This is a genomic window from Pseudoxanthomonas spadix (genome assembly GCF_003703395.1).
Taxonomy (GTDB): domain Bacteria; phylum Pseudomonadota; class Gammaproteobacteria; order Xanthomonadales; family Xanthomonadaceae; genus Pseudoxanthomonas_A; species Pseudoxanthomonas_A spadix.
This window is the reverse complement of the sequence record NZ_RDQN01000002.1, coordinates 226,910-284,580: the sequence shown is the minus strand read 5'-3', so window position 1 is coordinate 284,580 and position 57,671 is coordinate 226,910. Positions and strand designations below refer to the sequence as shown.

At 67.3% G+C, this 57,671-nt stretch carries 47 protein-coding genes (2 of these 47 running past the window's edge); 28 read left to right on the top strand and 19 right to left on the bottom strand.

Annotated features, from left to right (window positions below; all coding sequences use genetic code 11):
• The 4 genes from D9R12_RS15685 to D9R12_RS03860 form a co-directional block, all read left to right on the top strand.
• Positions 1-148, top strand: partial view of a hypothetical protein gene (locus tag D9R12_RS15685; protein WP_170159133.1) — the 3' portion only. Its footprint begins 26 nt before the window's first position; the window shows 148 of its 174 coding nt (coding positions 27-174); the start codon falls outside the window, past its left edge; the stop codon is at positions 146-148.
• A 239-nt stretch (positions 149-387) separates the two neighbouring features.
• Positions 388-1,851, top strand: a complete 1,464-nt coding sequence (locus D9R12_RS03870) for a benzaldehyde dehydrogenase (protein WP_122228222.1) — start codon at positions 388-390, stop codon at positions 1,849-1,851.
• 17 nt (positions 1,852-1,868) lie between these two features.
• The gene (locus tag D9R12_RS03865; RefSeq protein WP_122228220.1) at positions 1,869-2,993 is read left to right on the top strand and encodes an NAD(P)-dependent alcohol dehydrogenase; all 1,125 of its coding nucleotides are present in this window, start codon (positions 1,869-1,871) and stop codon (positions 2,991-2,993) included.
• A 91-nt stretch (positions 2,994-3,084) separates the two neighbouring features.
• The gene (locus D9R12_RS03860) at positions 3,085-4,248 is read left to right on the top strand and encodes a helix-turn-helix domain-containing protein (RefSeq protein WP_122228217.1); all 1,164 of its coding nucleotides are present in this window, start codon (positions 3,085-3,087) and stop codon (positions 4,246-4,248) included.
• Between the two features lie 22 nt (positions 4,249-4,270).
• On the opposite strand, the gene D9R12_RS03855 is transcribed toward D9R12_RS03860, so the two are convergent.
• The 6 genes from D9R12_RS03855 to otsB form a co-directional block, all read right to left on the bottom strand.
• Positions 4,271-4,753: a YajQ family cyclic di-GMP-binding protein gene (locus tag D9R12_RS03855; RefSeq protein ID WP_014161776.1), complete on the bottom strand. Its 483-nt coding sequence runs from the start codon at positions 4,751-4,753 to the stop codon at positions 4,271-4,273.
• Positions 4,754-5,249: 496 nt separating this feature from the next.
• A complete protein-coding gene (locus D9R12_RS03845; RefSeq protein ID WP_014161774.1) occupies positions 5,250-5,552 on the bottom strand; it encodes a hypothetical protein in 303 nt (100 codons plus the stop codon).
• A 175-nt stretch (positions 5,553-5,727) separates the two neighbouring features.
• Entirely contained in the window at positions 5,728-6,420 is a 693-nt protein-coding gene (locus D9R12_RS03840) for an OmpW/AlkL family protein (RefSeq protein WP_014161773.1), read from the bottom strand.
• Positions 6,421-6,787: 367 nt separating this feature from the next.
• Positions 6,788-8,155 carry an alpha,alpha-trehalose-phosphate synthase (UDP-forming) gene (gene otsA / locus D9R12_RS03835; protein WP_122228211.1) on the bottom strand — a complete coding sequence of 456 codons (1,368 nt, stop codon included), beginning with the start codon at positions 8,153-8,155 and terminating at the stop codon, positions 6,788-6,790.
• Positions 8,152-9,933 carry a glycoside hydrolase family 15 protein gene (locus D9R12_RS03830; protein WP_122228208.1) on the bottom strand — a complete coding sequence of 594 codons (1,782 nt, stop codon included), beginning with the start codon at positions 9,931-9,933 and terminating at the stop codon, positions 8,152-8,154. Before D9R12_RS03830 ends, otsA begins: the two co-directional genes overlap by 4 nt.
• Positions 9,934-10,131: 198 nt before the next feature.
• Positions 10,132-10,872 (bottom strand): trehalose-phosphatase, encoded by a 741-nt coding sequence (otsB, locus tag D9R12_RS03825; RefSeq protein ID WP_122228205.1) that lies wholly within the window; start codon positions 10,870-10,872, stop codon positions 10,132-10,134.
• Positions 10,873-10,969: 97 nt separating this feature from the next.
• Here otsB and D9R12_RS03820 point away from each other — a divergent pair, with 97 nt between their 5' ends.
• Positions 10,970-12,556, top strand: coding sequence for a dihydrolipoyllysine-residue acetyltransferase (locus D9R12_RS03820; protein ID WP_425479036.1), 1,587 nt, complete (start codon positions 10,970-10,972; stop codon positions 12,554-12,556).
• Between the two features lie 138 nt (positions 12,557-12,694).
• Positions 12,695-14,896, top strand: a complete 2,202-nt coding sequence (gene lpdA, locus D9R12_RS03815; RefSeq protein WP_122228201.1) for a dihydrolipoyl dehydrogenase — start codon at positions 12,695-12,697, stop codon at positions 14,894-14,896.
• Between the two features lie 134 nt (positions 14,897-15,030).
• On the opposite strand, the gene D9R12_RS03810 is transcribed toward lpdA, so the two are convergent.
• On the bottom strand, positions 15,031-15,861 hold the full coding sequence (locus D9R12_RS03810; RefSeq protein ID WP_014161767.1) for a TonB-dependent receptor: 831 nt from the start codon (positions 15,859-15,861) through the stop codon (positions 15,031-15,033).
• A gap of 656 nt (positions 15,862-16,517) precedes the next feature.
• Between D9R12_RS03810 and D9R12_RS03805 the strand changes: the two genes are divergently transcribed.
• The 9 genes from D9R12_RS03805 to D9R12_RS03765 all read left to right on the top strand — a co-directional run bounded on the left by D9R12_RS03805 (position 16,518) and on the right by D9R12_RS03765 (position 23,890).
• Positions 16,518-16,832 (top strand): hypothetical protein, encoded by a 315-nt coding sequence (locus D9R12_RS03805; protein WP_014161766.1) that lies wholly within the window; start codon positions 16,518-16,520, stop codon positions 16,830-16,832.
• Positions 16,829-17,665 (top strand): F0F1 ATP synthase subunit A, encoded by an 837-nt coding sequence (gene atpB, locus D9R12_RS03800; protein WP_122228198.1) that lies wholly within the window; start codon positions 16,829-16,831, stop codon positions 17,663-17,665. Before D9R12_RS03805 ends, atpB begins: the two co-directional genes overlap by 4 nt.
• A 66-nt stretch (positions 17,666-17,731) precedes the next feature.
• On the top strand, positions 17,732-18,004 hold the full coding sequence (atpE, locus tag D9R12_RS03795) for a F0F1 ATP synthase subunit C (protein ID WP_014161764.1): 273 nt from the start codon (positions 17,732-17,734) through the stop codon (positions 18,002-18,004).
• A gap of 98 nt (positions 18,005-18,102) precedes the next feature.
• Complete coding sequence (locus D9R12_RS03790) at positions 18,103-18,573, top strand: F0F1 ATP synthase subunit B (protein ID WP_014161763.1); 471 nt, start codon at positions 18,103-18,105, stop codon at positions 18,571-18,573.
• Between the two features lie 16 nt (positions 18,574-18,589).
• On the top strand, positions 18,590-19,117 hold the full coding sequence (locus tag D9R12_RS03785) for a F0F1 ATP synthase subunit delta (protein WP_122228196.1): 528 nt from the start codon (positions 18,590-18,592) through the stop codon (positions 19,115-19,117).
• A 182-nt stretch (positions 19,118-19,299) separates the two neighbouring features.
• Entirely contained in the window at positions 19,300-20,847 is a 1,548-nt protein-coding gene (gene atpA / locus D9R12_RS03780) for a F0F1 ATP synthase subunit alpha (RefSeq protein WP_014161761.1), read from the top strand.
• 109 nt (positions 20,848-20,956) lie between these two features.
• Positions 20,957-21,820 (top strand): F0F1 ATP synthase subunit gamma, encoded by an 864-nt coding sequence (gene atpG / locus D9R12_RS03775; RefSeq protein WP_014161760.1) that lies wholly within the window; start codon positions 20,957-20,959, stop codon positions 21,818-21,820.
• Positions 21,821-21,913: 93 nt separating this feature from the next.
• On the top strand, positions 21,914-23,320 hold the full coding sequence (gene atpD, locus D9R12_RS03770) for a F0F1 ATP synthase subunit beta (protein ID WP_122228194.1): 1,407 nt from the start codon (positions 21,914-21,916) through the stop codon (positions 23,318-23,320).
• 144 nt (positions 23,321-23,464) lie between these two features.
• Entirely contained in the window at positions 23,465-23,890 is a 426-nt protein-coding gene (locus D9R12_RS03765; RefSeq protein WP_014161758.1) for a F0F1 ATP synthase subunit epsilon, read from the top strand.
• Positions 23,891-24,056: 166 nt separating this feature from the next.
• On the opposite strand, the gene D9R12_RS03760 is transcribed toward D9R12_RS03765, so the two are convergent.
• Positions 24,057-24,443: a GtrA family protein gene (locus tag D9R12_RS03760; protein ID WP_014161757.1), complete on the bottom strand. Its 387-nt coding sequence runs from the start codon at positions 24,441-24,443 to the stop codon at positions 24,057-24,059.
• Between the two features lie 113 nt (positions 24,444-24,556).
• Between D9R12_RS03760 and glmU the strand changes: the two genes are divergently transcribed.
• Complete coding sequence (gene glmU, locus D9R12_RS03755; RefSeq protein ID WP_122228192.1) at positions 24,557-25,939, top strand: bifunctional UDP-N-acetylglucosamine diphosphorylase/glucosamine-1-phosphate N-acetyltransferase GlmU; 1,383 nt, start codon at positions 24,557-24,559, stop codon at positions 25,937-25,939.
• Positions 25,940-25,995: 56 nt separating this feature from the next.
• On the opposite strand, the gene D9R12_RS03750 is transcribed toward glmU, so the two are convergent.
• The 9 genes from D9R12_RS03750 to D9R12_RS03710 form a co-directional block, all read right to left on the bottom strand.
• Positions 25,996-27,321 (bottom strand): sensor histidine kinase, encoded by a 1,326-nt coding sequence (locus D9R12_RS03750; RefSeq protein WP_122228190.1) that lies wholly within the window; start codon positions 27,319-27,321, stop codon positions 25,996-25,998.
• A gap of 288 nt (positions 27,322-27,609) precedes the next feature.
• A complete protein-coding gene (locus D9R12_RS03745; protein WP_122228188.1) occupies positions 27,610-28,947 on the bottom strand; it encodes a sigma-54-dependent transcriptional regulator in 1,338 nt (445 codons plus the stop codon).
• A gap of 19 nt (positions 28,948-28,966) precedes the next feature.
• Complete coding sequence (locus D9R12_RS03740; RefSeq protein ID WP_122228185.1) at positions 28,967-29,326, bottom strand: hypothetical protein; 360 nt, start codon at positions 29,324-29,326, stop codon at positions 28,967-28,969.
• A gap of 235 nt (positions 29,327-29,561) precedes the next feature.
• Positions 29,562-30,794, bottom strand: a complete 1,233-nt coding sequence (locus D9R12_RS03735; RefSeq protein ID WP_122228182.1) for an ABC transporter permease — start codon at positions 30,792-30,794, stop codon at positions 29,562-29,564.
• A 10-nt stretch (positions 30,795-30,804) separates the two neighbouring features.
• Complete coding sequence (locus D9R12_RS03730; RefSeq protein WP_122228179.1) at positions 30,805-32,130, bottom strand: ABC transporter permease; 1,326 nt, start codon at positions 32,128-32,130, stop codon at positions 30,805-30,807.
• Positions 32,131-32,234: 104 nt separating this feature from the next.
• Positions 32,235-33,470, bottom strand: a complete 1,236-nt coding sequence (locus D9R12_RS03725; RefSeq protein WP_014161750.1) for an ABC transporter permease — start codon at positions 33,468-33,470, stop codon at positions 32,235-32,237.
• A 231-nt stretch (positions 33,471-33,701) separates the two neighbouring features.
• Positions 33,702-35,006 (bottom strand): ABC transporter permease, encoded by a 1,305-nt coding sequence (locus D9R12_RS03720; RefSeq protein ID WP_122228177.1) that lies wholly within the window; start codon positions 35,004-35,006, stop codon positions 33,702-33,704.
• Between the two features lie 147 nt (positions 35,007-35,153).
• On the bottom strand, positions 35,154-35,873 hold the full coding sequence (locus D9R12_RS03715; protein ID WP_122228173.1) for an ABC transporter ATP-binding protein: 720 nt from the start codon (positions 35,871-35,873) through the stop codon (positions 35,154-35,156).
• Between the two features lie 135 nt (positions 35,874-36,008).
• The gene (locus tag D9R12_RS03710; RefSeq protein WP_170159132.1) at positions 36,009-37,298 is read right to left on the bottom strand and encodes an efflux RND transporter periplasmic adaptor subunit; all 1,290 of its coding nucleotides are present in this window, start codon (positions 37,296-37,298) and stop codon (positions 36,009-36,011) included.
• Positions 37,299-37,743: 445 nt separating this feature from the next.
• On the opposite strand from D9R12_RS03710, the gene glmS reads away from it, so the two are divergent.
• Positions 37,744-39,576 carry a glutamine--fructose-6-phosphate transaminase (isomerizing) gene (glmS, locus tag D9R12_RS03705; RefSeq protein ID WP_122228167.1) on the top strand — a complete coding sequence of 611 codons (1,833 nt, stop codon included), beginning with the start codon at positions 37,744-37,746 and terminating at the stop codon, positions 39,574-39,576.
• 17 nt (positions 39,577-39,593) lie between these two features.
• Here the strand turns inward: glmS and amaB are convergent, their stop codons facing one another.
• Positions 39,594-41,126, bottom strand: a complete 1,533-nt coding sequence (amaB, locus tag D9R12_RS03700; protein WP_122228164.1) for an L-piperidine-6-carboxylate dehydrogenase — start codon at positions 41,124-41,126, stop codon at positions 39,594-39,596.
• A 297-nt stretch (positions 41,127-41,423) separates the two neighbouring features.
• Between amaB and D9R12_RS03695 the strand changes: the two genes are divergently transcribed.
• The 5 genes from D9R12_RS03695 (at position 41,424) to trhA (ending at position 48,034) form a co-directional block, all read left to right on the top strand.
• Complete coding sequence (locus D9R12_RS03695; protein ID WP_122228161.1) at positions 41,424-43,202, top strand: sensor domain-containing diguanylate cyclase; 1,779 nt, start codon at positions 41,424-41,426, stop codon at positions 43,200-43,202.
• Positions 43,203-43,355: 153 nt separating this feature from the next.
• Complete coding sequence (locus tag D9R12_RS03690) at positions 43,356-43,814, top strand: hypothetical protein (protein ID WP_210538791.1); 459 nt, start codon at positions 43,356-43,358, stop codon at positions 43,812-43,814.
• A 192-nt stretch (positions 43,815-44,006) separates the two neighbouring features.
• Complete coding sequence (locus tag D9R12_RS03685) at positions 44,007-45,113, top strand: PLP-dependent cysteine synthase family protein (protein WP_014161742.1); 1,107 nt, start codon at positions 44,007-44,009, stop codon at positions 45,111-45,113.
• Positions 45,114-45,181: 68 nt separating this feature from the next.
• A complete protein-coding gene (locus D9R12_RS03680) occupies positions 45,182-47,203 on the top strand; it encodes a M3 family metallopeptidase (RefSeq protein WP_122228155.1) in 2,022 nt (673 codons plus the stop codon).
• A 174-nt stretch (positions 47,204-47,377) separates the two neighbouring features.
• A complete protein-coding gene (trhA, locus tag D9R12_RS03675; RefSeq protein ID WP_122228152.1) occupies positions 47,378-48,034 on the top strand; it encodes a PAQR family membrane homeostasis protein TrhA in 657 nt (218 codons plus the stop codon).
• A 35-nt stretch (positions 48,035-48,069) separates the two neighbouring features.
• Here the strand turns inward: trhA and D9R12_RS03670 are convergent, their stop codons facing one another.
• Positions 48,070-50,631 (bottom strand): PAS domain-containing hybrid sensor histidine kinase/response regulator, encoded by a 2,562-nt coding sequence (locus D9R12_RS03670; RefSeq protein ID WP_122228149.1) that lies wholly within the window; start codon positions 50,629-50,631, stop codon positions 48,070-48,072.
• Positions 50,632-51,175: 544 nt separating this feature from the next.
• Here D9R12_RS03670 and D9R12_RS03665 point away from each other — a divergent pair.
• From D9R12_RS03665 to D9R12_RS03640, 6 genes are all read left to right on the top strand, one after another.
• Positions 51,176-51,664, top strand: coding sequence for a MarR family winged helix-turn-helix transcriptional regulator (locus D9R12_RS03665; protein WP_122228787.1), 489 nt, complete (start codon positions 51,176-51,178; stop codon positions 51,662-51,664).
• 1,295 nt (positions 51,665-52,959) lie between these two features.
• Positions 52,960-54,261 carry an aromatic ring-hydroxylating oxygenase subunit alpha gene (locus tag D9R12_RS03660; protein WP_122228146.1) on the top strand — a complete coding sequence of 434 codons (1,302 nt, stop codon included), beginning with the start codon at positions 52,960-52,962 and terminating at the stop codon, positions 54,259-54,261.
• 31 nt (positions 54,262-54,292) lie between these two features.
• Positions 54,293-54,823 (top strand): aromatic-ring-hydroxylating dioxygenase subunit beta, encoded by a 531-nt coding sequence (locus D9R12_RS03655; RefSeq protein WP_122228143.1) that lies wholly within the window; start codon positions 54,293-54,295, stop codon positions 54,821-54,823.
• 344 nt (positions 54,824-55,167) lie between these two features.
• Complete coding sequence (locus D9R12_RS03650) at positions 55,168-56,025, top strand: VOC family protein (RefSeq protein WP_122228140.1); 858 nt, start codon at positions 55,168-55,170, stop codon at positions 56,023-56,025.
• A gap of 60 nt (positions 56,026-56,085) precedes the next feature.
• On the top strand, positions 56,086-56,898 hold the full coding sequence (locus tag D9R12_RS03645) for a 1,6-dihydroxycyclohexa-2,4-diene-1-carboxylate dehydrogenase (protein ID WP_122228137.1): 813 nt from the start codon (positions 56,086-56,088) through the stop codon (positions 56,896-56,898).
• A gap of 174 nt (positions 56,899-57,072) precedes the next feature.
• On the top strand, positions 57,073-57,671 hold the 5' portion of the coding sequence (locus tag D9R12_RS03640; RefSeq protein ID WP_210538779.1) for a DMT family transporter. It continues 271 nt past the right edge of the window; only the first 599 of its 870 coding nucleotides appear in the window; the start codon lies at positions 57,073-57,075; its stop codon lies off the right edge, out of view.

The following is a 57,671-nucleotide window of genomic DNA, read 5'->3' as shown; positions in this document are numbered from 1 at the left end:
ATGGCGACACCGCTGCACCGCCAGCCTGCGCAGCACCCTGGCGCTTTCGGCCTCCGCCCTGTCCACCGATGAGCCGGCGGTGGGCCTGCTGCACTACGGAGGCACCTTGGGCTTGGCCGTTGCCGCGCCTGGAGGGACACCGAGCTGAGCTGGGCCGGGCGCGCGAGCTGGCCCACGATGCCCAGGGCGACCGCCTCGCCCGCAGACCACGGTCGGGTACACGTTCTGGCCGCGCGCCGGGCGACCGGCACATTGTCCAGATTCTGGACAATGTGCCGGCCAGCGCCTCGCAGCGACAAGGGGTTGCGGGATTGAGCCAAAGGTGGATGGCCTGCGCATGCGGGCACGCGCAGGCTGCGGCGACGGTTTTCCATCGAGATACATCCCATGTCACAAGACGATTTCCTGCCTGCCAGCCTGTGGGCCGGCAAGGTGTTCACCGGCCAGTGGAGCGCCACCGGCGCCACCCAGCCGGTGATCGAACCGGCCAGCGGCGACACCCTGGGCAGCATCGGTATGGCCGATGCCGCGCAGATCGGGCGCAGTGCTGCGGCCGCGCGGGCCGCACAGCAGGCCTGGGCAGCGGCGCCCTATGAGGAGCGTGCCCAGGTGCTGCGCAAGGCCGCCCAGCTGGCTGAGCAGTACACCCCGCAGATCATGGAGTGGATCGTGCGCGAAAGCGGCTCAACCCAGCCCAAGGCCGGGTTTGAGGCCTCGATCAACGTCAAGGGGCTGCATGAAGCCGCCGCGCTGCCCTCGCGCGCGGTCGGCGAAGTGCTGCCCTCGGTGCCGGGCCGCCTGAGCCTGGCCCGACGCCGCCCGCTGGGCGTGGTCGGGGTGATCTCGCCATTCAACTTCCCGCTGTACCTGGCCATGCGCGCGGTCGCCCCGGCGCTGGCCCTGGGCAACGCAGTGGTGCTCAAGCCCGATCCGCGCACGGCCGTGTGCGGTGGCTTTGTGATCGCGCGCCTGTTCGAACTGGCCGGCCTGCCCGCGGGCCTGCTGCACGTGCTGCCAGGCGACGGCGCGGCCGGCGCGGCGCTGACCGCCGACCCCAACATCGCCATGATCCAGTTCACCGGTTCGACCGCCGCCGGCCGCAAGGTCGGCGAAGCGGCAGGCAAGCATCTGAAGAAGGTCTCGCTGGAACTGGGCGGCAAGAACTCGCTGATCGTGCTGGACGACGCCGACCTGGACCTGGCCATTGCCAACACCGCATGGGGCGTCTACCTGCACCAGGGCCAGATCTGCATGGCCGCCGGCCGTGTGCTGGTCCAGCGCGGCATCTACGATGCCTTCCTGGAAAAGCTCAACGCCAAGGCCAGCTCGATGGTGGTGGGTGATCCGTCCAAGGGCCAGGTACACCTGGGGCCGATGATCAACACCGCCCAGCGCGACCACACCGCCAAGGCCGTGGCCGATGCCACCGCCGCCGGTGCCAAGGTCGAGACCGGAGGCGGGTACGAAGGCCTGTTCTTCCAGGCCACCGTGCTCAGCGGCGTGACCCGTGACAACCCGGCCTTCAACGATGAGATCTTCGGGCCGGTGGCAGTGGTGGTGCCGTTCGACACCGATGAGGAAGCCATCGCCCTGGCCAACGACACCGAGTACGGCCTGTCGATGGCGGTGCTGTCATCGAACGTGGGGCGCGCGCTCAAGCTCGGCGAACAGTTGCGCACCGGACTGCTGCACATCAACGACCAGACCATCAACGACGAGGTCATCAATCCGTTTGGCGGCGTCGGTGCCTCGGGCAACGGCACCAGCATCGGGGGGGCGGCCAACTGGGAGGAGTTCACCCAGTGGCAGTGGCTGACCGTCAAGGGCGAAGCGCCCGCCTATCCGCTCTGATCCGAAGGAACATACCCATGAATGCAGAAGTGAACATCCGCGAGATTACCGCCGCCGTCGTCCGCTCGCAGGGCGCGCCGTTCACCATCGAACAGGCCCGGCTGCGCGCGCCGCAGGGTGATGAGGTGCTGGTGCGCGTGGTCGCCACCGGCCTGTGCCACACCGACCTGATCGTGCGCGACCAGTACTACCCGGTGCCGCTGCCGGCGGTGCTGGGCCACGAAGGCGCCGGCGTGGTCGAGGCACTTGGCCCCAACGTCAAGGATCTCAAGGTCGGTGACCATGTCGTGCTCACCTATGGCGCCTGCGGTCATTGCCATCATTGCGACAGCGGCCATGGCGCGTACTGCAAGGATTTCTTCGGCCTGAACTTCGGCGGCAGCGACCTACAGGGCAACACCGCCATCACCGATTCGTCCGGCGCGCCGCTGCACGATCATTTCTTCGCCCAGTCCTCGTTTGCCAGCTATGCCCTGAGCCGCGAGAACAACGCGGTCAAGGTCCCGGCCGATGCGCCGCTGGAACTGCTCGGGCCGCTGGGCTGCGGGATCCAGACCGGTGCCGGCGCGGTGATCAATTCGCTGAAAGTCGGCCCGGGCAGCAGTTTCGTCAGCCTCGGTGCCGGCGCGGTGGGTCTGAGCGCGGTGCTGGCCGCGCGCGTGGCCGGCGCGACCACGATCATCGCGGTGGACGTGGTGGCCTCGCGCCTGGAGCTGGCCACCGAGCTGGGCGCCACCCACGTGATCAACAGCGGCGAGCAGGACATCGTCGAAACCGTGCGCGCCATCTGCGGCGGCGCGGATTTCGCGCTTGAATCCACCGGCCGTCCGGAAGTACTGGCGCAGGGCATCGAGGCACTGGGCTCGATGGGCTGCATCGGCGTGGTCGGCGCGCCCAAGCTTGGGACCAAAGCCGAGTTCGACGTCAACAACCTGTTGCTGGGCGGACGCAGCATCCGCGGCATCGTCGAAGGCGACAGCGTGCCGCAGGTGTTCATCCCGCAGCTGGTGCAGCTGTACCAGCAGGGCCGGTTTCCATTCGACAAGCTGGTCAAGTTCTATCCGCTGGACCAGATCAACCAGGCCGCAGAAGACAGCACCAAGGGCCTGACCCTCAAGGCGGTGCTGCGCATGCCGCAGTAAGGAAAGCCCAGCACGTTGATTCGACGACCGGTTGATTGAGGCGTTGCAGCGTATCCTTCGCAGTCGGTGAAACGGCGAAGGGCCGGTGCCGATGTCCATGTTTCCGCTGATGCAGCAACAGCAGCTCGATGTGGCCCGTACCCGGTTTGCGCAGGGCGAACCGCTGCCGGAGGCCCTGCTTCCCGATGGCCTGTCGCGCTCCTGGGAGCGTTCGCGCCGGGCCGGCGTGCAGCCCTGGCAGGCGCCGCAGTACGACATCGCGCAGCGCCCGCACAACGTGCGCGAGCAGCCGGACGACCGTCGTCTTTACCAATCCGTGCATGAGGAAATCGAGCAGCTGTGGAGCGCCTTCGGGGGCCCGACGTGGACCATCTTCTGCGCCAATCCCCAGGGTGTGATCGTGCACGCCCGGCACAGCCCGTCCTGCGATGACGCGGTCCTGCGACCGATCGTCGCTGGTCGGCGCATGGCCGAATGCGACATCGGCACCACTGCGCCCAGCTGTGTGCTCAGCGATGGTCGCGAGGCAACCGTGCAGGGCAACCAGCACTACCTGCGTGCATTCGCGCAGATCTTCTGCCTGTCGGTGCCGCTGTGGGGCACCGAAGGCCAGGTGATCGGCGCGCTGGACATCACCGGGCGCGGCCAGCGCGATGCCGGGCTGCTGCAGGAGCATTTCCGCCGGGCCTCGCTGTCGGCCGAACATCGGCTGTTTGCCACGTTGCGCCATTGCCATCTGCTGGCAGTCCAGCACGATCCACGCTGGCTGGCCACGCCGCTGGCCGGGATGCTGGCGGTCGACGAGGACGGCGGCCTGCGGGCCGCCAGCCGGGTGGCGCGACGCATGCTGGGCCTGCCTGTGCAGGGCGCGGTGTCCACCTGGACGCTGGAGCAGCTCTTCGAGGACGCCTTGCCCGCGCAGCAGCGTCGCCTGCTGCAGCCGGCGCATCACGCGCAGCGGCTGGCTCGCGCCGACGGCAGTCACCTGTGGGTGCAGCACCTGCGCGCGCCGCTGCGCGGCGTGGCCGCGGCTGCGCGCCTGCAGGCGCATCCGAGCGTGCCCGCGCCAGCGCGCGCGGTCGGACCGGCGCCCGGCGACGGCGATCTGCAGGAACACACGCTGCGGGCCATCGTCCAGGCGCTGGGCGAGCGCGACGGCAACATCGCCGCCACCGCACGCCAGCTGGGCATCTCGCGCACCACGCTCTACGCCAAGCTGCGCCGGGCGCGTGACGCAGGCCTGCTTCCCGGCTGACTCCGCCGGCCTCCCGCGGTTTTCAGTCGCGGAAGTTGTCGAACTGCAGCGGCTGTTCGAACTGCTGCTTCTTCAACAGCGCGATGGCGTCCTGCAGGTCGTCGCGCTTCTTGCCGTTGACCCGCAGCTTGTCGCCGTTGATCTGGGTGTCGACCTTGAGCTTGGCCTGCTTGATCGTGGCGGCGATCTGCTTGGCCAGCTTCTGTTCGATGCCCTGCTTGACCGTGATCTTCTGGCGGGCGCCGGCCAGGTTGGTTTCGACCTCGCCAAATTCCAGGCAGCGCGCATCGATGCCGCGGGCGATCAGGCGCGCACGCAGGATGTCCTCCATCTGCTTGAGCTGGAAATCGCTGGGCGCGGACTGATTGATGGTGTCCTCTTCCAGCACGAACCTGGCGTCCACGCCCTTGAAGTCGAAGCGGGTGGACAGCTCGCGGTTGGCCTGGTCCACCGCATTGGTGAGTTCGTGGCGGTTGACCTCGGAAACGACGTCGAAGGACGGCATGGCGTGCACCGGAAACTGGAAAAAAGAGGTGCAAGGGTAGCGCAGCCGCTGCAAGGCGCCAGTCGTGGCGGCGAGCGGGCCATCGTCACCGCGCACAGGTGCCGCCATGATCCGATGCGGGCCCTTGCTCGCGCGGGGAGCTCCACGCCATGCCGCTGCTGATCGTGTTGGGGTCCTCATGCTGGTGCTGGTGGCCTGGGTGCTGCTGCTGCCGCTGTGGCTGTCCCTGCGCTCGCGCCAGGGCAGGGCTCGTCGCCGGCTGGTGCGGCTCAACGCCTGGGTCCTGGGTGATGCTGGGGTCGGCCGAGGTGTTGGTGGCCAGCATGGCGCTGACCGGGCACTGGTGGCCCGACGCCCTGGCGCATGCGCTCTGCGGCCTGGTTGCGGGTCTGTGCACCGGCACGCTGGCCGTGCTGCTGGGACGGCCTGCTGCTGGGCCATGGCCTGGCCACGGCCTGGGGCTTGCGCTGGCGGCTGCCGCGCAGGCCTTGAGCGATCAGATCTGGTCGTCTTGGTCGTTGAGGATCTCGATCGCGCTGTCAGTGGCGCGGGCGATGCGCTCGACCACCTCGTGCACGCGGCGCACGCCTTCCTCGTTGGGCGCCTCGACCTCGATTACCGAAAAGCCCGGCGCAGCATCATCGCTGAGGCCGGCCGAACTGGAATCGTCGTCGTCCATGTGCGGCATCAGGTCTTCGATCTCCTCGACGTGCTCGATGCCTTCGATGGCTTCCAGCGCGTGGGTCAATGCCAGGGTGGCGTCGTCGGTGCCGGTGACGCGCAGGCGGACGGTGGGCATGCGGTGCTCCTGATGAAGTGTTGGGCCACGATGCTGACCACGCCGGTGCGAAGGTGCGGTGAGCACAACGGGTTGCGGTGCTTGCTGCATGCATGAAAAAAGCGACGGACCGGCAAGGTCCGTCGCTTCGATCAGGCATGGCCACCGATGCATGGCCGCGCGGCGGGCGCTTCGTTTAGAAGCGGGCGCCGATGCCCACGCCCACGGTCCACGGACTCAGGTCCAACTCCTCGCCGGTGCCGCTGCCGTTGACGGTCAGCTCCGGCGACCCATCCAGGTAGCGCGCATCGACACGGGCGAACCAGGTCGGGTTGATGTTCATGTCCAGGCCCACGGTGCCGATGGCGCCCTTGGCGTCCTCCACCCCGACGTGTGCGCCCGGCACACTGCCCAGCGTTTCGTTACTGAAATTGGACTGGTAATAGCCCAAGCCCACGAACGGACGGAACACCTGGTCCGGCGTGCCGAAGTGATACTGACCGCTGATCGCCAGCGGCAGCTGGTCGACACGGCCGACCTTGCCGGCGTTGTCGCTGACGTCGTGCTTGAACTTGTCGGCCGCGCCCCACAGCTCCACCGCGATGTTGGGCGTGGCGTACCAGCTGGCGCTGATGGTCGGGGCGGTGTCGCCGTCCACGTCCAGGCTCGAGCCATCCAACGGGCGCGAGGACGGCTGCAGCACCGTGGCACTGCCAACCACGGCCCAGCGCTTGTAGGCGGCATCGGCGTCGCCGCCGGTGGTGCTGTTGGTGGCCACCCCGCGCGGGCTGCCATCGTTGTCGGTCGCCGCGGCGACGGCGTCCTGTGCAAACACGGGGGGAGCGGCGAGCAGCGGCACCAGGGCCAGGCCAAACAGGCGAATCTTCATGGGTTTACCTCTTCGTTCTTGTGAGTTGCGGCCCGCCTCGATGGCGGGACGGCGCAACCATAGGAAGCGGAAGATGAACACTTGCCCGCACTCGGGTCAGCATTCAGGCTGACCCCCAGCCGCGCTTCATCTTGTTGTAGGCGGTGCCCGCCGCATCGCCAATGGCGACGTAGAGAAACGTTAAATCCTGGCGGATTTCTTCACGCTGACGCGGTCGGTTTGTGGCCGTGGCGAATTCATCCTAGACCCCTCCCGGCGTTGGCATTTGCGCACACGATGCATCGGTTGTCAGGCGATGGAAGCCGGTGCATGTGGCGCGGCGGGCGGGCGGGAAAATCCTGGCGGGACAGTTGCAGCAAGCCTGCGGTCACACCGCTTCCAGCGCCTTGAGGTAGTTCTGTCGCCACTCGGCGATGTCGTGTTTTTGCAGGTGCTCGAACATCGCCCGCCAGCGCTCGATGCGCTGCGGCCTGGGCATCGCCGCGGCGGTGGCGATGGCGTCGGCCACCCCGTCCAGGTCGTGCGGGTTGACGATCAGGGCCTGGGTCAACTCGCCGGCCGCGCCGGCCAGCAGCGAGAGCACCAGCACGCCCGGGTCTTCCGGATCCTGGGCGGCGATGTATTCCTTGGCGACCAGGTTCATGCCGTCGCGCAGGGGCGTGACCAGGCCGATGCTGGCGGCGCGGAAGAAGCCGGTGAGCGTGGCGTGGGTGTAGTTCTGGTTGACGTAGCGGATCGGGGTCCAGTCGGCTTCGGCGTAGGTGCCGTTGACGTGGCCGGCGATCTGCTCCAGCTGGCTGCGCAACATCTGGTATTCGGCCACCTCGCCGCGCGAGACCGGCGCGATCTGCAGGAAGGTCAGGCTGCCGCGCTGCTCCTTGTACCGCTTGAGATAACGCTCGAAGCCGGCAAAGCGCTCGGGCAGGCCCTTTGAATAATCCAGCCGGTCCACGCCGATGGCCAGCTGTCGCCCGCGCAGGCTGTCGCGCAGCTCGCGCACGGCCGGCTTGTTGATCGCGGCCCTGGCTTGCTGGGCGATGAAGCCGGTATCGATGCTGATCGGGAAACCGCCGGTCTGCACGCGGCGTCCGTCCGGTGCCTCGACCAGGTCGCCACCGAGCACCTTGCCGCCGCCATACAGGCGCACATAGGCCTGGAAGCGCTCCACATCGCGTCGGGTGTGGAAGCCGATCAGGTCGTAGGCATACATCGTGCTGAAGAAGCGCTGATGGTCCGGCAGCGCGGCCAGCAGGTCGGCCGAGGGCATCGGGGTGTGCAGGAAGAAACCGATCCTGCAGCCGATCCCGCGTTCGCGCAGTCGTGCGCCCAGCGGGATCAGGTGGTAGTCATGGATCCAGACCGTATCGCTGTCCTTCAGCAGCGGCGCCAGCTTGTCGGCAAACAGGGCATTGACCCGGTGGTAGCCCTCGCGCTTGCTGCGGTCGTAGTCCACCAGATCAAGACGGAAATGCAGCAGTGGCCACAGCGCGCGGTTGGCGAAGCCGGTGTAGTAGGCATCGTGGTCGGCGCGGTTGAGGTCCATGGTGACGAAGGTGATCTGGCCGTCGACCTGCTCGTGCAGGGTGCCGCTGTCCTGGCGGGTGACCTTGCCGCTCCAGCCGAACCACAGCCCGCCGCGTTCCTTCAATGCCGCGCGCAGGCCGGTGGCCAGACCGCCGGTCTGCGGCTGGCCGGGCAGGGCGACCCGGTTGGAGACGACCACCAGGCGGCTCATGAGGCCTCCTGCCAGGAGCGCGACAGGCGCATGGCGGCGATGATCAGGCCCACGTGCGAGTAGGTCTGCGGGAAGTTGCCCCAGGCCTCGCCGTCGTCGAAGGCCAGGTCCTCCGAGAGCAGACCCAGGTGATTGCGGCGCGCCAGGATGCGTTCGAACATGCCGCGCGCCTCCTCGGTGCGGCCGATGGCGGCCAGCGCATCGATGTACCAGAAGGTGCAGATGGTGAAGCTGGTTTCCGGCTCGCCAAAGTCATCGGGCGCCACGTAGCGGAACAGCGCATCGCCCTTCTTCAACGTGTTGCCGATGGCCTCGACGGTGGCGATGAACTTGGGATCGTCGGCGGCGACCAAGCCGATGTCGGCCAGCAGCAGCAACGAGGCATCCAGGTAGTCGCTCTGGAATGAGGCGCTGAAGTAACCCAGCTCCTGGCGCCAGGCGCGTGCGACCGTGTGGCTGCGGATGGTGTCGGCACGCTCGCGCCAGCGCGCGGCGCGTTCGCCCAGGTCAAGGCGCGCGGCGATCTTGGCCAGGCGGTCGCAGGCGGCCCAGCACATCGCCGCGGTGTAGGTATGGACTTCGGCGCGGCCGCGGAATTCCCACAGGCCCGCGTCGGGCACGTCGTAGAGGGCGAAGGCGCGCTCGCCCAGGGGTTCCAGCCGCTCGAAGGTGTGCACATCGCCGGGATCGACCAGCCGCTGGTCGAAGAACAACTGGGTCGAGGCCAGCACCACACTGCCGTACACGTCGTGCTGCTTCTGGATCCAGGCCAGGTTGCCGCGCCGCACCGGGCCCATGCCGCGGTAGCCGGCCAGGCTGGGGATCTCATCCTCGTGCAGCTCCACGGCAAAGTTGATGCCGTACATCGGCTGCAGCGAGCCGTCATGGGTGGCGATGTTGAAGATGTAGGCCAGGAACTGCTCCATGGTGCGGGTGGCGCCCAGCCGGTTGAGCGCGCGCACCACGAAGGCCGCATCGCGCAGCCAGCAGTAGCGGTAGTCCCAGTTGCGCGGAGTGTTGGCCGCTTCCGGGATCGAGGTGGTCATCGCCGCGATGATCCCGCCGGAGTCCTCGTACTGGCACAGCTTGAGCGTGATCGCGCTGCGGATCACCGCGTCCTGCCAGTCCAGCGGGACCGACAGGTAGCGCACCCACTCGGTCCAGTACAGGCGGGTGTTTTCCTCGGCCTCGCGCACGTAACCGGCCAGCGAGCGGCGCAGTGATTCGTCCACGCCCAGCACCAGGTGTAGCTGATGGTTCAGGACGAACGAGGTTTCCTCGCGGACCAGGCGCACCGGCACGTCGGTGGTCAGGCGCAGGGTGAACTCGGGCAGGACCCAGCGAATATGGTTGCTGCCCCAGGTCGAATCGGGCTTGCGCGCGCCCCAGTCGGCCAGCGGTCGGGCGCGCACGCGGATACGCGGGTTGCCGGTGAGCGGGCGCACCTGGCGAATGATGCTGACCGGCCGGTAGAAGCGCTGGTTCTCGCGCCAGCGCGGGGCGAAGTCGATGATCTCCAGCGCATTGCCATGCGTGTCGCGCAGCACGGTGCGCAGGATCGCGGTGTTGGTGATGTAGTGCTGCTCGCTGGATTGAAAGTCTTCCAGCTCCACCGCGAAGTCGCCACCTGCCTGGTCCCTGGGCGAGAGCAGGCTGCAGAAGGCCGGGTCGCCATCGAAGGCCGGCATGCAGCTCCAGACCACGCGCGCCTGCTTGTCGATGAGGGCACCGAAACTGCCGTTGCCAATGACGCCCATGTCCAGATTCGGGTGGCTCATGCGTGCTCCAGGGTTGTCGCGGCGGGGACGGGGGAAGGGGAGAGTGGCGGGACCGGGGACTCGGGACCCGGGTCCCGGGAGGAGCAAGAGCAGGTGCAACATCAATATCAACAGCAGCAACAGCAACAGCAACAGCAACAGCAGGCTTCCGAGGTTGACCCGCCAGGTCTCGGCTTTTCCGGGTCCCGGGTCCGAACACTAAAGGTTCGACTGCAGCCAGGCGTGCACCGCGGTGACGTCGGGCAGGGCATACATCGCATGGCTGTTGGGGCGCCGGCCGACCAGCACGCTCCAGCCGCCGAGCGCATTGGCCGCCTCGAAGCCGTATTCGTCGGTGAGGTCGTCGCCGACGAATACCGGAGTGCGCCCGGCAAATGGCGGGTGTTCCATCAGCCTGCGCACCGCGCGACCCTTGTCCACGTCGGCCGGGACCAGTTCCAGCACCTGGTCGCCGGGCTGGATGCGGTAGCCATCCAGCCGCGGGGCAAAGCGCGCGGCCAGTGCCTGCAACGCATCGGCAGCCTGCGGTGCGGCGCGCCAGTGCAGGGCGACGGCACCACCCTTGTCCTCCACCCGCACGCCCGGATAGCGGTGGGCCAGCACGGTGGCTTGGCGATGCAGCTCGGCCAGCGCGTCAGGGACCTCCCGTGGAGCCTCCGGTGCGCCGCGCAACTGCTGGCCGTGCATGCCGGCGGCGGGCAACAGGAGCGGAGTGAAGACCTGGTCCAGCGTCGCCAGTGGCCGGCCACTGACCACGGCCAGGGCGCCGCCCAGCCGGTCGGCCAGCCTTGCGAGCGTGTCCAGCCCGCCGCTGGGGAGCGCCACGGTGCCGGGATCGTCCTGGAATTCCAGCAGGGTGCCGTCCACATCCAGGAACAGCGCGCAGCGCTCGGGCAACGCCGGTGGCGGCGGAAATCGGTTCGGGGAGCTGACGGTCATGGCCGCGGTCTTCGACAGGCAAACATTCGGTGGCCGGCATTCTTGTCACATGCCGGTGAACACCCGGTGTTCATCATGAAGCAACGGCTGGAACCGGGTGGAAGACGAAATATCGTCTTTGAGTGACGCGTTTTCGCCCTGCGACCATCCGCCAAGGTTGGCCGGCCGCCGGGCGGACGTACAATGGCCCGCCCGCCCCACATGCAATCCAAAACCGGAGTTCCCCAAGATGGCTCAAGCCCAGGAAGCACGCGTTCCCGACATCGGTGACTACCGCGACGTGCCCGTGATCGAGGTGCTGGTCTCCGTCGGGGACACGGTGAAGAAGGATCAGGGGTTGATCACCCTGGAGTCGGACAAGGCCACCCTGGAAGTGCCGGCCGCGTTTGGCGGTGTGGTCAAGGAACTCAAGGTCAAGGTCGGCGATACCCTGTCCGCAGGCGACGTGGTCGCCTTGATCGAGCCGCAAGGCGAAAGCCAGGCCGCCGCGGCCAAGGCCGAACAGGAAGCCGAGGCGGCGCCGGCCAAGGCCGTCGCGCCGTCGCCGGCCAGGCCGGTCGAACCCGACGCGCCGGTCGAGCCGGTCGACACCAGCCCCACGCCCGACAAGCTGACCCAGCGCGAGATCGCGATGTCGCAGTCGCGCACCGCCTCGGGCGCGACCTCCGGCCAGGCCGAACCGCCATCGCCGCCGACCAGCACCCCGCCGGTGAGCTTCGACGCCGCGCGGGTGATGCCTGACAAGGTGCCGCACGCCAGCCCGGCCGTGCGCCTGTTTGCCCGCGAGCTGGGCGTGGACCTGCGCCAGGTCACCGGCAGCGCCCGCCATGGGCGCATCACCAGGGAAGACGTGCAGGGATTCGTCAAGCAGGCCCTGGCCGGTGGCGGCGCGAGCGCCGCCGGGGGTGGCAACGGCCTGAGCCCCGGATCAGGTCCCGGGCAGGCGCTGCTGCCGTGGCCGAAGGTGGACTTCAGCAAGTTCGGCCAGACCGAGGTCAAGCCGCTCAGCCGCATCCAGAAGATCTCCGGCGCCAACCTGGCCCGCAACTGGGCCATGATCCCGCACGTCACCCAGTTCGATGCGGCCGACATCACCGAGCTGGAAGACCTGCGCGTGGCGCTCAACCAGGAAGCGGAAAAGTCCAGGTCCGGCGTCAAGCTGACCCTGCTCGCCTTCCTGATCAAGGCCAGCGCCGCGCTGCTGAAGAAGTACCCGACCTTCAATGCCTCGGTGGATGCCTCCGGCGAGAACCTCACCCTGAAGCAGTACTTCCACATCGGCTTTGCCGCCGACACCCCCAATGGGCTGGTCGTGCCGGTGATCCGTGACGTGGACCGCAAGGGCATCAACGAGATCGCCGCCGAGACCGGCGAGCTGGCCGGCAAGGCCCGCGAGGGCAAGCTCGGCCCGGCGCAGATGAGTGGCGGCTGCTTCTCGATCTCCTCGCTGGGCGGCATCGGCGGCACCGCATTCACGCCGATCATCAACGCGCCGGAAGTGGCGATCCTGGGCGTGTCCAGGTCGTCGATCCAGCCGGTGTGGGACGGCAAGGCCTTCCAGCCGCGCCTGATGCTGCCGCTGTCGCTGAGCTACGACCATCGGGTCATCGACGGCGCGCTTGCCGCGCGCTTCACCGCCGATCTGGCCAGGGTCCTGGGCGACATGCGCCGGGTCCTGCTGTAAGGCCAGCGACGATGGGGCCTTGCGCGGCGATGCTGCGCAGCCGGGGTGAGCGCACGACCATGGAGGGTCGGGCCGTCTCTCCGGGGCCGCTGAACACACGCCAGGGATGGCATCCGCCCAATTCCTACGAGGCTGCGCATGGCAAACACCATTGAAGTGAAGGTTCCGGACATCGGCGATTTCTCCGACGTGCCGGTGATCGAGGTGCTGGTCTCCGTTGGCGACACCGTCGCCAAGGAACAGGGCCTGATCACCCTGGAATCGGACAAGGCCACCCTGGAAGTGCCGTCTCCGGCTGCCGGTGTGGTCAAGGAGGTCAAGGTCAAGGTTGGCGACACGCTCAGCCAGGGCGATCTGGTGGTCGTGCTCGAAGGTGAGGACCAAGCGGCTGCACCAGCAGCGGCCAAGCCCGCCGCGCCGGCCAAAGCCGCGCCCGAAACCCCCAAGCCCGAAACCCCCAAGCCTGAAGCCAGCAAGCCTGAAGCCAGCAAGCCTGAAGCCAGCAAGCCTGAAGCCAGCAAGCCTGAAGCCAGCAAGCCCGCTACCGGCGGCCCGATCGAAGTGCGGGTGCCCGACATCGGCGATTTCTCCGACGTGCCGGTGATCGAGGTGCTGGTCTCCGTCGGCGACACCGTCGCCAAGGAACAGGGTCTGATCACCCTGGAATCGGACAAGGCCACCCTGGAAGTGCCGTCTCCGGCCGCCGGTGTGGTCAAGGTGGTCAAGGTCAAGGTCGGTGACCCGCTCAGCCAGGGCGACCTGGTCGCGATCCTGGAAGGCGAGGGCGGCGATGTTGCCGCCGCGCCGGCGGCCGCCGAAGCGGCGCGCGCCGCGCCGCCGGTGACCCCTTCCCCCGCCCGGCCCGATGCCATCGCAGCACCCAGGGCCGCCGCCGGCACCGGCAGCAAAGCCGACATCCAATGCCGCCTGGTGGTGCTCGGCTCCGGCCCCGGCGGCTACACCGCCGCCTTCCGCGCCGCCGACCTGGGCCTGGACACGGTCCTGATCGAGCGTTACCCCGCCCTGGGCGGGGTCTGCCTCAACGTCGGCTGCATCCCGTCCAAGGCGCTGCTGCACTCGGCCAATGTCATCGACGTGGCGGCCCACGCGAGCGAATGCGGAGTCGAATTCGCCGCGCCCAGGATCAACCTGGACAAGCTGCGCGAGTACAAGGACAAGGTGGTCGGCAAGCTCACCGGCGGCTTGGCCGCCATGGCCAGGCAGCGCAAGGTGCAGGTGGTGCAGGGCACCGGCGTGTTCGTCTCGCCCAACGAGATCCAGATCACCGGCGAGGACGGCAAGCCCCAGCTGCTGCGCTTCGAGCAGTGCATCATCGCCGCCGGCTCGCAGGCGGTGAAGCTGCCCAACTTCCCCTGGGACGATGCGCGGGTGATGGATTCCACCGACGCGCTGGAACTGGCCGAGGTGCCGAAAAAACTCCTGGTCGTCGGCGGCGGCATCATCGGCCTGGAAATGGCCACCGTGTACGGCGCCCTGGGCAGTCAGGTGACGGTGGCGGAGTTCATGGACCAGCTGATGCCCGGCGCCGACAAGGACCTGGTCAAGCCGCTGGCCGACCGTCTGAACAAGCAAGGCGTCAGCGTCCACCTCAAGACCCGGGCGGCCGGGGTCAAGGCCGAGAAGAAGGGCATCACCGTCACCTTCGAATCGGCCACCGAGGGCGAAAAGCCGGCGCTGGAATCGGGCACCTGGGATCGGGTGCTGGTCGCGGTGGGCCGCACGCCCAATGGCAACAAGATCGGTGCCGACAAGGCCGGCGTGCAGGTGACCGAGCGCGGCTTCATTCCGGTCGACCCGCAGATGCGCACCAATGTGCCGCACATCTTTGCCATCGGCGACATCGTCGGCAACCCGATGCTGGCCCACAAGGCCAGCCACGAAGGCAAACTCGCCGCCGAAGTCGCCGCGGGGGAAAAGAAGGAATGGGTCGCCCGGGTGATCCCCTCGGTCGCCTACACCAACCCGGAAATCGCCTGGGTTGGCGTCACCGAAACCGAGGCCAGGGCCAAGGGACTCAAGGTCGGCGTGGCGAAATTCCCGTGGGCCGCCAGCGGCCGCGCCCTCGGCATCGGCCGCACCGAAGGTTTCACCAAGCTGATCTTCGATGAAGCCACCCACCGCATCGTCGGCGGCGCCATCGTCGGCGTGCATGCCGGAGACCTGCTGGCCGAGATCGGCCTGGCCATCGAAATGGGCGCAGAAGCCGAAGACATCGGCCACACCATCCACGCCCACCCGACCCTGAGCGAGTCGGTCGGCATGGCCGCCGAGGTCTACGACGGCACGATCACCGACCTGTACATCCCGAAGAAAAAGTAAGCAACGCCGCCGCTTTCGGCCCCGCAAGCAGCACGTAGGGCGGGTCTCGACCCGCCGCTCCGGTTGCAGCCGCCAAGCGAAAGGGCCGCGATCTGCATCGCGGCCCTTGCTCGTCCCTGTGGTGGTGCGTGTCTTCAGAACGCGAAGGTCAAACCGGCCACCGGTCCCTTGAATTCCAGTTCCAGACCGGCACGGCCTGTCACATCGCCGGAAGAGTAGTTCTCGTTGTAATCGATGTCGAACCAGTCATAGCCTGCATAGACCCCGAAGTTGGGCGTGAACTTGTATTCCACGGCCGCATTGGCGCGCTTGATCTTGCCGGTGTAGTCGAAGTTGCCCCACTCGGCGTCCAGATACTGGCCCTGCACATTGATCATCCAGTGCTCACCGGGAATGGCGGTGAAGCGCAGACCCACCACCGGCGCGATGCCGTCTTCCTCTACCGACTCGCGGAAACTGCCAAGCTCGCCGGCATCTCCGCTCACGGTCGCGTCGATCTTGGCCCACTCCGCGCCCAGCTCCAGTCCCAGCGATACGTTTTCGGTTTCGATCACGGCGAAATCATAGATCAGGCTTGCCAGCTGGAACTTGGTCTCCAGTTTGACCGAGCTGTCCGCCGGCACCGAATAGCCGCCGAAGGAAACGTCCTGTCCAATGGTCTGGGTGTTGTCCTTGTCGTAGCTGAAGTAATCGAAGATCAGCCGGTTGCGATCGCTGATTTTCCAGACGCCATCCACGCGCGGCGAGACTTCGGAGCTTCCGAAATCGAAATCCTCACTGCCACTGAAGCTCTGGTCCACGGTATTGGCGCTGCCTTTCAGGGTTGCATCGCCGTCGGCGCTCATCGCGCCGATGCGCAGGGTGAAGGCGCTGTCGCCTTGGGCCTGCGCAGCGGCCGGGGCGGCAAAGGCGGCCAGCGCCGCAGTGGTCAGGCCAGCCAAGGTCAGGGAAGAAAGGGCTTTCATCAAAATTGCTCCTGCAAAAATAGGTCACCGGCGGGCGCCAGCGAGGGCACAAGCTGCACCGGCTCTCGTGCAGGATCGGTGAAGAATTGGAAGTTGAAGATTCAAATATGGAACGCGGACAAGGCACCTTTCGAGGTGGGTCTTGTGCGCCGGCGGCATCGTGTGCCGGCGGCGCAGCTGGCGCACGCTGCGGCGATGGGCGCGCGCTGCCTGCGCAGGCCAGCGATCCCGTTGGCGAGGGCACGCGATGCGCCTGCCCGGCAGCGAACGAGGGCCACAAACAAGAGAAGCCCCGGCACTGACCGGGGCTTCGAAGGTCCGCGCGGCGCATCGACGAGGAAGTGGGCGCGGGCCTTGTGGTCATCGACCGCACCCTGCCGGGAAAGTTCCTGTGCCCCTGGACAGGAGAAGGTACCCGGGTAACCGATTCCACACCGATTGCGCCGCACGCCCTGCGAATCGGCGCCTTTTACAGGGCAAATCAGGCATCTGCCGGTTGTGGCTAAATTCACCGCACTGCTATACTTCGTTGGCTTGACGGGCCCACCCGCACGCCCGTCCCCGCAACCCTGCAAGGCCATCGCAACGTGCTGAACTCCGTACATACGGGTCGGCAACTGGCGCAGCGGGCGACAGCCTGGCAGGCTGCCGCCTCGGTGCTGGTCGCGCTGGCTTGGCTGGCAACCTCGCCGATCCATGCCCTGGGGGCACTGGTCGGCGGCCTGGGCATCACCGCTGGCTCCTGGGCCGCCGCGAAAGTGGCGCTGGGCGGCGGAGTCGCCCCGGCCGGTGCCGCGTTCGCGCGGTTGATGATGGGCGTGGCGATCAAGTGGGTGGTCGTGGTGTTGGTGCTGGTGGCTGCGCTGGCCGGGTTCGGACTTCCGGGCCTGGCGGTGGTCACCGGGGTTCTGGGAGCCACGCTGGGTATGGTGCTGGCCAATGTGATTCGACGGAAAGGTGCTGTTTCGTGAGTGAATCCAACAGTTCGGGCGGTCTGACCGAGTACATCAACCATCACCTGACGCACAACAGCGTGCAGCTGGTGGGCGATGGCGCGCTGGGTCGTTTCAATCTCGACAGCTGGCTCATCGCACTGGGGCTGGGCCTGGCCTTCGTGGCGTGGTTCTCGTTCTTCGCCCGCCGGGCCACGGCCGGGGTGCCCAGCAAGGGCCAGGCCTTCGTCGAGCTGGTGATGGAATTCGTCGATGGTCAGGTCAAGGACACCTTCCACGGCGACCGCCGTTCGGTGACCCCGCTGGCGCTGACCATCTTCATGTGGGTGGTCTTCATGAACGCCATGGACCTGCTGCCACTGGATCTGCCGGGCTGGCTGATCAAGACCTTCGCCGGTGAGGAGGCCATGCACCACACCTATGCGCGTCTGGTGCCGACCGCAGATCTGATGACCCCTGCGGCGCTGTCGGTCACCGTGTTCTTCATCCTGCTGGGCCATGCGATCTCGGCCAAGGGGGGATGGGGTTTCGGCAAGGAGCTGCTGAGCGCACCGTTCCACGCGCACGGCCCACTGGCCATCGTGCTGGCGCCTGTCAATCTTGTCATGAACATCATCGAGTGGCTGGTGAGGCCGATCTCGCTGGCGATGCGGTTGTTCGGCAACATGTACGGCGGCGAGCTGGTCTTCATGCTGATCGCCGGCCTGATGACCAGCTGGGTGACCCTGGTGCCCGGCGTCATCGCCAATGCCGCCTGGGGCATCTTCCACATCCTGATCATCCTGCTGCAGGCCTTCATCTTCATGATCCTCACCGTGGTCTACATCGCCGGTGCGCGTGAGAGTCACTGAATTCGCATTGCCCGTTTTTTTGCTTCACCCCTTCGTTCCAACCAACCAATCGCTGGAGAGATTTCAATGGAATTCATCGCACACGTGCAGGGCCTGACCGCCATCGCCATCGGCCTCATCATCGGCCTGGGCGCCCTGGGTGCCTGCCTGGGCATCGCCATCATGGGTTCCAAGTTTCTGGAATCTGCCGCCCGCCAGCCGGAATTGATCCCGGTGCTGCAGGGTCGCATGTTCCTGCTGGCCGGCCTGATCGACGCGGCCTTCATTATCGGTCTGGCCATCGCGCTGTTCTTCGGCATCGCCAACCCGCTGCTGTCGGCCCTGCAGTCGGCAGGCTAAGCCGTCGCGCGCGGACCGCCCCAGAGGCGGGCCGCGATGCACTGCCCGCCATGCACCCACGCATGGCGGGACGAAACGAAACCCGTTGAGGACACGTCATGAACATCAACATGACCTTCTTCGGCCAGATGCTCTCCTTCGTGATCCTGATCGTGTTCACGATGAAGTTCATCTGGCCGCCGCTGAACGCGGCGCTTGAAGAACGGCAGAAGAAGATCGCCGAAGGCCTGGCTGCTGCCGACCGCAGCCAGCGCGACCTGGCCCAGGCGCAGGAGAAGGCCAACGAGGCCCTCAAGGACGCGCGCGTCAAGGCCAACGAGATCATCGACCAGGCCCATGCCCGCGCCAACCAGATCGTGGAGGCAGCCCGCAACGAAGCCGTCGCCGAAGCGAACCGGCAGAAGGACCTGGCCCAGGAAGAGATCGCCGCCGCCGCCAACCGTGCCCGCGAGGAGCTGCGCAAGCAGGTGTCCGCGCTGGCGGTGAGTGGTGCCGAGAAGCTGCTGCACCGCGAGATCGATCCGGCCGCCCACAGGGCGCTGCTGGACGAGCTGGCGGCGCAGATCTGAATCGGATGATCCACCCATGAGCCAGTCCATCACGCTTGCCCGCCCCTACGCCCGTGCCGCGTTCGGTGCGGCCAGCGACGAACAGCAGCTGCCGGCGTGGTCGCAGGCCCTGGGCTTTTCCGCCCAGGTCGCTGCCGATCCAAGGGTTGCCGCGCTGCTGCTGAACCCGCAGCTGAGCCGCGAGCAGGCGGTGATGCTGTTGTCGCCCGAAGGCGCCGGCCAAGCATATGTGCGCTTCCTCGGCGTACTGGCCGATGCGCGTCGCCTGACCCTGTTGCCGGAGATCGCCGCGCTGTTCGAACAACTGCGCGCCGAGGCCGAGCGCGTCGTGCTGGCCACGGTCACCTCGGCCGCGGAGCTGCCGGAAGGCGAGCTGGACACGATCAAGGCAGCACTGGCCAGGCGGTTCGGCCGTGACGTGCAGGTCAGCACGGCGGTAGATGCCTCGCTGATCGGCGGCGCGATCATCAACGCCGGCGATGTGGTCATCGACGGTTCGCTCAAGGGCAAGCTGGCGCGTCTGCAGGCGGCGCTGGCGAACTGACCGGAATACGTAGGGCGGGTCTTGACCCGCCGAATGGGGTCTCGACCCGCCGAATGGGGTCTCGACCCACCGAATGGCAGGTCAAGACCCGCCGGATGACGGGTCAAGACTCCGAATGACGGGTCAAGGCCCGCCGAACGATCACGATGGCGGGTCAAGACCCGCCCTACAGGAAAACCATCATGGCCACCACGCTCAACCCCTCTGAAATCAGCGACCTCATCAAGACCCGCATCGAGCAGGTCAAGCTGGCCGCCGAAGCGCGCAACGAAGGTACGGTCACCAGTGTGGCCGACGGCATCGTGCGCATCTTCGGCCTGGCCGACGTGATGCAGGGCGAAATGATCGAGCTGCCGGGCAACACCTTCGCCCTGGCCCTGAACCTGGAGCGCGACTCGGTCGGCGCCGTGGTCCTGGGCGATTACGAGGACCTGCGCGAGGGCGACGTGGCCAAGACCACCGGCCGCATCCTGGAAGTGCCGGTGGGTCCGGAATTGCTTGGCCGGGTGGTCAATGCGCTGGGCGAGCCGATCGATGGCAAGGGCCCGATCAGTACCGCGCAGACCGCGCCGGTGGAGCGCGTGGCACCGGGCGTGATCTGGCGCAAGTCGGTCGACGAGCCGGTGCAGACCGGCTACAAGTCGGTCGACGCGATGATCCCGATCGGCCGCGGCCAGCGCGAGCTGATCATCGGCGACCGCCAGACCGGCAAGACCGCGCTGGCCATCGACGCGGTGATCAACCAGAAGGATTCGGGGATCAAGTGCGTGTATGTGGCCATCGGCCAGAAGGCCTCGACGGTGGCCAACATCGTGCGCAAGCTGGAAGAGAACGGCGCCCTGGCCCACACCATCGTGGTGGCCGCCACCGCGTCCGAGTCGGCCGCGATGCAGTACATCAGCGCCTATTCGGGCTGCACCATGGGCGAGTACTTCCTGGACCGCGGCCAGGACGCGCTGATCGTGTACGACGACCTGTCCAAGCAGGCCGTGGCCTATCGCCAGATCTCGCTGCTGCTCAAGCGTCCGCCCGGCCGCGAAGCCTACCCGGGCGACGTGTTCTACCTGCACTCGCGCCTGCTGGAGCGCGCCTGCCGGGTGTCCGAGGACTACGTGCAGAAGTTCACCGAGGGCAAGGTCACCGGCAAGACTGGTTCGCTGACCGCGCTGCCGATCATCGAAACCCAGGCCGGCGACGTCTCCGCGTTCGTGCCGACCAACGTGATCTCGATCACCGACGGCCAGATCTTCCTGGAAACCGACCTGTTCAACGCCGGCATCCGCCCGGCCGTGAACGCCGGCATCTCGGTGTCGCGCGTCGGTGGCGCCGCCCAGACCAAGATCATCAAGAAGCTCTCCGGCGGCATCCGCATCTCGCTGGCCCAGTACCGTGAGCTGGCCGCGTTCGCGCAGTTCGCCTCGGACCTGGACGAAGCCACCCGCAGGCAGCTCGAGCGCGGCCAGCGCGTGACCGAGCTGATGAAGCAGAAGCAGTACGCGCCGATGGGCATCTGCCTGCAGGCGCTGAGCATCTATGCGGTCAACGAGGGCTACCTGGACGAGGTGCCGGTCAACAAGCTGCTGTCCTTCGAAGAAGGCCTGCATGCGCACTTCGAGAACACCGCCGGCGAGCTGGTGGCCAGGGTCAACGACAGCGGCGACTGGAACGGCGAGATCGAAGCGGCCTTCAAGAAGGGCATCGAAGAGTTCAAGCAGACCGGCAGCTGGTAGAGGCGTAGGGCGGGTTTCAACCCGCCGTTGGTAAAGGCGGGGCGGGTCTCGACCCGCCTTCGGTATACATCGCAATGGCGGGTCCAGACCCGCCCTACCGAGAAAAAAAATGGCAGGCGGCAGAGAAATCAAAAACAAGATCAAGAGCGTGCAGAACACCCGCAAGGTGACCCGCGCGCTGGAGATGGTGTCGGCCGCCAAGATCCGCCGTGCGCAGGAGCGCATGAAGGTCTCGCGCCCCTACGCCCGCGCCATGCGCCAGTTGATCGGCCACCTGGCCCAGGCCAACACCGACTTCCAGCATCCCTACCTGGTCGAGCGCGAGAAGGTCGAGCGGGTCGGCTATGTGGTGATCTCTTCCGACCGCGGCCTGGCCGGCGGCCTGAACAACAACCTGTTCCGCAAGACCCTGGGCGAGATGCGCAAGTGGCAGGAGCAGGGTGCACAGATCGACGTGGTCACCATCGGCCAGAAGGCCTCGGTGTTCTTCCGCCGGCTCAAGGTCGACATGATCGGCAGCGTCAGCCACCTGGGCGATGCGCCGCATGTCGAGCAGCTGATCGGCGTGGTCAAGGTGATGCTGGACGCCTACGAGTCGGGCAAGGTCGACCGGGTGTTTCTGGTCTACAACCAGTTCGTCAACACGATGTCGCAGAAGGCCGCCTTCGACCAGCTGCTGCCGTTGCCAAAAGCCGACGAAAGCGTCGCCCAGCACGACTGGGACTACATCTACGAGCCTGACGCCAGGACCGTGCTCGAGCACGTGCTGGCGCGCTACATCGAGTCGCTGGTCTACCAGGCCGTGCTCGAGAACGTTGCATCCGAGCACGCCGCGCGCATGGTTGCCATGAAGGCGGCCAGCGACAACGCAAGCAAGCTGATCGGCACCTTGCAGTTGTCCTACAACAAGGCGCGCCAGGCGGCGATCACCCAGGAAATTTCCGAAATCGTCGGCGGCGCGGCAGCAGTCTGAGACATCCCGTAGGAGCGGCCGATGGCCGCGACCTGCAATCGCGCCCAAGCGGCGCTCCTACAACGCGATATTGAGAGTTCAGAGGACATCAACATGAGTCAGGGCAAGATCGTTCAGATCATCGGCGCCGTCGTCGACGTCGAATTCCCGCGCGGTGAGGTACCGAAGGTGTACGACGCGCTCAAGGTCGACAACACCGAAATCACCCTGGAAGTGCAGCAGCAGCTGGGCGATGGCATCGTCCGCACCATTGCGCTGGGCTCCACCGACGGGCTCAAGCGCAACCTGGTGGCCACCAACACCGGCAAGGCGATCTCCGTGCCGGTCGGCAAGGCCACGCTGGGCCGGATCATGGACGTGCTCGGCCGCCCGATCGACGAGGCCGGTCCGGTCGAAGGCACCGATACCTGGGAAATCCACCGCGCCGCGCCCTCCTACGAAGACCAGTCGTCTTCGACCGAGCTGCTGGAAACCGGCATCAAGGTGATCGACCTGATGTGCCCGTTCGCCAAGGGCGGCAAGGTCGGCCTGTTCGGCGGCGCCGGGGTCGGCAAGACCGTCAACATGATGGAACTGATCAACAACATCGCCAAGGCGCACGAAGGCCTGTCGGTGTTTGCCGGCGTGGGCGAGCGCACCCGCGAGGGCAACGACTTCTACCACGAGATGAAGGACTCCAACGTCCTGGACAAGGTCGCGATGGTCTACGGCCAGATGAACGAGCCGCCGGGCAACCGCCTGCGCGTGGCGTTGACCGGCCTGACCATGGCCGAGTACTTCCGCGACGAGAAGGACGAGAGCGGCAAGGGCCGCGACGTGCTGTTCTTCGTCGACAACATCTACCGCTACACCCTGGCCGGCACCGAAGTGTCGGCGCTGCTGGGCCGGATGCCCTCGGCGGTGGGTTACCAGCCCACGCTGGCCGAGGAGATGGGCGTGCTGCAGGAGCGCATCACCTCGACCAAGACCGGTTCGATCACCTCGATTCAGGCCGTGTACGTGCCCGCCGACGACCTGACCGACCCCTCGCCGGCGACCACCTTCGCCCACCTGGACTCCACGGTGACCCTGAGCCGCAGCATCGCCTCGCTGGGCATCTACCCGGCGGTCGATCCGCTGGATTCCACCAGCCGCCAGCTGGATCCGCTGGTGATCGGCAACGAGCACTACGACACCGCGCGCCGGGTGCAGGCCACGCTGCAGAAATACAAGGAACTGAAGGACATCATCGCGATCCTGGGCATGGACGAGCTGTCCGAAGAGGACAAGCAGGCCGTCTCGCGCGCGCGCAAGATCGAGCGCTTCTTCAGCCAGCCCTTCCACGTGGCCGAAGTGTTCACCGGCGCCCCGGGCAAGTACGTGTCGCTGAAGGACACCATCCGTGGCTTCAAGGGCATCCTGGACGGTGAGTTCGACCACCTGCCCGAGCAGGCCTTCTACATGGTCGGCAGCATCGAGGAGGCCGTGGAAAAGGCCAAGACACTGGCCGCCAAGGCGTAAGTTGTAGGGCGGGTCTCGACCCGCCGCTGCATCATCAATCGGCGGGTCAAGACCCGCCCTACGTCACCAATCGGCGGGGCTTGACCTGCCATTGCGTTACCAATCGGCGGGTCAAGACCCGCCCTACGTGGGAATGAGTCGACCATGGCAAGCACCATCCGTTGCGACATCGTCAGTGCCGAGCAGGAGATCTACCACGGTGAGGCGACCCTGGTGGTGGCCACCGGCGAGCTGGGCGAGCTGGGCATCGCGCCCAGGCATGCGCCACTGATCACCCGGCTCAAGGCCGGCAAGGTCGTGGTGACCACGCCCTCGGGCGAGCAGCTGGACTTCGCCATCTCCGGCGGCATCCTGGAAGTGCAGCCGCAGGTGGTGACCGTGCTGACCGACACCGCGATTCGCGCGCAGGACATCGACGAGGCCGCGGTCAAGGCCGCCAAGGAAGAGGCCGAGCGTGTCATTGCCAACCGCGGCGAGACCGAGGACCTGGAGGCGGCCCAGCGCAAGCTGATGGAAGCCATCGTCCAGCTGCAGGCGCTGGAGCGCCTGCGCAGGACGCTCAAGCACTGAGGGCCGCGCCCGGCGGTGCCTGGCCGCCAAGCGGGAACACGACGACGCCGGCGTCGTTCGCTTGGGAAGCGACTGCAAGCGGGCATCTTCCCGCGTCCGGCTTTGCCCCCTCTCCCCCACGTGTGGGGGAGAGGGGGCAACAAGCCTCGTTAACGGCTCGACCGGGTCACCGGTAGATCACGTAGCGCCCGGCCAGGAAGGTCAATACCGCCAGCCCGCCTTCGACCAGCGGCTTGGCCAGCCAGGCCAGGCGCAGGCCCAGGTGATGCTCGACCAGCACGATCAGCCAGGTGCTGAGCAGGGTCGCGGGGAGCCAGACCGCAAGGAATTTCCAGAACCGCGGCCAGCCCAGCCTCGCGCCGTCCTCGCGCGAGGCGAAGGTATAACGGCCGTTGAGCCAGAACCCCAGCATCGCCCCGGCCACCCGGCCGCACAGGTTGGCCGGCACCGCGTCCACGCCCAGCGCGCTCAAGGCCACGAACACGCTCCAGTCCAGCAGCAGCTGCAGGCCGCCGACGATGACGAAGGCACGGCTTTGGCGGATCAGGGACATGGGCGCTGCGGCGATGGCATGCGCGCCATGCTACCGGGCGTGGCGTCGGCATGATGGTTGGATGCGTGCGGTGCTCTAAACTTCCGCGGTCCTCATGCCGCCGGTTCCCCGCCATGTCCCTGCCCCTGCACGTGATCATCCTTGCCGCCGGCGAAGGCAAGCGGATGAAGTCCGCGCGGCCCAAGGTGCTTCAGCCGATCGCCGGGCGGCCGATGCTGGCGCACGTGCTCCAGGCCGCGCGCGCCCTGGGTCCGGCTGCCATCCACGTGGTCTACGGCCATGGCGGCCAGCAGGTGCGCGAGGCCTTTGCCGACCAGCCCGACCTGATCTGGGCCGAGCAGGCCCAGCGCCTGGGCACCGGCCACGCGGTCCAGCAGGCGATGGAGAACATCCCCGATGCGGCCACCGTGCTGGTGTTGTACGGCGACGTGCCGCTGATCCGTCCGCAGACCTTGCTGCGGCTGCTGCATGCGCCCGGCCGCCTGGCCGTGCTGGTCGCCGAGCCCGACGATCCGAGCGGCTACGGCCGGGTGCTGCGCGATGCGGCCGGCAAGGTCGGCGCCATCGTCGAGCACAAGGACGCCGACGATGAGCAGCGCCACATCCACACCATCAACACCGGCATCATCACCGCCGAGTCGACCGCGCTGCGTCGCTGGCTGGCGCAGCTGTCCAGCGACAACGTGCAGGGCGAGTACTACCTGACCGACATCTTCGCCATGGCCGCGGCCGAATTCAGCCCGGCCGAGATGGTGCTGGTCGCCGATCCACTGGAGGCCGAGGGCGCCAACGATCCGTGGCAGCTGGCCCAGCTGGAGCGCACCTGGCAACTGCGCCAGGCCAGGGCGCTGTGCGCGGCCGGTGCGCGTTTGATCGACCCGGCGCGGGTGGACCAGCGCGGCAGCGTGCGCGTGGGCCAGGACGTGCAGATCGATGTCGACGTCGTGCTTGAAGGTCAGGTCGAACTGGGCGACGGGGTGCAGATCGGCCCGTTCGTGCGCCTGAAGGACGTCAAGCTCGGTCCCGGAACCGAGGTACGCGCCCATTGCGACCTGGAAGGCGTGGTCACCGAGGGCGCGGTGCAGATCGGCCCGTTCGCGCGCCTGCGCCCGGGTACGGTGCTGGCCGACGGCGTGCACATTGGCAATTTCGTGGAGACCAAGAACGCGGTGCTGGGCGTGGGCACCAAGGCCAATCACCTGAGCTATCTGGGCGATGCGGTGATCGGCAGCCGCACCAACATCGGCGCCGGCACCATCACCTGCAACTACGACGGGGTGAACAAGTTCACCACCACCATTGGCGACAACGTGTTCGTCGGCAGCAATGCATCGCTGGTGGCGCCGGTGACCATCGGCGATGGCGCCACCCTGGGGGCCGGTTCGGTGATCACCCGCAATGCGCCGGCCGGCGAGTTGACCCTGGCGCGGGCGCGTCAGGTCACACTGGAAGACTGGCAGCGGCCTTCGAAGGCAGGCGTCAAGCGCGAGAAGTGACCGCGCTTTTGCTGTTGCCCGTGCGCATCTGACCTGTCCTCCACGGGTTGCTCGCTTCAGCTCCCCGGCAGGTGCAGGGTCACGCACAGGCCGCCGCCTTCGCGGTTGTGCAGGGCGATGCGGCCATCGTGGGCCTCGATGATCTCGCGGGTCAGTGCCAGGCCCAGGCCGGTGCCGTTGCGCTTGGTCGAATAGAACGGCACCAGCGCGTTCTGCAGCACCGCCTGGTTCATGCCGGCGCCGCGGTCGAGCACCTCGATGCGCACCTGGCCGTGCAGGGGCAGCACCCTGACCGTCACCTGCGCCGGGTCGCCGCCGGATTCGTGCGCGTTCTTGACCAGGTTCAGCAGCGCCTGGCCGAACTGCGCCGGGTCGATGCGGCTGTGCGTGTCCTGGGCCTGGCCTTCGATGGTGAAGCCGATCTGCTGCTGCAGCCCGCGCAGGAACCCGGCCCACTCGACGGCCTGCTTCTGCGGCTGCGGCAGCTTGGCAAAGCGCGCATAGCCGCGGATGAACTCCTCCAGGTGGCGTGCGCGTTCCTCGATGGTGGCAAACACGTGCTCGAGCGGGTCGTGGCGCCCGCGCCGGACCAGTTCGCCGCCGGAATGGGCCAGTGAGGCGATCGGCGCCAGCGCGTTGTTGAGCTCGTGGCTGATCACCCGGATGACCTTCTTCCAGGTCTGCACTTCCTGGCGGCGCAGCTCGCTGGTCAGTCGCCACAGCTGCAGCAGCTCCTGTGGGCGGCCGTTGAGCTGGAAGCGCCGCCGCGCCAGGTGGTAGATCTGTTCCTCGCCACCTTCCTCGCCGGAGGGCACGGCGAACAGGCTGTCGCCACCGCGCTCCAGCGCCTCCACCAGCTCGGGCTGGGCCTGCTGCAGCAGCGATTCCAAGCGCTGGCCGTCCATGCGCTTGCCGCCGTGGAGCAAGGCACGTGCGGCCAGGTTGGCGAACACCACGCGCAGGCCGCCATCGCCGCCGGGCGCCAGCAGCAGCATCGCCACCGGCGAGTGCTGGACCATGCTGTCCAGCAGCAGTTCGCGCTGGGCCAGGCCCTGGCGCTGGTCGCGCAGCACCTGGCCCAGCTGTTCGTGGGAGACCACCAGATCGTGCAATTCGTCGTTGCCGTCCCAGTGCACGCCGAAGTTGAACTCGCCGTCGCGATAGCTGTTGACCGCCCCGGACAGGGCACGGAACAGCGAGTTCAACGGCGCCACCGCCTGGCGCAGCACCCACACCGCCAGCGGCAGCAGGATCAGCGCGGCGATCACCCCGGACAGCCAGACATCGTCCAGCCAGGCCTGCAGCGCCAGCGGCAGGGCGATGGCGACCACACCCAGCGGCACCAGCCACAGCAGCAGCCGCCCGGCGAGCGAGCGCTTCAACGCGGCGGGCCGTGGGCGTTCATGCCGCAGATGCCGACGGGGCCGCCGTCCGCATGCTTTGCTTCCTCTCCTCCGCCCGTGGGGGCGACGGGGGCGAAATGCCTTGCTCCCTCTCCTCCGCCCGTGGGGCGACGAGGGCGAAATGCCTTGCTCCCTCTCCTCCCGCTTGCGGGGGAGAGGGCCGGGGTGAGGGGGGCGAGCGAAGCGAGCGCGGCAAGCCACCAAGCCCCGGCCTGCGCGGAAGGGCCGGGGACCGCAAATGCCTCAAACGGCAATGCGCCGGCGGGTTCATGACGACTTGATTCCGTGCCGATCCATGCGCCGGTACAGCGCCTGGCGGCTCAGGCCCAGCTCGGCCGCGGCCTGGGCGATGACGCCGCCGGCGCGGGCCAGGGCCGCTTCGATCTGCGCCCGGTCCGGCTCCTGCACCGGCGCGTGCATGCGCAAGGCAGGCGCGTTGGCCGGCAACTGCAGGTCGGCGGCCTCGATGTGCGCCCCGCTGCCGAGCAGGCCGGCGCGCTGGATCACGTTGCGCAGCTCGCGCACGTTGCCCGGCCAGCCGTGGCGCAGCAGCGCGGCGCGCGCGCCTTCGGCGAGCGGCTTGTCGGCAAAGTGCGCGGCCAGCGGCAGGATGTCGCCCGGGCGTTCGGCCAGCGGCGGCACGGCCAGTTCGATCGCGTTGAGGCGGTAATAGAGGTCTTCACGGAAGCTGCCTTCGCGGATCATCGTGGCCAGGTCGGCATTGGTGGCGCTGATCACCCGCACCCGCACGCTGCGCTCGCGGTTGGAGCCCAGGCGCTCGAAGCGGCCGGTCTCCAGCACGCGCAGCAGCTTCATCTGCCCGGCCAGCGGCAGGTTGCCGATTTCGTCCAGGAACAGCGTGCCACCGTCGGCCGCCTCGAACTTGCCTTCGCGTGCCTTGTTGGCGCCGGTGTAGGCCCCGGCATCGGCGCCGAACAGTTCGGCCTCGATCAGCTCGCTGGGCAGCGCCCCGCAGTTGAGCGTGACGAACGCGCCGTGGCGCACCGAGGAATTGGCCTGCACGATCTGCGCGATCTTCTCCTTGCCGCTGCCGTTGGGCCCGGTGATCAGCACCGGCAGGTCGCTGCGCGCGACCTGGCAGGCCAGGGCCAGCACCCGTTCGCTGGCCGGGTCGTCGAACACCACCCCGCGCAGGTCGTACCTGGCCTCCAGCTGGCTGCGCTGCAGCCGGTCGCGCGCGCGCCGGCGATCCAGCTCCGCACGCGCTTCGGACAGCTCCAGCAGCGTGTTGACCGTGGCCAGCAGGCGGCGGTCATCCCACGGCTTGCCCAGGTAATCGGCCGCGCCGGCCTTGACCAGTTCCACCGCCGCTTCCAGGTGCGTCCAGGCGGTCAGCAGCACCACCGGCAGGTCCGGATGGCGCGCGCGGATCTGCGCAAACAGCGCCCGGCCTTCCTCGCCGCTGGTGGTATCGGCGGAGAAGTTCATGTCCTGGATCACCAGGTCGATGCCGCCGCGGTCCAGCATCGCCAATCCGGCCTCCGGGTCGGCCGCGTGCACGGTGTCGATCTCGTGCAGCGAGAACAGCACGTCCAGCGCTGTGGCGACAGCGGGGTTGTCGTCGATGATCAGCAGGGTGGGCATGGCAACGGGTGTGTGCCGGTTACTGGTGGATGGCCTTGGCGGTGGCGCCGCCCTGGGTGAGCAGCAGATGGCTGACTCGGTCGGCCGCGTCGAACACGAATTCCACGTGCCCCTGCATGCCGCGCAGGTGGAAGGTGGTCTCCGAATCGGGCACCAGCTCGGCCGCGGCGCCGCCTTCGGGCTGCAGCTTCAACACCGTGCCCTCGCGCCAGACCTTGAAGGCCAGGCCGTCGACGGTGAGATAGCGGCCCGCGTAGCCATCCAGGGTCTCCTGCGAGACCAGCACACCATCGGCCGCCTGCCAGGCCAGCGCGCAGGGCGCGGACGCGGCCAGCGACACGGCCAGGGCAAGCAACAGGCGTTTCGGATTGGCAAGCATGAGGGGAGACCTTCAGGATTCATGGAAGCGGTTGGAACAGCATAGCGGTCTGGCTGGGGCGTCATGCCGGCATCGGCGTGCCCGGGAGCGCCCACGCCGCTGGCGTGGGCGGGTGCCAAGCAGTCCCGTAGGGCGGGTCTTGACCCGCCATTGCTTTCCGATGATCCATATGGCGGGTCAAGACCCGCCCTACGGGACTCGCTCATCCGAAAGCCATGGCGGGTCAAGACCCGCCCTACGCGCCGCGCGTGGCGATGGCCGGTTCGATTGCCGCGGCGCGGCGGGCGGGCCAGAACACGGCGAACTGGCCCAGGGCCCATAGCAGGGCAGCGCCGATGGGCAGATAGCCAAGCGGAAGGCGGGGCAGGGCGTAGTGCGCCATCAGCAGCTGGTTGGTGCCATAGGCAAGGCCCATGCCCAGCACCAGCCCGGCGCTGACCAGCAGGAAATTCTCCAGCAGGAAGTCGCGCAGGATCTGCCCGCGCGTGGCGCCCAATGCGCGGCGCACGCCGATCTGGCGGGTGCGCTGGGCGATCCAGTAACCGGTCAGGCTGGCGATGCCGATGGCGGTGATCGTGGCGACCACCAGGTTGACCACCGCCAGCAGCCAGACGCTGGCGCGGCGGCTTTTGAAGCCAAGCGCGCGCAGGTCTTCGTAAGTTGCGACCGCCGGTTCGATGCCGCGCATGATGCGCTGTCCAAAACTGCGCTTGAGCACGTCGGGAATGGCTTGCTTCACCGACTCGCGTCGGTCTGGGTCGGTGCGCAGCACGTAGCTCAGGATCGGCGTGCCCGCATCGTGCGTGGGAACCAGCATCGAATACTCGGATTTTCCATCGTCCAACTCGCTCATCTGATAACGCAGCAGATGGCGCACGATGCCCACGACCCGATAGCCAGAGCTGTCGCCGTCTGGATCGGACAGCACGCTGCCCAGCGCGCCCCCGTCGGGAAACAGCCTGTCGGCCAGGGCGCGGGTCATGATCACCGGCATGGGCGGCGCGTTGTCCTTGTCGCCGCCGAAGATGTCCACGCCCTCTTCCGCCGTGAAATCTCGGCCCGCCTCCAGCTGCAGGCCCAGCGCCTGGATCAGATGGTCGCCTGCGAAGCCGCTGGCGATCAACGAAACACCTGTCGGCCCTTCCAGCGAAAACGCCAGGTTGAAGGTCTGCCGCATCGGCACGCCCAGCGACTGCGACACCACGCGAACGCCGGGGATGGACGCCAGGGCCATGCGAGCTGCGCGCACGTCGGTGGATTTCCAGTTGCCTTCGGTGCTCACGACCTGGTCGACCACCAGCACCTCATCGCGCACGATGCCGTCAGGCACCAGCATCGGCGCCAGGCGCTGGCCAAGCAGGAACAGGGTGTTGCCCAGGATCGCGCAGGTCAGCGCGACCTGGGCGATGAGCAGGATCGGCATCATGCGCTGGCGGCGCACGCTGGAGGCGATGTGCTTGATCGACATCCGGGTCTCCTTAAAGGGTCTTGACCTGCAGCGCAGGCTGCATGCGTGTGGCGCGCCAGGCGGGAACCAACCCGACCACGATGCCGGTGCACAGCGCCAGCAGCACCAGCACGGCGAACAGGCCGGGTTTGAACTGCGCCATCGACGCGTACTGCTGCGCCTGCTGGCGCACCAGCCACAGGCCGCCCAGGGTGAGTGGCAGCGCGAGCACGCCGCCGAGCAGGCCGGCGGCACTGGATTCGACCAGGCAGGCGATGAAGATGGCCCGGCGCGGCGCGCCCAGCACGCGCCGCACACCCAGTTCGGTCGAGCGACCCAGAAAACGCGCCGCCAGCAAGCCGGCGACGTTGACCAGGCACAGCGCCAGCAGACCCAATGCCAGCCATAGGTTCAGGCGCACGTCGGGCGGCACCACGCGGTTGGCTTCCAGCCAGTCCTGCACGCTGTACAGATCCGTGTGCGCCGGCCGCGGGAACGCACCGGCCGCATGGCGATCCTGCGCGTAATGCAGCAGGGCGGTGCGATAGTCCTGGACCTGGTGCGGGGTCTGCAGCTCGGCCCACAGCGCCAGCCAACGGCAGGCGTTCTGGTCGACGGAGTTGAACTGATAGCCGTCGGTGGCGCCCTGGTCACAGCTGCGCTCGCTGATCAGCGGGGTCTTGGCCTCCAGCACGGCCTGCGCAGGCACCAGCACTTCCTCGCCGACCGCGCTCCAGCCCGGGTTGCCGGGCTGCATGAAGTAGAAGCGCGGGCGTGGCTGCCAGGGGGCGAGGACGCCGATCACCTGGAACAGGTCCTGCCCCAGCCGCACCTGCCTGCCGACGGCATCCTCGGTGTCGAACAGGCGCAGGCTGGTCTTGCGGCCCAGCACGATCACGCGCGCGCGGCTGCGTTCTTCGCGCGGGGTCCAGAACCGGCCGTGCAGCAGCGGCGCGCCGAACATCGCGCCGAACGGTCCGATCGCCGCGATGCCGTTGACCGAGTCGGCCGTCTTGCGCCCGTCCGCGCTGGCGAGGTTGAAGAACGAGCTGACCACTGCTGTTTGCCTGATCTGGGGCCGTGCGGCGATCAACGCCTCCACATCGCGGGTTTTCCAAAGATATTCGGGATCTCCCGCGCTCGGGTCCGCCGTGCCTTTCGCCGCCTCGCGCGAATCCACCCAGCCCAGGTACAGCTGCTGGCTCAAGCCCGGCAGCGGATCGGCCGAGAGCATCGCCAGCAGGCTGAGCATGGTCATCACCGAGGCCAGGCCCAGGGCCAGGGTGAGAATCGACAGGACCATGGTGCGGGGGTGGCGGCGCAGGCCGCGCAGTCCGGTTTCGAGGGCGTAGTTCATCGGGTGTTCGTAGGGCGGGTCTCGACCCGCCATGGCTGTACCGTAGGGCGGGTCTCGACCCGCCTTGTGACTCATCCGAAAGCCATGGCGGGTCAAGACCCGCCCTACGCAGACCGCGTGGCGATCGCCGGTGGCACGTTCGCGGCGCGGCGCGCGGGCCACAGCACCGCGATCTGGCCCAGCGCCCACAGCAGCACCGCGCCCACCGGCAGATACACCAGCGGCAGGCGCGGCAGTTCGTACCGGCTCATCAGCAGCTGGTTGATGGCATAGGCCAGGCCCATGCCCAGCACGATCCCGGCGCTGACCAACAGGAAGTTCTCGGTCTGGAAGTAGCGCAGGATCTGGCCGCGCGTGGCCCCCAGGGCGCGGCGCACGCCGATCTGGCGGGTGCGCTGGGCCACCCAGAAACTGGCCAGACCGATGATGCCCAGCGCGGTCACCAGCAGCAGCGCCAGGCACAGGGTGATCAGCAGACCCATCATGTCGCGGTCGTTGCTGAAGTAGTCGCTGCGCCAGTCGTCGAAGGTCTTCTGGGCCATGACCAGGCGGTTGGGATCGACCCGGTTCAGCGCATCGACCGCATCGTGCAGGACCCGCCCGCGTTGGGCGGGGTCGCCGACGCGCAGGACGTAGAAGCCGCCGTTGGTGTAGTTCTGACGCAACGGCATCAGCATCGAATAGCTGGTGTCGCCGTCAAAGCTATTGGGACGACGCAGCCGTTGGACCACACCGACAATGGTCAGCGGGATGTTGGCCATGTACACCGGTTTGCCCACGGCCGACTGACCGGGGTACAGCTTCTGGGCCGCTTCGCGACTGACGATCAGCGCCATGGTGCGCAGCGGCACGTTGCTGTTGCCGTTCAACTGGGTTATCAGTTCGGACCAGTTGAGGTATTCATCGGGCTGGAAGTCGCGGCCGGCGATCACGTTGAGGCCCAGCGTGCGCACCGTACCTTCGTCACCGGTGTACATCGCCGCGCTCAGGGTCGGGATCTTCTGGTCGGGCATGATTGTCAGCGATGAATTATTGGACCCGCGCCGGAATGGCAGCTGGTTGACCATCGCCACGTTGGTCACACCCGGTACGGCGCGCAGGGCGGCCAGGTCTTCCTGGGTGATGACATCGGGATTGGTCTGCTTGCCCACGCCGCTCAGGGAAACGGTGACCAGCTCGTGCTCGGCGACGCCGCTGGTCTCCTGGAGATTTTCCCAGCGCTGGGACACGATGAACAGCGCGTTGCAGATGATCGCGCAGGCCAGCGCGATCTCCACGACGATCAGCGCCGCAGCGGTCTTGTGGCGTCGCAGGGTGGACAGGATCGGACGGATTTCCATGGGCAACTCCGTGAAGCTTTGAGCCCCTCGTCCTTGAGAGGCGTTGGGGTACGGGTTCGGCACCGAAGTGGTGGGTCGGATGGAGCAAGCCAGCTTTTGCTCCCTCCCTTTGGCCATCGGCCAAGGGGAGGGCTGGGGAGGGGTTGCTTCTGGCATGCCCTGGCCTGCACAGCCAAACGCACCCCCTCCCGACCTCCCCCTTCGCGCTGCGCGCGAAAGGGGAGGGGAATGTCACTGCGTTTTCAGTTGCACCGCCGGAGTGATCTGCATGGCCCGCCACGCCGGCAGCAGGCCGGCCAGCAGGCTGGCGCACACCGCCAGCATGAAGGTCAGCAACAGCATCGACCCGTCCAGCTGTGCCAGCGCGGCATAGCCGGTCGGGCGATGGCGGACCGTCCACAGCCCCAGCTCGGCCAGCCCCAGGCCCAACACTCCACCGGCCAGGCCGATGCTGCCTGCCTCGACCAGGCACTGCTTGAAGATTTCGGCGCGGCTGGCGCCCAGCGCGCGGCGCACGCCGATCTCGCCGCTGCGGCGCAGGAACTTGGCCAGCAGCAGGCCGACCGTGTTGACCAGGCACACCAGCAAAAAGCCCATCGCCAGCCACAGCTGCAGGCGCACGTCGCCGGGCACCGCGTCGTTGTATTCCAGCCAGTCCATGACGTTGCGCAGGCGCGTGTTGGGCGGGCGCTGGTAGCGACCGGCCTCTTTCTGCTGCTGCGAATAGCGATCCAGGTAGGCCTTGTAGTCGCCGGCCCTGGACGCACTGTCCAGCTCTACCCAGTACTGGGCCCAGGCGCATGGCGCTTCACGGGCAGTGCCGTCGACGGTGGCGGTGTCGCCGTAGCAGTTCATGCTGCCGTTGCGTTCCTGTTCCAGGCCGATGGCGGTCTGGAACGGCTCGAACACCTGCTCCTCGGTGTCGTAGGTGCCGATGTCGGGGTCATAGAACAGCGGCTTGGGCTTCCAGTCGTTGATCACGCCCACGATCTGGAAATCATGGCCATCGATGCGCAGGGTCCTGCCGGTGCTGTCGGCGCCGTTGAACAGCTTGTCGTTGAGCGTCCTGGCGATCACCGCCACGCGTGCCTGGCCGGCATCTTCGTTGGCCGACCAACCGTGGCCGAACAGGAAGGGCACCTCGAACATCGCGAAGAAATCGGCCGAGGTGTAGCGCGCATCCAGCATGAAAGGCCGCAGTGCGCCGCCGGCCGGTTCGACCGTGACGCTGCCGCCGCTCATCAGCGCCTGGCGCTTGCCCTGCTTCTGCAGCAGCAGGGTCTCGCCGTCGTAGCGGTTAAGGTCCCGCTGCGGCTCCTCGCCGGGTGTATAGCCGTCGATCCCTTCCGGATCCAGCTGCACGCGGAACAGCCGCTCGCTCTTGGCCGGGATCGGATCGCCCGACAGCACGTGGAACACCGTCAGCGTGGTCATCGAGGCGCCGATGCCCAGCGCGATGGCCAGCACCATCAGCGCGGTCAGCACCTTGTTGCGTTTGAAGCTGCGTAACGCAAGGTTGCAGTAGTAGGTGAACATGGCGATCTCGTAGGGCGGGTCTTGACCCGCCAAGGGCTTGTGTGGGGCGGGTCTCGACCCGCCGGGGGGCTGGCGTGGCGCGGTGCACGAGGCGGGGCGAGATTCCCGGATGGCGGGTTGAGGGCGAAAGGCGGGTCGAGACCCGCCCTACGCCTGTGCGGAGAGGTCTGGTGCAGCCGAGGCCATCAGCCCCGCTTCGCGCACCAGGTCGGTGGCCTGGCCGTCGACGATGTGCACGTTGCGCTGGGCGCGGGCGGCCAGTTCCGGGTCGTGGGTGACCATGACGATGGTGCTGCCGGCGGCGTTGATCTCCTCCAGCAGTTCCAGCACGCCGCGGGCCATCTGGGTGTCCAGGTTGCCGGTCGGTTCGTCGGCCAGCAGCAGGCGCGGGCTGCCGGCCAGGGCACGGGCGATGGCCGCGCGCTGCTGCTGGCCGCCGGAGAGTTCGGCCGGGTAGTGCTTCATGCGCGAGCCCAGGCCCACGCGCTCCAGCGATTGGGTGATGCGGGCCTTGCGCTCGGCCGCGGCCATGCCGCGGTAGCGCAGCGGCACATCGACGTTGTCGAACAGGTTCAGGTCCGGGATCAGGTTGAAGCTCTGGAAGATGAAGCCGATCTTCTGGTTGCGCAGCTTGCTGCGGGCGTTGTCCGACAGGTGCGACACGTCCTCGCCATCGAGCCTGTAGCTGCCCGAGGTGAAGGTCTCCAGCAGTCCTGCGATGTTGAGGAAGGTGGTCTTGCCTGAGCCTGAGGGGCCGGTGACGGCGACGAACTCGCCCTCCTTGACGTGCAGGTCCAGCGAGCGCAGGGCATGGGTCTGCACCTGCTCGGTGCGGAAGACCTTGGAGACGGCGTGCATGTCGAGCATGGCGGATTCCTTGATGGCTGGAGGGGCGGCATATTTTTTTTGTCGGGACCCGGGACCCGGGACCCGGAAAGCAAAACACAAGGTCGGAACCGGGCATTCCCGATCTACGGTCTTCGGGTCCCGGGTCCCGACGGCTCAATAAATCGTCACCCGTGGCGCATCGCCGAACTGGTCGGCGCCGGAGACCACCACCCGGTCACCTTCGTTCAAACCGGACAGCACTTCGGTTTCCGAAAGGCTCGACACGCCCAGCTGCACCGGCTGACGCTGGGCGCTGGAGCCGGCCATGACGTAGGCGTAGCGGCCGCCGGACTGTTCGACGAACGGACCGCGCTCGACCTTGAGCACGTTCTTGCGGGTATCCAGCAGGATCCGTGCGCTCATGCGCTGGCTCTGGCGCAGGCCCGGTGGCTGCCTGCCGTCAAAGCGCACCCGCGCGGTGACCTCGCCGGCCACCACTTCCGGCGACACCGCCGAGATCTTGCCGGGGTAGGGTTCGCCGCTGCCGGAGGTCAGCTGCGCCGGCACGCCGATGGCCAGGTCGCGGGCGAAGCTCTCGGGCACCTTGATCTCGACCTCGAACTTGCTCAGGTCCACCACGCTCAGGATCGGTGCGTTGATCGCCACGTTGGTGCCCTGGGCGACCTGCACCTGGCCGACCTGGCCGTCGAACGGCGCACGCAGGGTCAGCGCGTCGACCTGGCGGCTCAGTTCCTCGACCACCGCGTTCTGGCGCTGGGCCAGCAGCGCCTTGTTGCGGGCATCCAGCTGCGCACCCTGCTGCTTGAGCGAAGCATCCTGCCGGGCGTGCTGCAGTTCGATCTCGGATTTCTTCAGGGTGTCCTGCGACTTGGCCAGTTCCACCTGCGGCAGCGCACCGCCGTCGAAGGCGCGCTGGTAGCGCTGGACATCGCGCTCGGCGGCCTGGCGGTCGATCCTGGCCTGGTCGATGGCCTTGCTGGCCTCGGCCCTGGCCCGGGTCACGTCCAAGGTGGCGCGGCTGGCTTCGGCCTGCAGCCCGGCCAGGGTGGATTGCTCCTGGACCAGCCTGCTGCGCAGGGCCGGGCTGTCGATCACCGCCAGCGCGTCGCCCTTCTTGACCACATCGCCGGCCACCACCTGCAGGGTGACCGTGCCGCCGTCGATGGCATACAGCGTGGGGCTGTTGGCGGTGATGACCCGGCCGTCGGCAGCCAGGTCGCGGACCAGGTCGCCCCGGGTCACCGTGGCGATGCGCACGCGACTGGCGTCGAACGAGCGCCCGCCCGCGGCCCAGCCCATCACCACCCAGGCCAGCAAGGCGGCCAGCACGACCGCCCCGCCGCCGACCAGCCCCCAACGCTTCCAGCGCGCGCCCTTGCTGGCCAGGACCACGGTGTCCTGGCCAGCGGTGTCGCGGATGCGGAAAGGGTTTGCGGTCTGCATGGGCTTGGATGGCATCGGTGGCTGCGGCGTCCGTGCCTGCCAAGCATGGCGTGTGCCAACGGCAAGTCGTTGAATCGAAAGGGCAGGCTCCACTGGACACTGTCCGCGCGGACACCGGGGCTGTCCGTGCGGACAGCGGCATGCGCCTCTCCCCCCAGGTTCCGGACACACCGGTCAAGCGCCTCGTTGTTCGCTCCCTCCCTTGCGCGCAGCGCAGGGGAGGGCCGGGGAGGGGTCGCCTTTTGCCGTAAAGCACGGCGGCGCGGTGGCCCGCACGCGAAGCCAGGAGCAACCCCTCCCATCCCTCCCCTGCGCTGCGCGCAAGGGAGGGGGCAACTCTGCGTGCGACGGAGCGCTCCGGCAACCCAGGCGGCAGTCAGGCAGCCGGAGTGCGCCTGTAAACTTGCCGCGCTCTTTCTGATTGCAGACCTGCAAAGGATTTCCCATGTGCGGCATCGTTGGCGCGATCGCGGATCGCGATGTGGTCCCGGTCCTGATCGAGGGCCTCAAGCGCCTGGAATACCGTGGCTATGACTCGGCCGGGATTGCCATGGTCGTCGGCGATGACGTGCGCCGCGTGCGCCGCACCGGGCGCGTCGCCGAGATGGAAGCGGCCGCGCAGGCCGAGCACTTCAGCGCCACGCTGGGCATCGGCCATACCCGCTGGGCCACCCACGGCGGGGTGACCGAGGCCAACGCCCATCCGCACATCAGCCACGGCGCGCTGGCCCTGGTCCACAACGGCATCATCGAAAACCACGAGGCGCAGCGCGAGAAGCTGGCCGCGCTGGGCTACGTGTTCGAATCGCAGACCGATACCGAGGTCATCGCCCACCTGATCCACCACCATCAGCAGCAGGGCCTGGACCTGCTGGCCGCGTTGCAGGCGGCGGTCAAGGAACTGACCGGCGCCTATGCGCTGGCCGTGGTGTCCAAGGCCGAGCCGCAGCGCCTGGTCGCCGCGCGCATGGGCTGCCCGCTGCTGGTCGGGCTGGGCATCGGCGAGAACTTCGTCGCCTCGGACGTGTCGGCGATCCTGCAGGCCACCCGCCGGGTGATCTTCCTGGAAGAGGGCGACACGGTCGATGTGACCCGCACCGGCGTCACCGTGTTCGATGCCACCGACAGCCGCGTGGAGCGCAAGGTGCATGTCTCGGACGTGTCGCTGGCCTCGCTGGAGCTGGGCCCGTACCGCCACTTCATGCAGAAGGAAATCCACGAGCAGCCGCGCGCCATCGCCGACACCATCGAGGCGGCGGTCGATGCGGGCGGCTTTCCGGCCACGCTGTTCGGAAAAAACGCCGAAAGCATCCTGCGCCAGATCACCGGGGTGCAGATCCTGGCCTGCGGCACCAGCTACTACGCCGGCCTGACCGCGCGCTACTGGATCGAGGCCATCACCGGCCTGCCATGCAGCGTGGAGATCGCCAGCGAATACCGCTACCGCGCCGCCTACGCCAACCCCAAGCACCTGGTGGTGACCATCTCCCAGTCTGGCGAAACCCTGGACACGATGGAGGCGCTCAAGTACGCCAGGTCGCTGGGCCACCTGCACACGCTGTCGATCTGCAACGTGCCCGAGAGCGCGATCCCGCGTGCCAGCGAGCTGGTCTGCTACACCCGCGCCGGCGCCGAGATCGGGGTGGCCTCGACCAAGGCCTTCACCACCCAGCTGGCGGCGCTGTTCCAGCTGACTGTGGTCCTGGGCAGGCTGCATGGCAAGGTCAGCGACCAAGAAGAAGCGCAATACCTGGAAGAGCTGCGCCACCTGCCCGGCAGCGTGCAGCACGCGCTCAACCTGGAGCCGCAGATCGCGGCCTGGGCCGAGCGTTTCGCGCTCAAGCAAAACGCGCTGTTCCTGGGCCGCGGCCTGAGCTATCCGATCGCGCTGGAAGGTGCGCTCAAGCTCAAGGAAATCTCCTACATCCATGCCGAGGCCTATCCGGCCGGCGAGTTGAAGCACGGCCCGCTGGCGCTGGTGGATGCCACCATGCCGGTGGTGTTCATCGCGCCCAACGATCGCCTGCTGGAAAAGGTCAAGTCCAACATGCAGGAAGTGCGCGCGCGCGGCGGCGAGCTGTTCGTGTTCGCCGACCAGGACAGCCACTTCAGCGAGTCCGCCGGCGTGCACGTGATCCGCACCCCGCGCCACACCGGCGTGCTCTCGCCGGTGGTGCACACCATCCCGGTGCAGCTGCTGGCCTACCACACCGCCCTGGCGCGCGGCACCGACGTGGACAAGCCGCGCAACCTGGCCAAGGCGGTCACGGTCGAATGACCCGTTGCCAGGTGCGGCTACAGATCGAACTTGATGCCCTGGGCCAGCGGCAGTGAATCGGAATAGTTGATCGTGTTGGTCTGGCGGCGCATGTAGGCCTTCCACGCATCCGAGCCGGATTCGCGGCCACCGCCGGTGTCCTTTTCGCCGCCGAACGCGCCGCCGATCTCCGCACCGCTGGTGCCGATGTTGACGTTGGCGATGCCGCAGTCGCTGCCGGCGGCGGACAGGAACTTCTCGGCGCTCTTGAGGCTGTTGGTGAAGATCGCCGAGGACAGGCCCTGCGGCACGCCGTTGTGCAGGTCGATGGCCTGGTCCAGTGTTTCGTAGCGCATCACGTACAGGATCGGGGCGAAGGTCTCGCGCTGGACGATGGGATCGCTGTTGTCCAGGCCGGTGATGATGGTCGGCAGGACGAAGTTGCCCTCGCGCGCCAGTGCGCTGCCGCCGGTTTCCACGATGCCGCCGGCGGCCTTGGCCTGTTTCACGGCGGCCAGGAATGCATCGACCGCCGACCTGCTGTTGAGCGGGCCCATCAGGTTGGCCGGATCCAGCGGGTCGCCGATCCTGCCTTCGACCTGCCGGTAGGCCTTGACCAGCGCCGCCAGCACGGTGTCGTGGATCGAGGCATGCACGATCAGCCGGCGGGTGGTGGTGCAGCGCTGGCCGGCGGTGCCCACCGCGCCAAAGACGATGCCCGGCACGGCCAGCTTCAGGTCTGCCGTTTCGTCAAGGATGATCGCGTTGTTGCCGCCCAGCTCCAGCAGGCTGCGGCCCAGGCGACGGGCCACGCGCTCGGCGACCGTGCGGCCGACTTCGGTCGAGCCGGTGAAGCTGATCAGCCCGATGCGGGTGTCATCGACCAACTGCCGGGCCAACTCGGCGCCGGCATCGTTGATCAGGAAGAACAGGTCCGGAAAGCCGGCATCGGCGAGTGCCGCGTTGCAGATCTTCTGGGTGGCGATCGCGGTCAGCGGAGTCTTGCTGGACGGCTTCCAGATGCAGATGTCGCCACAGATCGCGGCCAGGAAGGCATTCCACGACCACACCGCGACCGGAAAATTGAACGCACTGATGATCCCGACCAGACCGATCGGGTGGTACTGCTCGTACATGCGGTGGCCGGGGCGCTCCGAATGCATGGTGTAGCCGTAGAGCATGCGGCTCTGGCCCAGGGCGAAGTCGGCGATGTCGATCATCTCCTGCACTTCGCCGTCGCCTTCGGGCTTGGACTTGCCCATCTCCAGGGCGACCAGCGACCCGAGCAGGTCCTTGTTGGCGCGCAGGGCGTTGCCGCACAGGCGCACCGCTTCGCCGCGGCGCGGGGCGGGCGTGGTGCGCCATACCTTGAACGCCGCTTGGGCGCGCGCGATCACCGTGTCGTAGTCGGCCTGGCTGCTGGCCTGGACCGTGGCGATGACGGCGTTGGTGGTCGGATTGACCGACTCCAGCACGCCGGCACCGGTGGTCTGGGACCACTGGCCCTGGCCGAGGTAGGTGCCTGGATTGGTGTGCCTGAGGCCCAGGGCCTTGAGCAGGTCAGCGGACATGGTGACTCCTTGGGGTGTGGAAGCCGGGCGGCGCAGGCTCGAGCGCCCGCCGGGCCGCGCGGATGCACCGATTATCCGGGGATGGCCCGGCCAAACCCAGCGCGCATTTGCGCCGATCGCCGAAGACATTCGTCGGAAGCACGAGCGGTTTCGGCGCAATCACCAGTCCTGCTGCAGGTGATCAAACTGTGCATCCGATCCCGCCGCCGGGCATGAATGGTCCCTGGCGATGGGCGAAGATGGCGGGTGACCCCGTTGCGCATGCGGCCGGGGCCGCCAACGTGCAGAGAATGCGAGATGGATGCAAAGGGCTTGGAAACCGACGACGAACGCGAGCGCCTGCAGCGGCTGCTGGACCTGCGTCTGCTGGATACCCCGCCAGAACCGCTGTTCGATGCGTTGGCCCGCGCCGCGGCCGAGCTTACCGGCTCGCCGGTGGCCCTGGTCACCCTGATCGACCAGCAGCGCCAGTGGTTCAAGTCCAACTATGGCTTGCCCGGCGTCGAATCGACCGCGCGCAGCACCGCCATCTGTGATTACGCGATCCGCAGCGAAGAGCTGATGGAGGTGCGCGATGCGCGCCGCGACGTGCGCTTCTCGCGCCTTGACACGGTGGTGGGCGAGCCGCACGTGCGCTTTTACGCCGGCGCGCCCTTGACCCTGTCCAGCGGCCATCGGGTGGGCACGCTGTGCGTGTTGGATACCGTGCCGCGCGCGCTGAGCGAGCACCAGCGCAGCGCGCTGCAGCAGCTGGCCAAGGCCACGGTGGCGGCGATCGAGCTGCGCGAGCAGCTGATGAAGAACCAGGAAGCACTGACCGGCAACGCGCTGGAACTGTCGGCCCAGGTGCAACGCGGCGCGGCGCTGGAACGGCAACTGCGCGCCAGCGAGGCGTTCCTGGAACGCACCGGCAGGACCGCGGGCGTGGGCGGCTACGAGGCCGACCTGGAGAGCGGCCAGATCCTGTGGTCCGACGAAACCTGCCGGATCCACGAGGTACCGCCAGGCTTCACCCCGGCCAGCTACGAGCAGGCCTTGTCCTTCTATCCCGAGCCGGCGCGCGAGGTGGTCAACGCCGCGGTGCAGCGCAGCGTGGAGACCGGCGAAGGATGGGATCTGGAGCTGCCACTGGTCACCCGCGGCGGCCGCGCGATCTGGGTGCGCACCGTGGGGCGCATGGACGTGGTGGACGGCCGGCGCAAGCTGCTGGGCGCCTTCCAGGATGTGACCATGCGCCACCGCGCAGTGCAGGCGATGGAGGCCAGCGAGCGCCGGTTCCGCAAGATCTTCGAGTTCAGCCTGGGCCTGATCTGCACCCATGATGCGCATGGCGTGCTGCTGAACATCAACCCGGCCGCCGCGCGTTCGCTGGGGATGGACGTGTCGGCGCTGCTGGGGCGTGAGCTGACCGAGTTCATGCAGCCCGAGCGCCGTGCCTGGTTCGGCGACTATCTGGCCGAGATCTACCGCGAAGGCAATGCCTCGGGCACCATCGAGCTGGTCGCGCGCGACGGCACCCTGCGCTACTGGAACTTCCATAACGTGCTGGACGAGGACGACGGAGAGCGTTACGTGCTGGCCCACGCCCAGGACGTCACCAGCCAGTACTGGCAGGAGCGGCGGCTGCGCGAACTCTCCCGGCGCGATCCGCTGACCAACTGCTTCAACCGCCGCTACCTGCTGGAGCTGGAAACGCTGTGGGCCGACATGCCGGCCGCGTGCGTGGCCTTCGACCTGGACCATTTCAAGCAGGTCAACGACACCCATGGCCACCAGCGCGGCGACCAGGTGCTGGTGAGCTTTGCCGATTTCCTGCGGCGCCATACCCCCGAGCCCGGCGTGGTGGTGCGACTGGGCGGCGACGAATTCGCGGTGCTGCTGGCCCACGCCGACGCCGAAGGCCTGGCCCAATGGATGGCCCAGCTGCGCGCCGATGCGGACCAGTCGCCGATCGGCTTCTCCAAGGGCGCTGCGCTGCGCATCGCCGGGCAAACGCTGGAGCAGACCCTGGCCCATGCCGACCAGGAGCTCTATCGCAAGCGCCGCCGGCATCGCAGCAGGCGCGCCGGCGACTGAAGGTTCACCGGACCTGCCAGGGGCTGGCCTGGCGACGGTCCGCCGACCAGATCCATGCCCGGCCGCGTTAGCACTGTGGCCGGCCGCCTGCCAACACCGCGCTGGGCACACGCGGTAGCGTCAAGCCAGGTCAACCAAAGAGGCAGGTGCATGGTGATGAAGGCATGGCGGGATGGGGCGGCGATGGAACTGTGGCAGGCACTGGTGCATGAGGCAGCCGGCGAGCAGGGGCAAACGCTGGACCAGGCGCAGGAGGCGTACCTGGTCTTCGTGCTGCTGCGCTACCAGCGCGAACGCGACCTGCTGGCCCGCACCCAGGCACTGGAATGGCTGCATGCGCAGCAGCAGACCGGCCAGCTGCGCGCCGATGCGCTGCGCGATGTGGGCGATCGTTGCCTGCTGATCGCCGGACTGTTCCCCGGGCTGGCGCAGCGGCGCCGGGTGAGCGAGGACTACTTCATCGACCTGGGCCGCGGCGCCTATGCCGAGGTGGCCGACAGCGGCCGCAGCGCCACGGCCGAGCTGTTCGCGCAGCTGGCCGCCGGCTACATCAGCCTGGTGGCGACGCTGCGCGCGATGCGTGCGCCGGGCGCGGTGCTGTTGTCGCGTTGAAGGTGCGCGGCAGCGGCTCACCGATCAGGGGCTGCAGCCAGGGCGCGATATGACCGCTGTGCAGGGCGGGTCTGGTCCGCGTCGCTGGCCCGGCCCGCCGCTGCGGCGGCAACGGGATGATGCCCCGGCCGGGCGCCGGCGGCGCGGCGGCCCTAGAATGGGCGGCATACCTTGTCTTCGAAGCTCACCCCGATGTCGCAGCGCGACTGGGTGGCCGCCGCCATCCACAAGATCGAAGCCGACTTCAACCGCTCGGCCGACACCCACCTGATCCCGCTGCCGCTGCCCGGCTATCCGGGCATCGACGTGTACCTGAAGGACGAATCCAGCCATCCCACCGGCAGCCTCAAGCACCGCCTGGCGCGCTCGCTGTTCCTGTATGCGCTGGCCAACGGCTGGCTGCGCCAGGACGCGCCGGTGATCGAGGCCTCCAGCGGTTCGACCGCGGTGTCCGAAGCCTATTTCGCGCGCCTGCTGGGCTTGCCGTTCATCGCGGTGATGCCGGCCAGCACCTCGCCGGAGAAAATCGCCGCGATCACCTTCTACGGCGGCCAATGCCATCTGGTCGAACAGCCCGGCGCGATCAATGCCGAGTCCGAGCGCCTGGCGCGGGCGCATGGCGGCCATTTCATGGACCAGTTCACCTACGCCGAGCGGGCCACCGACTGGCGGGCCAACAACAACATCGCCGAATCGATCTTCAAGCAGATGGCGGCCGAGCCGCACCCGATCCCCGAATGGATCGTCTGCAGCCCCGGCACCGGCGGCACCGCCGCTACCCTGGGCCGTTACGTGCGCTACCGGCGCCATCGCACCCGCATCCTGTGCGCCGATCCGGAGCATTCGGTGTTCTTCCACTACTACTGCCAGGCGCTGGCAGGCCAGGCCGATGCCGGGTGCCTGCACCATTGCGGCTCGCGCATCGAGGGCATCGGCCGGCCGCGGGTGGAGGCCAGCTTCGTGCCGAGCTGCATCGATGCGATGCTCAAGGTGCCCGATGCGCTGAGCCTGGCGGCGATGCGCTGGACCAGCACGGCGCTGGGCCGGCGCGTGGGCGGCTCGACCGGCACCAACCTGGTCGGCGTGCTGCACGCGGCCCAGGCGATGCAGGCCGCCGGGCGCAGCGGCTCGATCGTCTCCATCCTGTGCGACAGCGGCGAGCGCTATGCCCACAGCTATTACGATCCGGCCTGGTACGTGCGCTGCGGGATCGAAACCCGACTCAGTGACGCGGCCACGGCCGCCGCGGTGGCCGGCGCGGCCCTGCCTGAACTACAGACCGCCCGCCACGACGGCTGAGTCCCGGCGCGCTTGGATGTGCCCGCCACGCGCCCTATCTTGAAATGCCCTTTCCCAGGAATTCACCGATGAACCCGCTGCTCGATTTTTCCGGCCTGCCCCGTTTCGATGCCATCGCTCCCGAGCATGTCGGCCCGGCCATCGACACGCTGCTGGCCGATGCCGAGGCGGCGGTGAAACGGGCCGAAACCGTCAGCCCGGTCACCTGGGACAGCTTCGTGGTGCCGCTGGACGATGCCACCGAAAGACTCTGGCGCGCCTGGGGCCAGGTCAACCATCTGCAGGGCGTGCTCAACTCGCCCGAGCTGCGCAAGGCCTACAACGACAACCTGCCCAAGGTGACCCGCTTCGCCAGCGCGCTGGCACAGAACCAGGCACTGTTCGCCCAGTACCGGGCGCTGGCCGAAACGACCGACCCGGCCGCGCTGGATCCGGCCCGCGCCAGGACCCTGGACAACGCGCTGCGCGATTTCCGCCTCGGCGGCGCCGAGCTGGCCGACGAGGCCAAGGCACGCTTTGCGGCCGTGCGCGAGGAACTGGCCAGCCTGTCGGCCAAGTTCTCCGAGAACGTGCTCGATGCCACCGACGAATACGCGTTCTGGATCAAGGACAGGCAGCACCTGTCGGGCCTGCCGGACGAGGTGATCGCCGCCAGCCGCGCCGCGGCCAGGGCCGAGGGCGAGCCGGGCTGGAAGTTCACCCTGCAGATGCCGTGCTACCTGCCGGTGCAGACCTATGCCGACGACCGCGCCCTGCGCCAGACGCTGTACCAGGCCTATGCGGTGCGCGCCTCGGAGGCCGGCGATGAGAAGCTGGACAACTCGCCGCTGATCCAGAAGGTCCTGGCCCTGCGCGCCGAGCTGGCGCAGCTGCTGGGCTTTGCCTCGTATGGCGAATACTCGCTGGCCACCAAGATGGCGCAGAGCCCGGCCCAGGTGCTGGAGTTCCTGCGCGAGCTGGGCGCACGCGCGCTGCCCTACGCCCGGCAGGACCGGGCCGAGCTGGAAGCCTTCGCCCGCGACGCGCTGGGCCTTGAGACGCTGGAGCCGTGGGACATCGCCTACGTCAGCGAGAAGCTCAAGCAGGCACGCTACAGCTTCTCGGCGCAGGAGGTGAAGCAGTACTTCACCGAGGAGGCGGTGCTGGGCGGCCTGTTCGACCTGATCAAGTCGCTCTATGGCGTGGAGGTGGTGGCCGACACCGCGCCGGTCTGGCATCCGGACGTGCGCTTCTACCGCCTGCAGGATGCCGACGGCAGCCTGGTGGGCCAGTTCTACCTGGACCTGTACGCGCGCGAGGGCAAACGCGGCGGGGCGTGGATGGACGACTGCCGCAACCGCCGCCAGCGCGCCGACGGCGTGCAGACCCCGCTGGTCTACCTGGTGTGCAACTTCGGCAAGGGCGTGGACGGGCAGCCGGCGACCTTGACCCACAACGAGGTGATCACCCTGTTCCACGAGATGGGCCACGGCCTGCATGCGCTGCTGACTGCGGTCGGCGAGCTGAGCGTGTCGGGCATCAACGGCGTGGAATGGGACGCAGTGGAACTGCCCAGCCAGTTCATGGAGAACTTCTGCTGGGAATGGGCGCGCCTGCAGGGCATGACCCGGCACGTGCAGACCGGCGAGCCGCTGCCGCGGGCGCTGTTCGACAGGATGATCGCGGCCAGGCATTTCCTCAGCGGCATGCAGACCGTGCGCCAGCTGGAGTTCGCCCTGTTCGACATGGCCCTGCATACCGAGTTCGACCCGGTGCAGGACAGGGTGATGGACCTGCTGGAGCGGGTGCGCGACGAAGTGGCGGTGAACCGCCCGCCGAGCTGGCACCGCTTCCCGCACAGCTTCAGCCACATCTTCGCCGGCGGCTACGGCGCGGGCTATTACAGCTACAAGTGGGCCGAGGTGCTCAGTGCCGATGCCTATGCCGCCTTCGAGGAAGCGCCGGACCAGCTGGCCGATACCGGCGCGCGCTTTCGCGCCGAGATCCTCTCGCGCGGCGGCAGCCGCAGCGCGCTGGAAAATTTCACCGCCTTCCGCGGCCGCGCGCCCAGCATCGATGCGCTGCTGCGCCACAACGGCATGGCAGCCTGAGGCCGTAGGGCGGGTCTTGACCCGCCACCGCGGTACGGCCTGGATTGCGATTGCGATTGCGGTGCGACCACGGCGGGTCAAGACCCGCCCTACGCGGCTCCCACAAGTCCCAAGGCCGGCGCGCCATGCCCGGCCGGTATCCTGTGTGCCTTCTTCCCGACGCATGCATCGCCCTTGTCCGCTCCCGTCCCCGCTGCACCCCATTACAAGACCGCCGCCGCCCGCCGCGCCGACCTGATCGTGCACCTTGCCGGCCTGGTGCTGGCGATTTTCGGCGGGGCGGTGCTGGTGTGGCGTGCGCTTGCCAACGAGGCGCTGCTGGTGGCCACCTGCGTCTACGCGCTGGGACTGCTGGTGATGTTTGCCTGTTCGGCCGCCTACAACTTCGCCCCCGCCGCGCGCCAGCCCTTTCTGCGCAAGCTGGACCACGCCGGCATCTTCGTGATGATCGCCGGCTCCTACACGCCCTTGCTGGTGCTGGGCCTGTCCGGGGCGTGGGCCTGGGCGATGATCCTGGGGGTGTGGGCCGTGGCGCTGTTTGGCGTGGTCGGCAAGCTGTTCCTGCCCGGGGTGGGCAAGGGTTTCTGGGTGGCGATCTACCTGCTGCTGGGCTGGGCCTCGGTGATCGCCATCAAGCCGCTGATGGCCGGGCTGGACAGTGCGGTGCTGTGGCTGATCGCCGCAGGCGGGCTGATCTACACCGTGGGCGTGGGGTTCTACGTGCGCAAGTCGCTGGTCTACAACCGTGCGCTGTGGCACGCCCACGTGCTGGGCGGTGCGGCGGCGCACTGGGCTGCGATCTGGCTGTGCCTGCGGCCGCTGCCGGGGTGAGGCGCGCGGCCTGAGTGCCCGGACCCGCGCCGGCCTCAGCTGGCGATGAGTTCGCGGATGCGCCCGGCCAGCTCGTCCAGCGAGAACGGTTTGGTCAGCACGTGCATGCCCGGTTCCAGGTGGCCGTGGCTGAGGACCGCGTTTTCGGCATAGCCGGTGATGAAGAGCACCTTGAGGCCCGGACGCTGCACCCGCGCCGCGTCGGCCATCTGCCGGCCGTTCATGCCGCCGGGCAGGCCCACGTCGGTGACCAGCAGGTCCACGCGCGCGTCGGAATTGAGGATGCGCAGCCCGCTGGCGCCGTCCTCGGCCTCCAGCGGCGCATACCCCAGGTCACCCAGCACTTCGGTCACCAGCACCCGCACCGCGGCTTCGTCGTCGACCACCAGCACGGTCTCGCCCTGCAGGCTGCGCGGGGCATCGCCGGAGGCCTGTGCCTCGCCGGGCTGGTCGGCCTCGCCCAGGTAGCGCGGCAGGTAGATGGACACCGTCGAGCCCTTGTCCGGCTCGGAGTAGATGCTGACCGCGCCGCCGGACTGGCGGGCAAAGCCGTAGATCATCGACAGCCCCAGCCCGGTGCCCAGGCCAAGTGGCTTGGTGGTGAAGAACGGGTCGAAGGCCTTGGCAATCACCTCCGGCGGCATGCCGGTGCCGGTATCGGACACGCTCAGCGAGATGTATTGGCCGGGAGCGATGCCGCGCTCGCTGGCGGTGCGCCGGTCCATCCAGCGGTTGCCGGTCTCGATGGTGATCCTGCCGCCATCGGGCATCGCATCGCGGGCATTGATGCACAGGTTGAGCACCGCGTTTTCCAGCTGGCTCGGATCGATCAGCGAGGGCCACAGCCCGGCCGCGTTGACGGTCTCCACCGTGATCGATGGGCCCACGGTGCGCTGGATCAATTCCTCGATCCCGTTGACCAGCTGCTTGACGTCGGTCGGCTTGGGCGAGAGCGTCTGCCGGCGTGAGAAGGCCAGCAGGCGATGGGTCAGGCTGGCTGCGCGCCCGGCGGCGCTGGCGGCGATGTTGATGTAGCGGTCCAGGTCGGTGGTGCGGCCCTGGGCCAGGCGCATCTTCAGCAGTTCCAGGCCACCGGTGATGGCGGTCAGCAGATTGTTGAAGTCGTGCGCCAGACCACCGGTGAGCTGGCCCACCGCTTCCATTTTCTGCGCCTGGTGCAGGGCCGCCTCGGTGTCCATCAGCTCGCGGGTGCGCTGCTCCACGCGCTGCTCCAGCGTCTCGTTGGCATGGCGCAGGGCTGCCTCGCCGTGCAACCGCTGTTCGGCGGTGCGCAGGCGCTCGGCGAACTCGCGCACCAGCGCGATTTCCTGCTCGTCCCAGTGGCGCACCTGGCTTTCATGGACGTAGAGGATGGCCACCAGCCGGCCCTGTTCGATGACCGGCACGTTGATCAGGGCGCGCACCTGCCTGCTTTCCAGCGGCGCGGCCATGGACTGGGTCAGGGGGTGGTCGCAGACGTCTTCGACGGCCACCAGCTCGCCGGTCTCCAGCGCGCTGCCCAGCGCGCCGTAGCGCAGGTCCAGCATCGGGTCCAGGGGTTCGATGCCGGCGGCGCGCCATTCACAGGTCACCTGCAGGACCTGGCTGCTCTCGATGGCATGCGCATAGCCGACCCGGCCGGCGGCCAGCGCACGGCCCAGGATGGCGCTGGCCAGCAGGCCCAGCTGCGCCGGCTCGCGGGCATCGCGGATCGCGTCGGTCAGGGCAACCAGGGCCTCGCGGGCCGATTCGGCGCGCGCGCGGTCGGTGACATCCACGCCCTCGATGAAGATGCCGATGGGCTGGCCCTGTTCGTCCTTGATCGGCTGGAACACGAAATCCACCACCCGTCGCACCGGCGCTGCTTGCGGATGGACCTGCATCGCATAGGGCGCGCCCTGTGCCGCGTACACCTGGCCGTCGGCGAAAACCCGGTCCAGCAGGGCCAGGTAGCCCTGGTCCACGGCGTCGGGCAGCACCTGGGGCAGGGTGCTGCCGATCACCGCGCGATCGCCCACCAGCCGGCGAAAGGCCGGGTTGGCCAGCTCGAAGCGATGCTCGGGCCCGCGCACCACCGCCATGAACGAGGGCGCCTGTTCGAACAGCTGCGCCAGGCGCTCGCGCTCGGCGGCGATGGTGCGCTGGGCCAGGACCCGCTCGGTGGTTTCCACCACGATGGCGAACACGCCGATGGGGGTGCCGGTCTGGTCCAGCACCGGCGAGTAGTCCAGATCCACCCACAGGGTCCTCAACTGGCCGTCGCGGTTCAGGGCCAGCTCCATGTCCTTGTAGGACAGCGGCTGGTTGCCCAGCAGCACGTGGCTCACCACGTTGTCGTTGAAGCTGGCGATCTCGCCCCAGCCTTCGCGGACGTTGGAGCCCAGCAGCGACGGGTGCCGCTCGCCGGCGAACCTGGAATAGGCATCGTTGTAGATCATCACCCCTTCGCGGCCCCACAGGGTCACGATCGGCACCGGCGATTGCAGCATAAGGGCGACGGCGGTGCGCAACGCGTCCGGCCAGTCGTCGATCGGACCCAGGCTGGTCGATGCCCAGTCGTGTTGCGCGATCAGCCGTCCCAGCTGGCCGCCATCCATCAGGAATGAATGCTTCAACGTGGCACCCCTGCGCGGCCGCGACGGACCTTCCGCCATGGGCCCGGCGAAGGCCAGGCGATCACATTGTGATGAACTCGGCTGTGAAATGGCAGTTGACTGCCGCTGCCGTGGGCGCCGAGCGCCAGGGCAGGCGCGTGGCCGCGGGCGCCGGCGCCAGGAAACCTGCCGGCCCCGGTGGATTGGAATCGGCAACGCGGGCATCCGGTGCCCGTTGATCGCCAGCCATGGTTGCTTCCGGCTCGGGCCAGCGCTGGGTCAATCGGCCCACGCCCATGCCACCTCACCCTTGCCCCGCATCCCGCTCTCCTGCTATCAAGGGCAGGCCTGTGCGCTTCTCGGGTGGCGGGCAGACAAGTCGCATCGCCGGGCACTTATACCTGTGTTCTCTCCGCCCGCGACACGCATGCCCTTCGGGCCGGCTAGCAGATCGGCTGAGCGGACGGTTACCAATGTTCACGCATGGGCCACAACACGCATGCAGCGCGCCGTGCATAACACTTTCGAGACAGGATATGGAGAGGCGATGAAACGGAAAGACGATCACACTGCGCAGCAGGTACTCCGTCACTGGCGCGAGGAGGTGCCCGATGATCGGTTAGCCCACCTGGTTCGGGATGCTGCCCGGCTTTTGACGCGAAGCCTGCAACTGCGGCTGGCCGAACACGACGTCAGCTTCGGACACTGGGCCTTTCTGCGCGTGCTATGGGTCACCGAAGGCCTCACCCAGCGGGAATTGAGCGACCAGGTCGGACTGATGGAACCGACCACATTTACGGCGCTGAAAGCCATGGAAGCCAAGGGGCTGATCGAGCGCCGTTTCCAGAACGGCAACCGGAAGAAGATCTACATCTATCTCACGCCCAAAGGCCTGGCCCTGAAGGACGTGCTGATCCCCATCGCCGAGGAGCTCAACGAGGTCGCGGTGCGCGGGATACCCGAAGATGACGTCAGGACATTGCATCGGGGCCTGCTGGGCATCATCGAGAATCTTGTCGAAGCACGCGCGGTATAGCCCCTGCCTGCACGACACCGAGCAGAAAGTCACTTCTCGCGCTCGCGCTCAAAGCAGCTCGGAAAGTCTTGCCCCTGAAAATTGCGCGTACTGATATTCAAGCGCAATCCTAAGATGAGGACTGCAGGCGCTGGGTGCTCGCAGCGGACCAACGATGAAGGTCTCCGCAGCATTGCCGGGGCGGTTCATGGTGATGTCTGGCGCATGCGGCGGGATCTGCGGCAGAGTTCGTATCGGCTCCGGCAGCCGCTGCCTGCCTTGGCGTTTGAAGAGGCCTGCCCCACAAGGGCAGACAACCCGACAGGGCTTGCTGCGCCAGCCATTGGGGCGCACGAGCGCGTCGAACAGCCGTCAGAAGCCAAGTCCTGGCTTGGTCTGCAGCGGTTCCTCGATTGCAGAGATCAGTGGCCCGTCATTGTGGGCCACAGTTGGCAATGTCGCGCCAAGCACGCTGGCCGCAACGCCCGCTCGCCTACCGCGGGCACTGACGCTATCACCGGTGTGCACGCCACACTCAGCTCCAGGCACGGGTCTGCCAGCCTTCTCGTGGCAGCACGTTCTTCCGCGCCCGGTCCTCCGTGGGCCAGATCCACGCATCTACGTTTGAGTCGTGGTGGCCGGCCTGGATTTCCTCCAGGTGCGTAACCGGGCCGCACCAGGGTTCCCGTGCCCGGCCCCTGGGCGCAGCAGGTAGCGCCGCTGATGCCGTGCAGGTCTGGCCGATGCTCCGTTTTCCTTGATGACATCGGAATTTCCTCCAGCCAAGCTCATGGGCGAGGACTGTCTTCTGACGGGCGCTGATCCTCTAGGCCACTCGCCTGCCGCTGCCTGGCTCTGATCGGACACATCGAGGGGCCGAGCTGCTGGGCGCGCAGTGGCCGCGGCGTCCAGCACTTGACAGGCCCTCGGCGGGTAGTATCTTAGATCACTAAATTAGGCGCTGAAGTATGTGCTGGCCGATCCAGCATTGATCTAGGGAGGGCACTTCGAGTTGTGGTGGAAAACGACGAGGTCGCGTACGTCGAAGCCGGGGCCGCCCGGCCGACTGCGGACCACCATCGCCGTGAAGATCGCATCGTTTCGCCGGCCACTTTTAAGAGCCTGTGCGAGCCGATCGAGCAGGCGCAGTTACGTGCCCTCGGTTGCCGCGTGCATTGGGCGCAAATCGGACACACATGGCACGGTCCAAAAGGCCCGTGGCGGGTTTTTTATCGACCAATCGTTCCAGGCTGCACAATCGCGGGAGCCAACACCGCAGCGACGCGGCCAGGACAGTAGATGATGAGGCCATACCAATGACAACGTTGATCGCATCCGGTCGCGACTACGGTGCGCTTGTGGAAGAGGACCGCGTCCATAGCTCGATCTTTACCGACGAGCAGATCTTTCAGGACGAGATGGAACGCATCTTCCACCGCACTTGGTTGTTCGCCCTGCATGAAAGTGAAATACCTGAGCCCGGTGATTTCAAGCGCATCCAGCTGGGGCGTTTCCCGATCATCGCCACCCGCGACGAAAAGGGTGAGATCCAGTTATTGATCAACCGTTGTCGTCACCGGGGCGCCCAGGTGTGCGAGGCACAGCGCGGCAATGCCAAGCGCTTCCAGTGCTGGTATCATGGGTGGACCTATGACTCCGGTGGCGACCTGGTCGGGGTTACCGGCCCGGAAGGCTACGATAGGAACTTCAAGGCTGAGCAGCACGCTCTGGGCAAGGTTCCGCGCGTGGACAGTTATCGCGGATTTGTTTTTGCCAGTCTGGCCGAGGATGGCATGAGCCTCGACCAGTACCTGGGCTCGACCAGGGAGCTGATCGACATCATGGTTGATTCCTCGCCCGTTGGCCAAATCGAGGTCAAACCGGGTGTGGTCAACAAGACCATGTACCGAGGCAACTGGAAACAGATCGGCATGGATGGCTATCACCCCCATTACGTGCATGTTTCGGTATTCAAGATCTTTGGCGAGCGCGAAAACACCACCGGATCTGCAGTTGGTGCGTTACATCTGGAAGATCCGTTTTCCGATGCGTCGCAGAGCCGGACGCGGGGTTTTCCCAATGGCCACGCCTGCCTCGACTTCCGCGCACAGCGCCGCCCGCAGGCGGCGGCGGCCATCGAAGACCTCCAGCGCAAGGAAGAAGGCCGCCTGTATGTGGAGGACATGATCGCCGCCTATGGGCGGGAACGTGCCGAAGAGCTGATTGCCTGGCATGGTGACCCGCATCTTGGACTGTTTCCAAACCTGCAACTGATCCATGACCACGTGCGGGTGGTGGTGCCGATCAGCCCGGGCGAGACCGAGGTGCTGATGTACCCGGTTTTTCTGAAGGGCGTCGGGCCGAGCATTAACGAGAAGCGCCTGCGTGCCCACGAGGCTTTTTATGGACCGGCAGCGGCCGGATCACCGGACGACGCCGAGATATTCGAGCGCACGCAACGTGGTCTGCTCGCCGATCGCGAGCCCTGGGTGCTGCTGTCGCGGGGGATGGCCCGTGAGCAGGTCGATGCCGATGGCAGCGTGACCGGCTGCATCAGCGATGAAATCACCCAGCGCGCACAGATGCAGGAATGGAAACGGCTGATGACAGCCCCCTGAGCTGCGATCGCAAACAAACGGAGACAAACCAGTGGCCAAACACCTTGTGGAAGCGACGCCAGCGGCCTTGGCCGGCAGTATCGTGGACCTCCAGACACAGCTGCGCCTGGAACGCTTCCTGGCCTATGAGGCCGCCCTGATGGACGACCATCGGTACCAGCAGTGGCATGCCCTGTGGGCCGATGGCGACATTCGCTACTGGGTGCCTTGCAACGACGATGATCAGGATCCCATGACCGGCATCGCGATCATCTACGATGATCGTGCGAGCCTGGACGAGCGGATGATGCGCCTGAAGGACAAGAACGCCCACGCCTATCGGCCGCAGCCCAAGCTGGTCCGCACCATCTCCGGGGTGGTTCCGCTCAGCCGTGAGGATGACGAGTTAGTGGTTGCTTCCAGTTTCGTACTCGGCGAGATGCGAGCCGGCCTGCAGAACATCTGGTTTGGAAAATGCCTCTACCGGCTGCAGGATGACCCTGAACGGTTCCGCATTCGCAGCAAGAAAGTGATGCTGCTGAACAATGACGAGGCGATGCCGAACCTGACCTTCTTGGTCTGATCGGAATTCATGATCGGTGGAAATGGCCGTGTCCAAGCTTTTTGTTGACGCAATCGGCGGCGGGAGCGCGGCGCGGTGAGCGTCCCGGCGCAACCTGTGCGCGCCGATCGTAGCGTCTGCACCGGCGGCGCAACGCCGGTCGCACGGCGGGCTGTGCCGCTGGATCCGGGTCGCCATCAGCATGGCTCGGCTGCGGCCGGCTCGATGCGGGACATGCCGGGTGTTTCGGCCGCCTGGTCGGAAACGCCCGGTCACCACGCTTCTTTCTCGCCTGCACCAGGGCCTGGCATAGATCGTGGCCAGCTGGCCACGGCGCTCATGGAACCATCAGTGGGGATTAAGCAATGATCCATCTGCACGATATCTGCTACCTGCGCCTGGGCTGCAGCGACCTGGAGGAAATGGTGCGCTTTGCCACCGACATCCTGGGGCTGGAACTGCGCGCAAGAACGCCCACCCACGCCTACCTGCGTGGCGACAGCAGCGCCTTCAACCTCTGTTACATCCAGGGTGATGCGTCCTATGACGTGTCGGCGTTCGAGGTACGCCACCTGGCCGACCTGGAGGCCCTCGAGCAGGAGCTGGCGCAGCTGGGGATCGCGACCCACCGGGGCAACTCGGCCGAGTGCGAGGAGCGTCGGGTTGAAGCCTTCGTGGCGCTCACCGACCCCAACGAAAATCACATCGAGCTGGTCTACCGGCCCCACCAGACCGGTGTGCGCTACTTCCCCGCGCGAGACGCCGGGATTACCGAGTTTGGTCACTTTGGTCTGCACAGCCGTGATATCGAGCGAGACCTGCGCTTCTGGACCTCGGTCCTCAGCGCCCGGGTCAGTGACCGCATCGGCGATAGCGCGCTGTTGCGCATCGACGAGGTGCATCACAAGATCGCACTGTTCCCCTCCGAAAAGACCGGCATCCAACACGTCAATTTCCAGGTGGCGAGCATCGATGACGTGATGCGATCCTGGTATTTCCTGCAGGACCGGGGCGTCCCGATCGTGTTCGGGCCCGGCCGGCACCCAACCTCGACCGCGATGTTCATTTACTTCCTCGGACCCGACGGGCGTGTCTACGAATATTCCTCCGGGGTCAAGCGGATCACCGACGAGGCGTCCTACACACCGCGCCAGTTCGAGATGAAACCCTCCTCATTCTGCATGTGGGGCGCCAAGCCCAACGTCGATGAATTCGGCAAGTGAGCGCGCCCGCCACGCGCATGCGCGCAGGGTGAGAGCACGCGCAGGAACCAGGACAGAACCGTGAACCAACACAACTGCAGACGATTCAACGGCAAGGTGGCCCTGGTCACCGGTGCAGGGCAGGGCATCGGCCTGGCCACCGCCTGGCGGCTGGCGCGCGAGGGTGCCCGGGTGGTGCTCGCGGACAAATCTGCCGCGCCGACCCATGAGGCCGCCGACGCCATGCGTGCACAGGGTCTTGAGGTGGCAGTGGCGATCGCCGACCTGGCCACCTACGCCGGTGCGCAAGGCGCAATGGGCGAAGCCAAATCCGCCTTCGGCGGCATCGACGTGCTGGTCAACAATGTCGGTGGGACCATCTGGAAGAAGCCGTTCTGGCATTACAGCGAAGAGGAGATCAAAGCCGAAGTCGAGCGCTCCTTCTGGCCGCCTTTGTGGTGTTGCCGTGCCGTGGTGCCCTACATGCAGGCGCGCGGCGGCGCCATCGTCAACGTTGGTTCCAACGCGACCATGGGGATCTTCCGCATCCCCTATTCCGCATCGAAGGGCGGGGTGGTCGGCCTGACCACGGCGCTGGCGGTCGAGCTGGCCGATTTCAACATCCGCGTCAATTGCGTCGCGCCCGGCAACACCGCAGTCAAGGAGCGACCGACGCCGCGCCTGGGGCGCGAGTTGACCGAGCAGGAGAAACAGTGGAACCAGCAGTTCTACGACTACGTGACCAAGGAAGGCCTGTTCGATCGACCTGCGTCGGTCGAGGAGCAGGCTGCGGCGATCGCCTTTCTGGCTTCCGACGATGCCTCCTATATCACCGGTGAGGTGCTGGACACCGGCAAGCGGGGGATGCGCATCTCGTCTGTGAGCCACGGATAGCTGCCGTTCGAACACAGCTGCGCTGCTTCTGTCGCCGCGCTCCGGGATTGATCGCGCCGGGCTTGGGCGGTCTGTCCCTGCAGCAGGAGGCAGGGCCGTTCGCTCGCGTCACACGCAGCGCGTTTCAAGCGCAGAAGGGGTATGTCCGAGATGTCTGGAATGATGCCCATTGGCATGGCCCTGCTGTCGTCGTTGATGTTCGCACTCACCTTTGTGTTCGTGCGCGTAGGAGTCAAGACCGCGTCGACGGCCACCGCATTGTGGGTCACGTTGTTCATCAACGTGGTCTTCCTCTGGGGCTGGAGCCTGCTTGCCCATGGCTGGCAGTTCGAACATTGGTGGCAGTGGCGCTACTTCTTCCTCTCCGGGGTGTTCGCGCCCTTGCTTGGCCGGCTCTTCCAGTTTCAGGGAATGGCCAAACTGGGCGCGAACATCACTACTCCGCTGACCCTGACGCATCCGGTGATCACGGTGCTGCTGGCGATCCTGTTTCTCGACGAGCACGTCTCCAGGCGAGGCCTTGTCGGCGGCCTGCTGGTGGTGGCGGGCAGCGTCCTGGTCGGCATGCAGGGCGGGCAGAGTGCAACGCGTAGCCTGCGCAGCGTTTCGCGCGTTTACCTTATGCTGCCGTTGCTTGCTTCGGTGTGCTACGGCATCTCCATCGTCTTTCGCAAAATCGGGATCGATCTCGGTTCGGACGCGGTGACCGCCGCAGCGGTGACCTGCACCTCGTCCTGGCTGTTTGCCACGCTGCATGTGGTGGCGACCGGGTC

What these genes read in the sequence shown, in the direction of transcription:
- D9R12_RS03650 (WP_122228140.1), top strand. Translation starts at nt 55,168, where the DNA reads ATGATCCATCTGCACGATATCTGCTACCTGCGCCTGGGCTGCAGCGAC.
- D9R12_RS03830 (WP_122228208.1), bottom strand. Translation starts at nt 9,933, where the DNA reads ATGAGCCACCCGAATCTGGACATGGGCGTCATTGGCAACGGCAGTTTC.
- D9R12_RS03745 (WP_122228188.1), bottom strand. Translation starts at nt 28,947, where the DNA reads ATGCCCACCCTGCTGATCATCGACGACAACCCCGCTGTCGCCACAGCG.
- D9R12_RS03855 (WP_014161776.1), bottom strand. Translation starts at nt 4,753, where the DNA reads ATGCCGTCCTTCGACGTCGTTTCCGAGGTCAACCGCCACGAACTCACC.
- D9R12_RS03715 (WP_122228173.1), bottom strand. Translation starts at nt 35,873, where the DNA reads ATGCTCGACATGCACGCCGTCTCCAAGGTCTTCCGCACCGAGCAGGTG.
- D9R12_RS03860 (WP_122228217.1), top strand. Translation starts at nt 3,085, where the DNA reads ATGTCCATGTTTCCGCTGATGCAGCAACAGCAGCTCGATGTGGCCCGT.
- D9R12_RS03870 (WP_122228222.1), top strand. Translation starts at nt 388, where the DNA reads ATGTCACAAGACGATTTCCTGCCTGCCAGCCTGTGGGCCGGCAAGGTG.
- D9R12_RS03765 (WP_014161758.1), top strand. Translation starts at nt 23,465, where the DNA reads ATGGCAAGCACCATCCGTTGCGACATCGTCAGTGCCGAGCAGGAGATC.
- glmU (WP_122228192.1), top strand. Translation starts at nt 24,557, where the DNA reads ATGTCCCTGCCCCTGCACGTGATCATCCTTGCCGCCGGCGAAGGCAAG.
- D9R12_RS03670 (WP_122228149.1), bottom strand. Translation starts at nt 50,631, where the DNA reads ATGGATGGCGGCCAGCTGGGACGGCTGATCGCGCAACACGACTGGGCA.
- D9R12_RS03760 (WP_014161757.1), bottom strand. Translation starts at nt 24,443, where the DNA reads ATGTCCCTGATCCGCCAAAGCCGTGCCTTCGTCATCGTCGGCGGCCTG.
- amaB (WP_122228164.1), bottom strand. Translation starts at nt 41,126, where the DNA reads ATGTCCGCTGACCTGCTCAAGGCCCTGGGCCTCAGGCACACCAATCCA.
- D9R12_RS03720 (WP_122228177.1), bottom strand. Translation starts at nt 35,006, where the DNA reads ATGTTCACCTACTACTGCAACCTTGCGTTACGCAGCTTCAAACGCAAC.
- D9R12_RS03840 (WP_014161773.1), bottom strand. Translation starts at nt 6,420, where the DNA reads ATGAAGATTCGCCTGTTTGGCCTGGCCCTGGTGCCGCTGCTCGCCGCT.
- D9R12_RS03730 (WP_122228179.1), bottom strand. Translation starts at nt 32,130, where the DNA reads ATGAACTACGCCCTCGAAACCGGACTGCGCGGCCTGCGCCGCCACCCC.
- D9R12_RS03790 (WP_014161763.1), top strand. Translation starts at nt 18,103, where the DNA reads ATGAACATCAACATGACCTTCTTCGGCCAGATGCTCTCCTTCGTGATC.
- D9R12_RS03665 (WP_122228787.1), top strand. Translation starts at nt 51,176, where the DNA reads ATGAAACGGAAAGACGATCACACTGCGCAGCAGGTACTCCGTCACTGG.
- D9R12_RS03710 (WP_170159132.1), bottom strand. Translation starts at nt 37,298, where the DNA reads ATGCAGACCGCAAACCCTTTCCGCATCCGCGACACCGCTGGCCAGGAC.
- D9R12_RS03740 (WP_122228185.1), bottom strand. Translation starts at nt 29,326, where the DNA reads ATGCTTGCCAATCCGAAACGCCTGTTGCTTGCCCTGGCCGTGTCGCTG.
- D9R12_RS03845 (WP_014161774.1), bottom strand. Translation starts at nt 5,552, where the DNA reads ATGCCCACCGTCCGCCTGCGCGTCACCGGCACCGACGACGCCACCCTG.
- D9R12_RS03695 (WP_122228161.1), top strand. Translation starts at nt 41,424, where the DNA reads ATGGATGCAAAGGGCTTGGAAACCGACGACGAACGCGAGCGCCTGCAG.
- otsB (WP_122228205.1), bottom strand. Translation starts at nt 10,872, where the DNA reads ATGACCGTCAGCTCCCCGAACCGATTTCCGCCGCCACCGGCGTTGCCC.
- atpG (WP_014161760.1), top strand. Translation starts at nt 20,957, where the DNA reads ATGGCAGGCGGCAGAGAAATCAAAAACAAGATCAAGAGCGTGCAGAAC.
- atpD (WP_122228194.1), top strand. Translation starts at nt 21,914, where the DNA reads ATGAGTCAGGGCAAGATCGTTCAGATCATCGGCGCCGTCGTCGACGTC.
- D9R12_RS03865 (WP_122228220.1), top strand. Translation starts at nt 1,869, where the DNA reads ATGAATGCAGAAGTGAACATCCGCGAGATTACCGCCGCCGTCGTCCGC.
- D9R12_RS03680 (WP_122228155.1), top strand. Translation starts at nt 45,182, where the DNA reads ATGAACCCGCTGCTCGATTTTTCCGGCCTGCCCCGTTTCGATGCCATC.
- atpA (WP_014161761.1), top strand. Translation starts at nt 19,300, where the DNA reads ATGGCCACCACGCTCAACCCCTCTGAAATCAGCGACCTCATCAAGACC.
- D9R12_RS03685 (WP_014161742.1), top strand. Translation starts at nt 44,007, where the DNA reads ATGTCGCAGCGCGACTGGGTGGCCGCCGCCATCCACAAGATCGAAGCC.
- otsA (WP_122228211.1), bottom strand. Translation starts at nt 8,155, where the DNA reads ATGAGCCGCCTGGTGGTCGTCTCCAACCGGGTCGCCCTGCCCGGCCAG.
- D9R12_RS03810 (WP_014161767.1), bottom strand. Translation starts at nt 15,861, where the DNA reads ATGAAAGCCCTTTCTTCCCTGACCTTGGCTGGCCTGACCACTGCGGCG.
- D9R12_RS03660 (WP_122228146.1), top strand. Translation starts at nt 52,960, where the DNA reads ATGACAACGTTGATCGCATCCGGTCGCGACTACGGTGCGCTTGTGGAA.
- D9R12_RS03725 (WP_014161750.1), bottom strand. Translation starts at nt 33,470, where the DNA reads ATGGAAATCCGTCCGATCCTGTCCACCCTGCGACGCCACAAGACCGCT.
- D9R12_RS03785 (WP_122228196.1), top strand. Translation starts at nt 18,590, where the DNA reads ATGAGCCAGTCCATCACGCTTGCCCGCCCCTACGCCCGTGCCGCGTTC.
- atpE (WP_014161764.1), top strand. Translation starts at nt 17,732, where the DNA reads ATGGAATTCATCGCACACGTGCAGGGCCTGACCGCCATCGCCATCGGC.
- lpdA (WP_122228201.1), top strand. Translation starts at nt 12,695, where the DNA reads ATGGCAAACACCATTGAAGTGAAGGTTCCGGACATCGGCGATTTCTCC.
- glmS (WP_122228167.1), top strand. Translation starts at nt 37,744, where the DNA reads ATGTGCGGCATCGTTGGCGCGATCGCGGATCGCGATGTGGTCCCGGTC.
- D9R12_RS03735 (WP_122228182.1), bottom strand. Translation starts at nt 30,794, where the DNA reads ATGTCGATCAAGCACATCGCCTCCAGCGTGCGCCGCCAGCGCATGATG.